At 61.4% G+C, this 40,466-nt stretch carries 27 protein-coding genes; 15 read left to right on the top strand and 12 right to left on the bottom strand.

All coding sequences use genetic code 11. From position 1 onward, the window contains the following. Positions 1-326: 326 nt before the first annotated feature. The 3 genes from JNK74_24160 (at position 327) to JNK74_24150 (ending at position 8,985) form a co-directional block, all read left to right on the top strand. Positions 327-1,856: a Do family serine endopeptidase gene (locus JNK74_24160; protein ID MBL7649284.1), complete on the top strand. Its 1,530-nt coding sequence runs from the start codon at positions 327-329 to the stop codon at positions 1,854-1,856. Between the two features lie 121 nt (positions 1,857-1,977). Further along, positions 1,978-3,192: an ATP-binding protein gene (locus JNK74_24155; protein ID MBL7649283.1), complete on the top strand. Its 1,215-nt coding sequence runs from the start codon at positions 1,978-1,980 to the stop codon at positions 3,190-3,192. Between the two features lie 141 nt (positions 3,193-3,333). Beyond that, a complete protein-coding gene (locus JNK74_24150; protein ID MBL7649282.1) occupies positions 3,334-8,985 on the top strand; it encodes a hypothetical protein in 5,652 nt (1,883 codons plus the stop codon). 374 nt (positions 8,986-9,359) lie between these two features. Here the strand turns inward: JNK74_24150 and JNK74_24145 are convergent, their stop codons facing one another. Next, positions 9,360-11,807, bottom strand: a complete 2,448-nt coding sequence (locus tag JNK74_24145; protein MBL7649281.1) for a hypothetical protein — start codon at positions 11,805-11,807, stop codon at positions 9,360-9,362. Positions 11,808-12,355: 548 nt separating this feature from the next. Between JNK74_24145 and JNK74_24140 the strand changes: the two genes are divergently transcribed. The 3 genes from JNK74_24140 (at position 12,356) to JNK74_24130 (ending at position 15,884) form a co-directional block, all read left to right on the top strand. After that, positions 12,356-13,711: a neutral/alkaline non-lysosomal ceramidase N-terminal domain-containing protein gene (locus JNK74_24140; GenBank protein ID MBL7649280.1), complete on the top strand. Its 1,356-nt coding sequence runs from the start codon at positions 12,356-12,358 to the stop codon at positions 13,709-13,711. Continuing rightward, positions 13,712-15,130, top strand: a complete 1,419-nt coding sequence (locus JNK74_24135; protein ID MBL7649279.1) for a hypothetical protein — start codon at positions 13,712-13,714, stop codon at positions 15,128-15,130. It begins immediately after the preceding gene. A 76-nt stretch (positions 15,131-15,206) separates the two neighbouring features. Further along, entirely contained in the window at positions 15,207-15,884 is a 678-nt protein-coding gene (locus JNK74_24130) for a hypothetical protein (protein MBL7649278.1), read from the top strand. A 7-nt stretch (positions 15,885-15,891) separates the two neighbouring features. On the opposite strand, the gene JNK74_24125 is transcribed toward JNK74_24130, so the two are convergent. From JNK74_24125 to JNK74_24110, 4 genes are all read right to left on the bottom strand, one after another. Beyond that, positions 15,892-18,639 carry a response regulator gene (locus JNK74_24125; GenBank protein MBL7649277.1) on the bottom strand — a complete coding sequence of 916 codons (2,748 nt, stop codon included), beginning with the start codon at positions 18,637-18,639 and terminating at the stop codon, positions 15,892-15,894. Positions 18,640-18,644: 5 nt separating this feature from the next. Next, positions 18,645-19,790, bottom strand: a complete 1,146-nt coding sequence (locus tag JNK74_24120; GenBank protein ID MBL7649276.1) for an ABC transporter substrate-binding protein — start codon at positions 19,788-19,790, stop codon at positions 18,645-18,647. Between the two features lie 346 nt (positions 19,791-20,136). Then, positions 20,137-20,970 (bottom strand): arsenite methyltransferase, encoded by an 834-nt coding sequence (locus tag JNK74_24115; GenBank protein ID MBL7649275.1) that lies wholly within the window; start codon positions 20,968-20,970, stop codon positions 20,137-20,139. Positions 20,971-20,986: 16 nt separating this feature from the next. Next, positions 20,987-21,205: an AbrB/MazE/SpoVT family DNA-binding domain-containing protein gene (locus JNK74_24110; GenBank protein ID MBL7649274.1), complete on the bottom strand. Its 219-nt coding sequence runs from the start codon at positions 21,203-21,205 to the stop codon at positions 20,987-20,989. Positions 21,206-21,387: 182 nt separating this feature from the next. Between JNK74_24110 and JNK74_24105 the strand changes: the two genes are divergently transcribed. From JNK74_24105 to JNK74_24090, 4 genes are all read left to right on the top strand, one after another. Then, positions 21,388-22,752, top strand: coding sequence for an exodeoxyribonuclease VII large subunit (locus JNK74_24105; protein ID MBL7649273.1), 1,365 nt, complete (start codon positions 21,388-21,390; stop codon positions 22,750-22,752). Next, a complete protein-coding gene (locus tag JNK74_24100) occupies positions 22,733-23,134 on the top strand; it encodes an exodeoxyribonuclease VII small subunit (protein MBL7649272.1) in 402 nt (133 codons plus the stop codon). The genes JNK74_24105 and JNK74_24100 overlap by 20 nt, the downstream gene beginning before the upstream one ends. After that, a complete protein-coding gene (locus tag JNK74_24095; GenBank protein MBL7649271.1) occupies positions 23,134-23,997 on the top strand; it encodes a polyprenyl synthetase family protein in 864 nt (287 codons plus the stop codon). Before JNK74_24100 ends, JNK74_24095 begins: the two co-directional genes overlap by 1 nt. 144 nt (positions 23,998-24,141) lie before the next feature. Further along, entirely contained in the window at positions 24,142-27,030 is a 2,889-nt protein-coding gene (locus JNK74_24090; GenBank protein ID MBL7649270.1) for a hypothetical protein, read from the top strand. 328 nt (positions 27,031-27,358) lie between these two features. Here the strand turns inward: JNK74_24090 and JNK74_24085 are convergent, their stop codons facing one another. The 5 genes from JNK74_24085 to JNK74_24065 form a co-directional block, all read right to left on the bottom strand. Continuing rightward, positions 27,359-28,687 (bottom strand): efflux RND transporter periplasmic adaptor subunit, encoded by a 1,329-nt coding sequence (locus JNK74_24085; protein MBL7649269.1) that lies wholly within the window; start codon positions 28,685-28,687, stop codon positions 27,359-27,361. A gap of 460 nt (positions 28,688-29,147) precedes the next feature. Continuing rightward, complete coding sequence (locus JNK74_24080) at positions 29,148-31,526, bottom strand: ABC transporter permease (GenBank protein MBL7649268.1); 2,379 nt, start codon at positions 31,524-31,526, stop codon at positions 29,148-29,150. Continuing rightward, entirely contained in the window at positions 31,520-32,257 is a 738-nt protein-coding gene (locus tag JNK74_24075; protein ID MBL7649267.1) for an ABC transporter ATP-binding protein, read from the bottom strand. Before JNK74_24075 ends, JNK74_24080 begins: the two co-directional genes overlap by 7 nt. A 176-nt stretch (positions 32,258-32,433) precedes the next feature. Next, entirely contained in the window at positions 32,434-33,897 is a 1,464-nt protein-coding gene (locus JNK74_24070; protein ID MBL7649266.1) for a hypothetical protein, read from the bottom strand. Between the two features lie 537 nt (positions 33,898-34,434). Then, positions 34,435-34,806, bottom strand: coding sequence for a response regulator (locus tag JNK74_24065; GenBank protein ID MBL7649265.1), 372 nt, complete (start codon positions 34,804-34,806; stop codon positions 34,435-34,437). Positions 34,807-35,227: 421 nt separating this feature from the next. Here JNK74_24065 and surE point away from each other — a divergent pair, with 421 nt between their 5' ends. The 5 genes from surE (at position 35,228) to JNK74_24040 (ending at position 38,843) form a co-directional block, all read left to right on the top strand. After that, the gene (gene surE, locus JNK74_24060; GenBank protein ID MBL7649264.1) at positions 35,228-35,983 is read left to right on the top strand and encodes a 5'/3'-nucleotidase SurE; all 756 of its coding nucleotides are present in this window, start codon (positions 35,228-35,230) and stop codon (positions 35,981-35,983) included. 42 nt (positions 35,984-36,025) lie between these two features. Next, positions 36,026-36,619 (top strand): DedA family protein, encoded by a 594-nt coding sequence (locus tag JNK74_24055; protein ID MBL7649263.1) that lies wholly within the window; start codon positions 36,026-36,028, stop codon positions 36,617-36,619. Between the two features lie 105 nt (positions 36,620-36,724). Then, positions 36,725-36,907, top strand: a complete 183-nt coding sequence (locus JNK74_24050; GenBank protein MBL7649262.1) for a type II toxin-antitoxin system HicB family antitoxin — start codon at positions 36,725-36,727, stop codon at positions 36,905-36,907. 5 nt (positions 36,908-36,912) lie between these two features. Next, a complete protein-coding gene (locus JNK74_24045) occupies positions 36,913-37,716 on the top strand; it encodes a phytanoyl-CoA dioxygenase family protein (GenBank protein ID MBL7649261.1) in 804 nt (267 codons plus the stop codon). Between the two features lie 44 nt (positions 37,717-37,760). Beyond that, on the top strand, positions 37,761-38,843 hold the full coding sequence (locus JNK74_24040; GenBank protein ID MBL7649260.1) for an alkene reductase: 1,083 nt from the start codon (positions 37,761-37,763) through the stop codon (positions 38,841-38,843). A 22-nt stretch (positions 38,844-38,865) separates the two neighbouring features. Here JNK74_24040 and JNK74_24035 read toward each other — a convergent pair whose 3' ends face one another. Together JNK74_24035 and JNK74_24030 are read right to left on the bottom strand one after the other, a co-directional pair. Beyond that, positions 38,866-39,966, bottom strand: a complete 1,101-nt coding sequence (locus JNK74_24035; protein MBL7649259.1) for a hypothetical protein — start codon at positions 39,964-39,966, stop codon at positions 38,866-38,868. 54 nt (positions 39,967-40,020) lie between these two features. Beyond that, the gene (locus tag JNK74_24030) at positions 40,021-40,374 is read right to left on the bottom strand and encodes a hypothetical protein (protein MBL7649258.1); all 354 of its coding nucleotides are present in this window, start codon (positions 40,372-40,374) and stop codon (positions 40,021-40,023) included. Positions 40,375-40,466: the final 92 nt, after the last annotated feature.

The raw sequence follows: 40,466 nt of genomic DNA, 5'->3' as shown, positions 1-40,466 counted from the left end.
TTGACAGTTGACAGTTGACAGTTGACAGTTGACAGTTGACAGTTGACAGTTGACAGTTGACAGTTGACAGTTGACAGCGACCCCATAAGACCCATAAGACCCATAAGACCCATAAGACCCATAAGACCCATCCCCTCCTCGCTGTCAACTGTCAACTGCGCTGGTATGAAAGACGTTCTCCTGAGAATCTATACGGACTACGCTGGAGCGGCACGAGGCGGACCCGCCGCGCTCAAGGCGTATCAAAAACGCCGCCCGGTGTGATATAACGAAGCAGGTGGTCGGCCCGGCCGCCGAAGGCATGCGTGACTTCAAAGGAGACTTACATGTTGATTGCCCCATTCTGGACCAGAACGCCCGCCCTTGCGCGTCGCGCCGCGCTGGCGCTTGCCGCCGCTGTACTGCTGGCCCAGCCCCACTTGGCCTTCGCCCAGGACGCGCCAGCACCTGCCCAGGACCCCATCGCCGCGCTGAAAAACCTCGGTAATGCCTTCGCCGATATCACCGACAAGACCTCGCCCGCCGTGGTTTTTATCCGCTATGAAAAGCGGCTCAGCAATCAGGCCCTGGGCTTTGGACAGAATGGTCAGATTCCGGACGATTTCTTTGAGCGCTTCTTCGGAATTCCGGGGCAACCCGCGCCCGAACTGCGCCAGGCGCCGCCGCAAGAGGACCCGGAGAATACGCCCCCCGTTCCCGTGGGCCAGGGCAGTGGCTTCATTATCAGTTCGGATGGCCATATCATCACGAACCACCACGTGGTGGATGGCGCCGATAACATTGCCGTCCAGTTGGACGATGGGCGTGAATTCGACGCCACCATCGTCGGCACGGACGCGGAAACCGAGATTGCGGTGATCAAGATCGATGCCACCGACCTTCCCACCATCAGCTTGGGCGACTCCGACGCCCTGCGGGTGGGCGAATGGGTACTGGCCATTGGCAACCCCTTCGGCCTGAGCCACAGCGTCACCGCCGGTATCGTCAGCGCCCGGGGCCGCAGTGATGTAGGCCTGCGCGAAGGCGGGCTCATCGCAGACTTCATTCAGACCGACGCCGCCATTAACCCCGGAAACTCGGGCGGCCCGCTGCTCAACCTGGACGGCCAGGTGGTCGGTCTGAACACCGCCATCCTCAGCCGGAGCGGCGGCTACATGGGTATCGGCTTCGCCATTCCCATCAACATGGTCAAATATGTATCCGAACAGTTAATCGCCAACGGCAAAGTGACCCGTGGGTTCCTGGGCGTCCAGATTCAGGATTTCGACGCTGAAATGTCCAACTTCTTTGAAGGCGTGGATCAGGGCGTTCTCGTGGGCGATGTCATTGAAGGCACACCCGCCGCCGAAGCGGACATCCACCGCGAGGACGTCATCATCGCCCTGAATGGCCAGCCCGTAAAGACGGCGGACTCTTTCAAGAGCCGGGTGTCGATTATCCCCCCCGGACAGGCCGCCGAATTGACCATCATGCGAAACGGCGAAAAAATCGTCAAGAGCGTGACCGTCGCGGCGCGCCCCGACAATCTCGAAGCCGGCGCCGCCGCCGTGGAGAAAGGCGTCAGCAAGAGCGACTCTCTGGGCATTTCCGTGCAGGATCTTACGCCTGAACTGCTGGAGCGCTTCGGCTTCGAGGGCATGGAAGGCGTCCTGATTACGGAAGTGACGCCCAACTCTCCCGCGTCCCTGACCGGCCTCATCGAAGGCATGCTGGTCCAGGAAGTGAACCGCAAGCCCGTGAAGAACGTGGAAGAGTTCAATGCCGCGCTGGAAGAAAACACCAGCGAGCGCGCCGTCCTCCTTCGCGTCCGTGAGAAGGACGTATCCCGCTACGTGACGATAAAAATCAACCGTTAGACTTCGCGGAACAAGCCCCCATCGAGCGCCCCCGGAAATTCCGGGGGCGTTTTTTTTGTACATTGACGCCACAACAATTTCCGTCTATAATGCAATCAGATTGCATATTGGACGAAATTCTATGTACACCCCAAGATCCCTTGATGCATTCCTGAACAAGGCCAGCGGGCTCTTTCCGGTAGTGCTCGTCACCGGCGCCCGGCAGGTTGGCAAAACCACGCTGCTGCGACACGCCGCCGGACAGATCCGGCGCTACGTCACGCTGGACGACCCTTTGCTGCTGCGGCTGGCACAGGAAGAACCCGCCCTGTTCGTCCAGCGTTTTCCGCCACCGGTGCTCATCGACGAAATCCAGTACGCTCCCGGGCTCCTGCCCCACATCAAGATGGCGGCAGACGAACTGGGAAAGCCCGGCCTGTTCTGGCTCACGGGCTCGCAACAGTTTCACCTGATGAAAGGCGTGTCGGAGTCCCTGGCGGGGCGGGTAGGTACGATGCAACTGCTGGGCCTGTCACGGCGGGAGCTTACCGGAAAGGATGTGGACGCTGCGCCCTTCCTTCCGGGCGCGATGGAATCGAAAGATCCCGGTGCCGCGCTAACGCTCTCCGCGCTCTATCAACTCATCTGGCGTGGCTCCTATCCCGCCGTAGCATTGAATCCCGCCATGGAAAAGGAACTGTTCTATCGATCCTATCTGCAATCCTACCTTCAGCGAGACGTGCGCGACCTCGCGCAGGTTGGAGACGAAATGGCCTTTCTCCGTTTCCTTCGCGCCGCGGCGGCCCGTTCCGCCCAGTTGCTGAATATGGCGGACCTTGCGCGGGATGCCGACGTCGCGCCAAATACGGCGAAGCGTTGGCTTTCCATCTTGCAGACTTCGGGGATCGTCTATCTGTTGCCGCCCTGGCACAGCAACCGCACGTCGCGCCTCGTCAAGACGCCAAAACTCTACTTCCTCGATACCGGACTGTGTACCTATCTGACCGAGTGGTCCAGCCCGGAAACACTGGAGGCCGGGGCCCTCTCCGGCGCGATTCTGGAAACCTGGGTCGTAACGGAATTGCTCAAGAGTTATTGGCACAACGGTCGACATGCGCCCTTCTCGTTCTATCGGGACAAAGAACAAAAGGAAATCGACCTGCTGATAGAGCAGGATGGCGTCCTTTATCCGATCGAAATCAAGAAGTCAGCCAACCCATCGCCGAAGGCGGTCGGCAGCTTCAAGACGCTAGGGAAGTGCGGCGTGTCCGTCGGGCGTGGCGCGCTCCTGTGTCTCGCGGACCAGTTACTGCCGCTGACCGACAGCGTGGATATCGTTCCCGTGAGCGCGCTGTAGGGCATTTGCGAGGCCCTCCGAAAGCGCGTCGCGTCCATGCGGAATGTCGTCCAAAAAAATTCCACGTAACGTTGCGTCATTTGTGGTTTAATTGTAGCGCGGTTATTTTCGGTCCCCCTACAAATGGAGCACCCTGTTGCCATGAACACCCATCCGGTATTGCGCCCCCTTTTCTATTCCCTATACCTGCTGGTGCTGGGCGCGCTCGCCCAGGCCCAGGAGGCCCCGCCGGAGCCAGCGCCCGCCGCCACCCAACCCGGCGCGCCGACGCTGGTCGGCACTTATCCCCTTCCGGGTGAGGCTTTCGACCGCAAGATTGTGTTTTATTTCGACCAGCCCCTGGCCGAAGTCGCCGACCCCGCTACGCTGATCCAGTTGCAGCCCGCACTACCGGGGACCTGGAAGCAGCAGGGCAATGTTGTCGCGCTGGAAATAGCGCCCGGGACGATTGCCGTTCCGGGCATCTACCGCGCGACCTTTCTGCCGACCCTGACCAACGCCTCGGGACAAATGCCCTCACCCCCAGCCCAGCCTCTCCTCTTTGCAAGCGCGGTGCTTTCCGTACCGCGCTTCAGCTATGGCGTCGTCGGCCCCATCACCACGAGCGTCTTACTGGACTTCACGATGCCCGTCCGCTGGGAACAAGTGCAGCAGCATTTGAGCATCACGGACAAGGGTGGCAACCCGGTAGAATTCAACCTGCCCCTTCGCGATCAGGCGACCCAGTTTATCGCCGTCGTCCCGAGCACATCCTTGCCCCCCTTCACGGCGGTAGTTTCTCAGGGTCTGACCGACGCCACGGGACAGTTTCAGACGTCCTCTCCCACTACGCTGAAGCTTGACGCCCCCGATGCCTTCAAACTGGGCAAGTTTGAATGGACCCGCCTCGACGACACGACCGACCGCCTTCTGGTTTCGGTGTCTCACGATGTCCCGGCCGGCAGTCTTCTCTCTCATTTTCAGCTCTTTGCGGGCAACAGCACGGAACCGATGGCACTGGAACCGGGTGAATCCGGCGAATCCCGGATCATTGCTTTCGATTTCGAACGCGCCTCTCAGCAAGGCAAGATTCTGCGCTACGAATTCAAGCCCCCGCTTGAATCCCTCTCGCCGCTGATTCCTCAGGAGGCCCAGAACGGCACGGTCACCTGGCAGTCGGAAAACCTGCGTATTGAAAGCCACTACTGGCGCTCCCGGGGCATCAATCCCCTGCGCCTTCAACTCTACTTCAGCAATCCCGTGTCCGCTTCGGCCTTGGAGAAATACCTCTCGGTGACCCCCGCCGTGAAGGACCTTAAAGTCGAGGCCGGGGAATATGGCAGCGTCGATCTCCTCGGAGAGTGGGTCCCGGAACAGGCCTACACCCTCCATATCGCGGAAGGCCTGACCGACCAGCAGGAGCTTCAGTCGGTCGATTCACCCCTATCCTGGAATGTCGATTCAGCACCCCGCCAGACCGGCACCGGCTTCGCCTTCGAAGAGCCCTATTACTTCCCCCGTCGGCTCGCGGGCCCGTTAAAGGTCTACTCCCGCAATGTGGAGAAGGCGGAGGTCACGCTGTACCAGTTGTTCCCGTCCAATCTCGTAAAAGCCCTGGATTACATGGAAGCGGGCAAGACCTCGGGCTCATTCGGGTTCGAACTCAGCCGCAAGATCGCGTCCCGCTCTATCGATTTTGAGAGAAAGCCCGATGCCCGCGTCGAAGCGGCCCTGCCGATGGATGGCTTCATGCCGGAAGGCAAGAAGGGCATTTTCGGCCTCACGCTCACGCCGGGTGACGACTACTACGACACGAAAATCGTTGTCTGGACGGATATCGGCGTGCTGGCCCACTGGCAGGACGACCAGTTGCTGATCTACACCCACAACCTCTGGAACCTCGCGCCCCTGGCCGATGCCAAGGTCACCGTCTACTCCGCCAAGCACCAGCCCATGGGCGAAGTAACCACGGGCGCCGACGGCGTCGCACGACTCCAGGGCTGGGACCCGGAACTGGGTCGGCCCCGCGTGGTTATTGTGGAATCGGCGGACGATTTCACCTTTTTGCCACTGAACGAGCGTACCGATGACCCGGTGGCCTTCAGCGACACCATGCCCGCCTTCACCGCGACCGGCTACGACGCCTTCCTCTACCTTGACCGCAATCTCTATCGTCCCGGCGAGATGATGCACCTCCGCTGGCTCGTGCGTCAGGCCGATGGCACGCCCCTCAAAGACGCGCCGCTGAAACTGCGCCTGGTCGACTCCACGGAGAATGCCAAAGAGTTCACCAGCACCCTTTCCACCTGGGGCAGCGGCTCCCTTGACCTGGAAACGGCGCGCGACTGGCTCACGGGCGCCTATACCGTCGAGCTCTGGGTGCCCGGCGCCGATATGCCCCTGACCACGCAGAAAGTCAATATTGAAGACTTCGTGCCCAGCCGCATCGAGGTCAAAGTCACTGCGGCGGCCCCCTTCTGGCTCCCGGAGGAGGAGCACGCGATCACGGTGACCGGCGAACAGCTTTCCGGGGGCCCGGCGCGGGAGCGACGCACCTCCGCCGCCGTCATCATCGACAAAGCCCCCTGGAAGCCGGAGCAGTGGCCCGACTACACCTTCACCAATGAAGCGCCCTACAACGGGGACGTGCGCACCCTTGGCGAGGCCACCTCGGACGGACTCGGCAACGCTGGCTTCTCGTTCAAGTGGCAGCCCGGCAAGGAGATCTCGTTCCCGGTGGAAGGTACGTTGCGCGGCGAAGTCTTCGAACCGGGCGGACGCAACGTAGCAGGCCGCACCAAGGCCTTCCTTTTTCCCGCCCCGGACATGCTCGGCATGGCGGTGGCCAGCGGCACGAAATCGAACACCATCGATGTCTCCGTCGCGGCGGTTCGGCCCGACGGATCCGCGTCCGCCCTCGATTCCGCCCTCGTCACGCTGGAAAGGAAGCAGTGGAGCTACTACGTCCGGCGCTATTCCAGTCACAACGAGGCGAACTGGAACGAAGGCTTCGTCACGGTTAAAACTGAAACCGTGCCACTGAAAGAGGGCAAGGGTTCGGTTACCCTGGCCTATACCTCGGACTACGGCAACTACCGGGTTCGGGTCCACCGCGCGGATTCGCCCCAGTTCGCTTCTCAGAGTTTCTGGTCCTACGGCGGCCAGGCCCGGGTGGTGGATGGAAGCCGCCCGTCCCTCATCAAGCTCGTTCCTGACAAAACGACATACACCCTTGGCGAAACGGCCAGCGTCCGTATCGAGTCCCCCTTCGACGGCAACGCCGTTGTTGTGATCCAGGGCGGCGGGATCGACCAGGCCGTCACCGTCCCCATTGCGAACGGCTCCGGCGTGCTCACGCTGCCCCTGGAACTGAAGCACGTGCCCAATGTGTGGCTCGAGGCCACCGTCATCCATCCCGTGGAGCCGGGCGCGCCGCTGACCTATCCCTACGCCAGCTTCGCCATGCTCAACGTGCCCGTGGCCGATCCCTCCAAGGCGCTGAGCATAAACTTCAACAGCCTCCCCGAGGAAATTCGCCCGGCCTCCAAGCTGGATGTCTCCCTCACGGTGGCCGGTCCGGACGGCCTGCCCGTGGCCTCGGAAGTGACGCTCGCTCTGGTGGACGAAGGTATTCACCAGATCCTTCAATACCAGAATCCTGATCCGGTTTCCTGGTTCCAGCGCAGTCGGAAACCCACCTATCGCAGGGCGCACTACTATGATCAGGTCGCCTACGATTTCGAAGCCGCAAAGATCGGCGGCGACGAACTCCTGCGCAAGCGCATCGATTCCACCGTGGGCGAAAACTGGATCAAGCCCCTTGCCCTCTGGTCCGGCGCAATAACCACCGATGCCACCGGCACCGCGACCGTATCCATGGACATACCCGAATTCTCGGGCAAGGTGCGGCTGGTCGCCGTGGCCACCACGGGCGATCGGGCGGGCAGCCAGGCGGCGAATGTGACGATCCGGCGTCAGGTCATCCTGCGCACGTCGCTTCCTCGCTTCGTGGCGCCGGGCGACACTTTCGCAGTCACGGTGTCACTCCAGAACATGCTTCAGACCCGCGCGTCGGTCACCCTGACTGCCGATGCCTCTCCCCCGCTGGTTATGGCGCCGCTCAAGCAGGTTGCCGAACTGGAAGGTGGCGAGGAACGAGTCTTCACGGTGCCCGTTGCCGCAGGGGAAGCCACGGGGTCCGGCAAGATCGGCTGGAGCATGGATGTGCTCAATACGGAAGGGGCGGTGGTCGAGCAGTACGCCACGGAGACGGCCCTTAAAGTACAGTCTCCCTCGGTGTACCAAGTCCGCAGCGAGATGGCGGTGATCCCCGCCGGAGAAAGCCGCGAATTTGAGAATAGCGTCTTCAGAGACAATGGCCAACTGGAGGCCACGTTAACCGCAACCCCCAATCCACTGGCGCGGCTGCGGAAGGCCCTCGACTATGTAGTAGGCTATCCCTATGGTTGCGTGGAGCAGACGACCTCGCGCTGTCTGCCCCTCTTCCTTCTGGGCCAGGCCGCGGCGAGCACGGGCAACGAGATGGACGCTACCCAGTTCCAGCAGTTCATCCAGGCGGGCATTGACCGGCTCCTTTCCATGCAGACCCGGAGCGGTGGCCTCGGCTACTGGCCCGGAGCGACCGAAGCGTCGACCTATGGCAGCATTTACGGCGGTCATTTCCTGGCGCTTGCGAAACAGGACGCGGCCTTCCAGGTACCCGATGAAAAATTCGACGCCCTGATGCGGTACCTCAGAGAGCGCATCCCCCTTGCGCCCAATGAGGGTCCCATGTCCCTCTACAACTACGCCTACGCCTGCTATGTGCGCGCGCTGGCGAAGGATGAAACGGTCATGGCGGCCATCAACAGCCTCGATGCGCTGCCTGTGCCCACGGCCGCCCGGCAATGGCTCGCCCTCGGGGCCATTACCTTCACGGGCGCGGCCGATCAGGCCCAGGCCTATCTGCTGAAGAACCCGAGCGCACCTTATATGGACCGGGAGCAGGGCAATTCCCTGAACTCGGGAATCCGGAACGACGCGATCACGCTGATGACTCAGATGGCGGTAAAGTTGGACCCGAAATACGTCCAACCCCAGGCCGAGAAGCTTCTTCGCTTTCTGGAGGATACCCCCTATTCAACCCAGGAAGCCGCCTTCGTGGTCACCGCCCTCTCCGCCTATATGAAGTCCAACGCAGGTGACTTGAGCAAAGCCCACGCCAGCTTCCTCACGCCCGATGGAACCAGCGAGGAGAAGGGCGACTTCAGCTACAAGCACAAGCACGAGGGTCCTGGCGCGAAATTTGCCGTAACCAACAGCGGGAGCACGCCGCTCTATGTTCACTTCGATACCGCCGGTATTCTGGTCAATCCCGATGTGGAGGCGGCGGCCAACGGTATCGCACTGAAACGCACCATGGAGGGTAAAGGTGGCCCCGTCGAACCCGGCGCGCTCAAACAGGGCGAGAACTATCTGCTGACGGTAGAGATCACGTGTGATCAGGCCTATGAAAACGTTATCCTGGCCGATCTGCTTCCGGGCGGCCTCGAAATCGAGAACCCCCGACTCGACGGTGGCGCATTGGCGGTATGGAAGAAATCCGACGGGGTGATACCGTCCTTCCTCGAAATGCGCGACGATCGACTGGTGGCCGCCTTCGACCGCCTCGAACGAGGAACGCACAGATTCTACTACGCCGTGCGCGCCGTGACCTCGGGCACCTTCCAGCACCCGGGCGGCAATGCCGAGTGCATGTATGAAGTGAAGTACAACGGCCGAACCGCGGCGGGTTCGGTGACGATTAGCAATTGACGATTTGGAATTCACAGTTGACAATGGACAATTGACAACGAATGAATGCGCCCCGCCTGAACATTCAGGCGGGGCGCCGCTTTTTCCGCGACGGGACCGTCCTGCACGTCAGGGCCCGTCGATTTACACTCGATACCAGGAACATAATCACCGCCCGAACCAGAGTCGCCCGCCAGGCGTGCGGGACCGTCCCGCGTATTCAAAGCGTGGGACAGTCCCAGCGCCACCTGCCTCACATAAGCGTGCGCCGCCCCCCCTGTAAACCGCCCCGAACCAGGTGAGCTCTATGGATTGGACAGTCCCAATGCGATGCGCCCCGCCTGAATTGTCAAGCGGGGCGCTGCTTTTCATTCGTAATTCGTAATTCTCAATTCTTAATTCTTGATCAGCCAGACCTCGGCGACCACACAGCCCCGGCCTTCGACCAGGTTCCACTCCACGTCGAGCGTGCCCCCCTTGGTGGCTTCCCGCGGCAGGTAGTAGGACACCGGCCAGATGGGATCCGGCTGGGGCACGGGCCCATGGATACTGAACTCGTCGTTCAGCGTCAGCGTCATGGACGGTTTGAATCGACCCGCATAGGTCACTTTCAGCGTGTACTGCGCCTTGGGATCAAGTCCTTCATAGCGCATCTTCAGCGGCGTGCCATACAGCGTGGCCACCTGCGACTGCCAGGACATGCGCATTTCCTGACGTTCTTTCGTCGCCGCAGCGCTATTCTTGGCGCGCTCTTCTTTAAAGACCATGTTCTCCGCCTGGGCCTGGCTTGCGGCATTCTTGATGGTTTTCTGGTCGGCCTTGTAATACGGAAACTCTACACGGGCGGTGTGGCACGCGGAGGGATCTTCATCCCAGCTCTGCTGGTAGACGACGTGTTCGGACTTGCCGATATTGCCCAGATCATCATAGAAACCACCAGGGCCCGGATTCTCCCAGTAGCGGATTTCGTCGATGGCGGCAAGCTGGTCGTCAAGCTTCTCCATGGCAAGAATCTTGACGAAGCGCTGCTCGAGCCAGGGACGATTGTTCACCGGCTGATCGAGCCAGTCCAGGAGTGCGCCGCGCTCCGAATTCCGCGCAAGGTAGGGGGCTTCCGCGCTCAACTGATAGCCGATGCTCTTCAACAGCACAGGGCCGAGCGCCTCAATACCGGCCCTTAGTTCGGGTGCGGCGGGCGTATCCGCCTTGGCCAGGGCCGACCGGGCCTTGTCAATGACTGTCGCGACGCCCTCGTTCTTGGCCTTCGCAAGAATCGCGTTTGCCTCTTTTTCGTAACCGCGCTGAGCCCGGGTCTCCGCCTGAACGTTCGCGTCAAAACGAGCGCGGAAGAGGTACATCTGAGCGCGCCAGTTGGTGTCCCAGTCCGGAACTTTCTTCGCAATCCCTTCCCAAAGCGCGAGGCTCTTGGGAATAGCCTTATTCTGAAGAATCGGGCCTTGCCAGCATTCTTCGAAGAGGCGCATCCCCTTCGCGACGTCGTCCGCCAGGGCTTCGCCAAACCACACCTTGCCGTATTCCCGAAGGGCGGCATCCAGATCCGCCGCGGGGTCCCATCCCAGGGTGTTCCAGACAAATTTGTTCAGGTCGTCGTGGATCCCGTCGGAATAGGTGCCGAATCCGTCGCTCAGGTTCATGTAGCGCTGAAAGATATGCTGCTGCATCGCCGGCATGGGCATCATGGGTTCGCGGCCCACGGTGTTCGCGAAGACCGGATCCCAATCCGGGATCCCGTACTGGCAACGAATCGTGTGGTTGATATCCGGGTAGCGGCGCAGGGGGAAACGCTCCGGCGTGCGCTCCCGCATCTCTTCCCATCCCATTTTGGTCCACGGGCCATAGACAAGCCCCTCAAGCCACTGGGGGTCTTTTTCCGCCAGGTAGTTGAAGAAATAGTCGTTCTCTTCCAGCGTAAAGGTCTGGTTCGAGACCCAGAGTTTCGCGGTGGGATGAAGTTCTTTCAGGATGGGCGACAGGGCCTCCATGAAGGTGAGAAGGTGCTCGGCAGGCGCGTCGCCATCGTCACCGCCCGGCACGAAGATGTGATCCACCGCGGGGAAGTCCTTCAGGAAGGCCCGGCGCTTCTCCAGCGCCACGGCGAGCCCCTCGGGCGTGGTCACGTCTTCGCCCTCGTCCGCCATGACGGGCGACCAGACCCAGACGTCGATGCCGTAGGAATCGATCAGGCCGGAAAGCTTGATGTTCATCCCGTGCATCGTCTCCACCATGACTTTACCGTCCTTCGCGGTGGGGTCCAGGTTATTGATCAGTTCGACGCCGTTGCAGCCGAACATAACCAGGTCGCGAATGTACTGTTCATAGGTTTCCAGCGACCAGGCGTCGTAGGTGTTCGCCGTGTCGCGATAGGCCAACTGGTGCGCCCGGATCGGCACTTCGGGCGAGGTGCTGATGGGAGCGGCAAGTTCCAGCGCGAGCGTGCCCGGACCATAAGTCGCCAGACGGATCAGCCGGCCCGCGGCGAACATGGCGCCCCGCTCATCGAAACCGGCGAGCTTCACCGTATTGCCGTTCACTGTGACGCCGTAGCCCTCGGCTTTCCTGGGCACATTGACGCCCTTCACCGCCGGTGCGACACCCAGTTCGATGATGACCCCGTCCGCCGGAGCCTCAGCGGCAATCGCCAGCGTCACCCCGCTGCGCTCCGCCAGTTCCTCCTGCAACATCTCCGCCGCCTTCGCCACGACTGCCGAATCCGATTTCGTGACAATCGTCGCGCCATTCAGATCCAGGCCCAGCACCGGCAGGGCCGCCAGGGTCACCATGGCCGGTACCGAGGCACGTCGCAACAGATTACGCCAATACATACTGCTCTCCTTGTTATGATTTCGAGATGAACCGGGTTGGAATCACAAACCGAATACACGCGGCGCGCCAACACGGAATGATAGACCGAGATTTCATTGATTTAAGCAGAATTCCGGAGGGGGATCAAGGAAAACTGCCCGAACCGCGAATGGACGCGAATATACGCGAATGAAGCGGTGGCCACTTCTGGAACGAGCGAGGGCGCTGACTGGGCACCAGTGCCTCCACAACTATTCGTCTCCCCATGTCTGAGTTCAGCGTTTCCGGCTGTTGGCAACCGTCGAACTAAGTCCTCATTGGCCAGTCTCTATCTTCCGATTTTTCTGATTTCGACGACCCGCTCCGATACTCACACCTCTATTCGCGTTCATACGCGTTCATTCGCGGTTCCTTAGGCTTCAATCTTATTCCAGTAGCGGTCTGCAACCGGGTATGGACAACCGCGAAATGTGAAATCCCCCCCGCCGTGGTGTACCATCGCTCCCTTGGTAGTCCGGCGCGGATTTGGGCCGCTCCGGCAAGCTGTTTCCTTCTGGAGGATGACTTCGTGTATGTACAACTTAAGCGGGGTGGGCTTGCGCTGCTCCTGGGGCTCCTGTTCGCGCCCCTGGCCATGGCGGATGGTATGAAGATCGGACTGGGCCGAGTGGCCATTACACCCAGCAAGCCCGTGTGGATGGCGGGCTATGCCTCGCGCACGGAACCGGGTTCGGGCAAGCTTCACGATCTGTGGACCAAGGCCATGGCCATCGAGGACGGGTCTGGTAACAAGGTGGTGATCGTAACAGCGGACATCATCGGCTTTTCTCTGGACATGACCGATGCCGTCTCCAAGCGCATCGAAGACGCCTATGGGATTCCCCGGAGCAACCTGCTCTTCAATTCGTCCCACACCCATTGCGGCCCGGTGGTAAAGAACGACGGTCTCCATATCACCTATGGTCTTGAGGGCGCGAACGAAGAGCGCGCGGTGGAGTACACCCGTGAACTCGCGGAAATGGTCTACCAGGCCATTGACGCTTCCATAAAGGATCTCGCGCCGGGAACGCTGTCCTGGGGCATTGGCGAGGCCATGTTCGCGAAGAACCGGCGCGCCTATGGCGCCGGCGGCGTGTCGAATGATTTCAACCCCATCGGTCCGGTGGACCATGATGTTCCCGTACTGCTGGCGAAGGGCGCCGACGGCGTGGTGCGGGGCGTGCTCTTCGGCTATGCCTGCCACAATACGACCTTGAGCATTCAGGAGTTCAACGGCGACTATGCGGGCTTCGCCCAGCTCACCGTGGAAAAGGCCTTTCCCGGCGCCACGGCGCTCTTCGCCCAGGGCTGCGGCGGCGATCAGAACCCGCTGCCCCGGCGCGAAGTTGTGCTGGCCGAAAAGTACGGCACAGAGCTCGGCGGCGCGGTTTCGGCGGTAAGCAACGGCCAGATGACGCCGGTGGACGGCGCCATCTCGGCGCGCTACAAGGTCATCCCCCTGGCGCTCAGCGCACCGCCCACCGAAGCGGAAGTGGATGCGCAACTTACCAGTCAGGATGTGTACCTCCAGCGCCGCGCAAAGAAGCTGAAAGCGATCTATGCGGAAAAGGGCGCCCTCCCCACCAGCCTGCCCTATGTGGTCCAGGTCATCAAGCTCGGCAACGACGTTCAGATCACGGCGCTGAGCGGCGAAGTGACCGTCGACTACAGCCTGCTGATCAAATACCACTATCCCCGGCACAAGCAATTTGTCATGGGCTATTCCAACGATTGCCCGGCCTACATCCCCTCCCTTCGCGTATTGAAAGAGGGCGGCTACGAAGGGGGCGATTCCATGGTCTACTATGGCGTGCACGGCCCCTGGGCGCCCTCCATCGAAGAAGACATCATGAAAACGATCCACGAACTGGCAAAGGCGGAATAGATGATCCACTCCCTCACTCGAACCCTGATTGCTGCGACGCTCCTTTTCACGCCGGCTGCGATTCACGCCCAGGAGGCCGCCAAGGTCTTCAAGGCGGGCGCGGCCACGGCCAACATCACGCCCTGGCTCGGCTATTCCCTGGCCGGCGGCATGGAGGATCGTCAGGCTACGCGTGTCGATGACGAGCTTCATGTGCGCGCCATCGTGATGGATGACGGCACGAACCAACTCGCCATCGCGCTGGTGGACTGCTGCATGGTGGAGCGGCCCATTGTGGATGGGGGCAAGGACCGCGCCAATGCCGCAACGGGCATCCCCCAGTCTCACATGCTGGTGGCCGCAACCCACTCGCACAGCGCCGGCACCTGCGCCCACATCTTTCAGTCGGACCCCGACCCCGCCTATACCACGCTGGTAACGCGGAAGATCGGAGATGCGATCACCCAGGCCTGGCTTGACCGCGTACCCGCGAAGATCGCCTGGGGCGCGGGCGCCGTGCCCGATGAAGTGCACAACCGTCGGTGGTACATGAAGGACGGCACCATCGGCGAGGACCCCTTCGGCAAGACGAACGATAAGGTAAAGATGAATCCGCCCCGTGCCAGCGCGGATCTGATCAAGCCCGCGGGCCCGACGGACCCGGAAGTTTCCGTACTCGCGCTGGAAACGGTCGAAGGTAAACCGCTGGCCCTTCTCGCCAACTACTCGCTCCACTATGTGGGCGGCATGCCCGGGATCTCGGCGGACTATTTCGGCGTGTTCAACCAGGCCATTGCCGACCTGCTGGATGCGGACGACGACTTCGTCGCCATCATGTCCAACGGCACGAGTGGCGATATCAACAACATCGACTTCACGAAGCCCGCACCCGAGCAGAAGCCGGGCGAGCAAATGTTTCTGGTAGGCAACAAAGTGGCGGCGGAAGTGCACCGCGCCTACGGCGAGCTCCAGTTTCAGGACTGGGTGCCGCTGAATGCCGTGCAAAAGGAGATCACTCTGGGCATCCGCAAGCCCACGGCGGTTGAACTGGACGAGGCGAAGACCATCCTGAAGGCTGCCGAGGGCCGTCCGCTTCAGGGGCTCCGTGAGATCTACGCGAACTGCACCGTGGACCTGGCCGCCTACCCCGACACGGACGATCTGATCCTCCAGGCCCTCCAGATTGGCGACCTCGGAATCGCGGCCATCCCCTGCGAAGTGTTTGTGGAGATTGGCCTCGCCATCAAGGGTGAATCCCCCTTTGCCGATAATTTCACCATCGAGCTGGCAAACGGGTACAATGGTTACCTGCCTACGGAAGCACAGCACCCCCTCGGCGGTTATGAAACCTGGCGCGCAAAGTCGAGCCGCCTGGAAGTAAAGGCCGCCACGGTCATCCAGAAAACGATTCTGGAGCTGCTGGGAGAACTCAAGAAATAACACCGTCCGCTCCCGGCGGGCGGGATCACACCGGTCCCGCCCGCCGTCAGGGCGCGGATCGAAGGGGAACCTCAAGATGCGCGCGCTCGTTACCACCCTCCTCGCCCTGACCCTGCTGTCCGGGTTTGTCGCCGCCGAAGAGGTGGAGAATTCTCCGGCCCGATGGGAAAAGACCATTGCGGGCTTCGAGGCCAAAGATCGGGAAGAACCCGTCGCGCCCGGGGGCGTTCTTTTTCTCGGCAGTTCCAGTATCCGCATGTGGGAACTGGGAAAGTGGTTCCCCGGTTTACCCGTGCTCAATCGGGGCTTCGGCGGCTCGGAAATTTCCGATTCTCTTTACTATGTTGATCGCATTGTCCTCCCTTACAAACCGTCCGCGATCGTCTTCTATGCGGGGGACAACGACATCGCCCGCGACAAATCTCCGGAAACGGTCACCGAGGACTTCAAGAAGCTGGCGACCAAAGTCTGGGAGCACCTCCCCGAGACCCGAATTCTGTTTATCGGTATCAAGCCCAGCACCGCCCGATGGAATCTTTATCCCGAGATGAAGAAAGTCAACGAGGCGATTCGTGCGATGGCCCAGTCCGAGCCCCGGCTGGTACTGGTGGACGTGGAAAGCGTTATGCTCGGCGAGGACGGCCTCCCCCGACAGGAGTTTCTCCAGAAGGATGGACTCCATATGACCGATGCGGGGTACGCCGCGTGGACCAAGCTGGTCAGTCCTCTGCTCCCGGCACCCGCGGCGGGCTGAAGCCGGGTCAGTTCAGGAATTTCTCCAGGACCACGCGAAGCTCGTTGGGCTTTACCGGTTTGGAGATGTAGTCGTCCATCCCGGCGTCCATACACATTTCTCGATCGCCCTGCATGGCGTTGGCCGTCATGGCCACGATGGGAATGTCGTGACGGGGCACGCGGCTATCGGCGTCGCGAATAATCCGGCTTGCCTCCAGCCCCCCCATGCCCGGCATCTGAAGGTCCATGAGCACCAGGTCGTATTCGCTTTCGGCCAGTGCCTCGATGGCCTCCTCGCCGTTCGCGGCGATCTCCACGCGATAGCCGAGGCGCTCCAGTATTTTTACGGCGACCATCTGGTTGGTTGGATTGTCCTCCGCCAGGAGTATCCGGGCTCCCCGACGCTCGCCGGCAACTCGTTCCGCGGCCGGGTGCTGAGGTTCGGATTCGGCGCGCCGTTCCAGACCCGTACCCGGTATCGCCGCCATGGTCTGTCTGAGCTGGCTCTGCTTTACCGGCTTGGTGACGTAGGCGGTACTCAAGTCGGCCAGCCGTGTCATGCCGCGCTGACCCGCGATCGTGCTCATGAAAATAATCGGAATGGCACCCAGGGTGGCGTCGGCACGTATCCGGCGGGCGAGGCCCTCTCCGTCCATACCCGGCATCTGGAGATCGAGGAGGACCAGACTGAAAGCGTTTCCGGGATGCCGCAGGCACTCCCATCCTTCGTCTCCAGACGGGGTAGCCACGCAACGGCAGCCCCACGCGCTCAGGAGGTCGTGGACATGACGGCGATTGGTTCCATTGTCGTCCACGATGAGTACCTGAAGGGCCGGAAAGGGCTGGCGCTCGATCGGGGCATTATTCCCCGCCTGTTTCTGGAATCGGGCCGAAACGCGAAAGGTCGATCCCGCGCCGACGGTACTCTCCAGTGCGATGGTTCCACCCATGCCCTCCACGAGCCGTTTCGAAATGGCCAGCCCCAGGCCCGTTCCCCCGTACTTGCGGGTGGTGGACGCATCCACCTGGGTAAACGCGGAGAACAGCAAGGGGAAGTGTGCGGTCGGTATGCCGATGCCCGTGTCGCTGACGGCAAACTCGACGAGAACTTCTTCTTCACCATTTTCCAGGCAGGACACCCGCACCGCGATTTCGCCGTGCTCTGTGAACTTGATGGAATTGCTCACGAGATTCGTAATCACCTGGCGCAGGCGTCCCGGATCACCGCGGAGTGCGGTGGGCAATTCGGGCGCGATGGATATGACCATTTCCAGGCCTTTTTCCTGGGCCTTGAAGCCCAGGGTGTCGCCGACGCTCTCGAGCGTTGCGCGGAGGTCGAAGTCCAGCACTTCAAAATCGAGCTTGCCCGCTTCGACCTTGGAGAAATCCAGAATATCATTGATGAGCGTGAGCAGCGAGTCGCCGGAGGCGCGGACGATCTCAAGGTAGGTCTGTTGCTCCCGACTCAATTCGGTGTCCAGGAGCAGGCCGGTCATGCCGATGACTCCGTTCATGGGCGTGCGAATTTCGTGACTCATGTTGGCCAGAAACTGGGCCTTCGCTTCCGTTGCGGCTTCCGCTTTGTTCTTGGCGGCTTCCAGGGCCTCCGCTGTCTCCGCCAGGGAACGATAGGCCGTGCGGATGGTTTCCACCTGCAATTTCACCGTGCGGGCAATTCGGCTTGCGAATAGTAGAAAGACGCCGGCGGTCAGCACGGCGACACCGACCATGGAGTACAGGGCCTGGTTGAACCGGGTTTCGGTGTCCGCCGAAAGCTGAAGCACGGAGAGTTCGGCCGCCTTGCGAATGTCGTCCACCACCCCATGGGCGCTTTCCAGGGCGTGCCGGGTCATCTGGAGGATCTGTTCGCGGTCTTCCTCGATCCGGTGTCCCTGCTCCACCATTTCGTAGAACCCGTTGCCGCCGACAACGATGGTCTGGTGGTCGAAGTCAATGGTGTAGCCCTCCCCGAGCAGCAAGGTCTCAAATTTCCGCATCGGTTCCGCAAGCTCGCTTTCCACCCCGCCCCCGGATGTCGCGCGCGCCACCGCATCGCGCAGCCTGGTCAGGATCGGCTTCAGGCGATTGTCTTTGTAGTCGACCAGTCGATCCACGTTCGGTTCGGCCGTCATGCGCTCCAGAAGCAGGGCAAGATCGGCAAGTTCGCTCCGGGCGGCCGTGAGCACGGGATTCATTTTCGGCCGCGGCGCGTCGCCATCAACGGGGGCGGGCGGTACCGCCCCATCCCGCCCGAGAAGCCGGTTCAATTCTATTGCGAGCTGGAGGCGCTCCCGTCCTTCGGCTTTCTCCACGGCCTCGCGCAGGGCCAGGAGCGCGGACTCCACGGCGCGTCGGCGCTCTCGAAACTGGTTATGGCCGCGCAGGTAGGTCGCCCGCCAATCAACCGCCCGGCGGTGCAATCCGGCCAGTTCGTCGATCGCCAACGTCGCGGCTTCCTGTCTGGAGGGGTTCACCCGGGCGACGGTGGGGAGTTCCGCTCGGAAGTGGGCGATCCACTCCCCCGCGCCCTCCGCCCCGGCTTGTTCGTCCAGGAGGCGCGTCAATTCGGCCTCCGCCTCGCCCAGACTCCGATGCATGACTTCGGCGGTTCGCACCGTTTCCTGCTGGAGAGCGTCCCGGGAACGCCGTTCCGCGCGCATGTCTTGAATACTGAGGGCGAAGATCAGCAGCATGATTCCCCCGGCCGACATGCCGACGAGGGTAAGCAGCCACACGAGACGCGAAGTGCTGGTTCGTTGCTGTGTGGGGGACATGACGCTTATTCCCCGCTTCGCGACGCGAGATCGGACCATTCCATGGGAACGACCCGACCGCCCCGGATCACCGTGGGCCATACCTGGTGGCAGGCCTGATGCTTGTCCGGTCCGAGTTCCAGGGGCGTGCCGAGCCCGATATCAAATGTACCCAGGGATTCGAGGGACTCGATGATGGCATCCCGCCCGATCGGGCCGGAGACCGATTCGAGGGCGCGGCAAAGGATACGGGCGGCGATATAACCCTCCAGGGAACCGAAGGAGGGTGCGGCTTCGGGGTCGAGGCTACTGAGGGCCTTTCGATAGGCCTCGACGGCCGGAAGGGCGGATTCGAAGTGGGGCACAACCTGCGTGATGATCACGCCTTCTCCCGCTTCACCCAGGGCAAGCCGGAGGGGCTCCGCGCCGGTGAAGGACACATTCAGGAAGAACCCGTTGAGTCCCGAAGTCCGGGCGAGCTTGATGAACTCGGCGCAGGGCGCATAGGCACCCACCATGATCACCGCCTTTGGGAGCGTATCGTGCAAGAGGAGATCGGCGAGTCCGTTCTCAACGGCCAGCGTATTGCGCTCGTAACGGCCATGGGCCACGTTGAGGGGATCCTCCAGCCCATGCCGTTTCAACGCGCGCGCGCCGCCCGCGAAACCGGCGTCCCCGTAGGCGTCGCGCTGGGTAAAGAAGGCGATCTCGGCCGGGCGCACGCCGACGACCTCTACGAGCGCGTCCACCATGGCCTCGGTTTCTTCCGCGTAGCTCGCCCGGTAGTTCACGACCACGCGATCCGGGGGCGTCGGGGGCGCGTCGCGCGCCGGGTAGTCCACGCCCCCGCGCGCCGGGGGCGCCCCGCCCCCCCCCCCCGCCCCGGTGAAAGCTCCGAAGAAGGGGACCCCCGCCCGATTTGCGATGGGCACCGCGGCCACGGCCGTGGGCGTGCCGACGTTCCCCACCAGGGCGAGCACGTTGTCCTGCTCAATGAGACGATGCATGTTGGGCACCGCCCGCTCCGGCTCATAGCCGTCGTCGAGGGCGATCAACTGGAGCGGGCGCCCCTGTACTCCACCCGCCCGGTTCAGTTCGTCGAAGGCGGTGCGAACGCCGAGGGACATCTCGATACCCAGGTCCGCCGCGGGCCCGCTGAGGGCGGCGGACATGCCGAAAACAAGGGGCGACGGGGATTCGACGGATTCCGCGGCAACACCTCGAAGCGCGCCCAGAACGAAGAGCGGCAGCATAAGCTTCCACACTCCCGGCCCGAATCCCGGGGAGCGGGCACCGACCTTGCCCCATATTCCTGTCCATCCATCCATCAACCGAGCTTCCTGGCGTCATGCCACCCTCGCTGCACGTGACAAACGCCGGGCCGCCTTGCGCCTCTCCAGGTTCTGCATTCAGCCAGGCAGGTTTGCCAACTCAACAATAACCCGAAATTGAAAAATGCGCAATCGATTTGTGCGGGCAGGCGTTGGCAGCGCGGTGGCGTGCCGCCGGGACTACCGGTCAGGAACGGGGCTTCGTGGCGGATACGCCCAGACTGACCACACCGGAGGCCATGGCGCGGAAGTAGGGTATGGTCAGCAGGAAACGGGTAATCCTGCCCACGCCGGGATCCGCCACCAGGTTGTCCACGCTGTAGATCGCCCGCTTGCCGATGGTGATATCCTCAAAGCCCGCGGCTTTGATTGCGCCGAGATACTCGGGCTCCAGCAGGGCGCCCGCGATACACGCGGAATACATGGCGCCCGAACGGCGAACGAACCACGGCAGGTGGCGCTCCAGCACGATGTCGGACACAAAAATCCGACCGCCGGGCTTCAACACGCGCAGCGCCTCGCGAAATACTTGAAGCTTGTCGGGCGAGAGATTGATCACGCAATTGGAGATGATGACGTCCACTTCGCCGTCGGCCGCCGGTATCGATTCGATCTGACCCTCACGGAATTCTACGTTTTTGAAGCCCCCCTTCTCCGCATTGGCCCGGGCGCGCTCCAGCATGTCCGGCGTCATGTCCACGCCGATCACCCGGCCCGTTTCCCCCACCTTGCGCGCGGCCAGAAAGCAATCAAAGCCCGCGCCGGACCCGAGGTCCATCACCGTGTCACCTTCATTCAGCGCACCGAGGGCCGTCGGATTGCCGCAACCCAGCCCGAGATTTGAGCCGTCGGGCACGGCGTCCATCTCGGCATCGCTGTAGCCGATGTTTCCGCTTACGGAGCGAAAGAACGAAGGATCCGGCGCCCCGCAACAGGTGCTCGGGCCGCAACAGCTCCCGCCACTGCGCGCGATCTTGCCGTAGGTCTTCTGCACGTCTTTATGTATCTTCGTGATGGCCATGTTGGCATCCTCCTGTTCAGGACTTGGGGTTAATCTGGTTCAGCATGGGGCCAAGGTGATTGCGGATCATCCCGCCCAGCGCCTCGGTACGGATCAGACACATGCAGCACAGCGCGCCTTCATTCTCAAAGCTGACCAGCGCCAGCTTCTCACCCGGTTCGATACCATGCCGGGCACGAAAATCCTTGGGCAGGAGCATCTGGCCCCGCTCATCCACGCTGATGATGGACTCCACTTTGAATCCAGCCGTGGCACAGGCTTCATTGGACTCGCAGCAGCTTTGAGCCTTGCTTTCGTTCATGCCAATCTCCTCTGCAAACGTAACAATATAAGTATATTCTGAATTTACTGAAAATGCAACAGAAGTTTTGCGTGTTGGCTCGCACTATCCTTCGATGATCTATTACAATCCAACCCATGAACACCAGCAGCGACTCCATACTCACCATTACCCAGCTCACGCGCCGCATTAAATCCCTGCTTGAAAACGACTTAGGGACCGTCTGGCTGTCGGGTGAAATCTCGAACTGGAAATTGGCCTCGTCGGGCCACGTCTATTTCACGCTGAAGGACGAAAACAGCCAAATCGACGCCGTGATGTTCAAAGGCAAGCTCTCGCGGCTTAAGTTTTCGCCGGAAGCGGGCCTGGAGGTGTTGGCCCACGGCGAAATCACGGTGTACGAACGCCGGGGTGCGTACCAGATCATCATCAGCGACATGCAACCCAAGGGGCTGGGGGCGCTGCAACTCGCCTTCGAGAAATTGAAAAAAAAGCTCTCGGCGGAAGGGCTCTTCGACGACATCCATAAGCAGCCCCTGCCCCTGCTGCCGCGAAAGGTCGGCGTGGTGACTTCACCCACCGGCGCGGCGATTCGCGACATTCTGAATGTACTTACGCGGCGCTTTGGCGGGATTCATGTCATCATCTACCCCGCGCGGGTGCAGGGCGACGGTGCGGCGGCGGAAATTGCGGCGGGTATCCGCGCACTGGACGCCTGGGGTGTGGATGTCATGATCGTGGGGCGCGGCGGCGGCTCGCTGGAGGACTTGTGGTCCTTCAACGAAGAAGTGGTCGTGCGCGCGATCTATGAAGCGAAGACGCCCATCATTTCCGCCGTGGGCCATGAAGTGGACTACTCTCTGTCCGATTTTGCGGCGGACTTGCGCGCGCCCACGCCTTCGGCGGCGGCGGAGCTGGTGGTGAAGGAACAGGCGGCCCTCGGCGAACAAGTCGCGCGCCTGCGGAAACGTCTGGGCCAGGCCCTGGATCGCAGCCTGACCGACGCGCGGCACCGGGTGAAAATGGCAAAGAACAGCTACACGCTTCAGCGTCCCCAGGAACTGGTGCGCCAGCGTCGTCAGACGAGCGATGAGTATCGCATGCGCCTCGAAGACGCCATGGCGGATCGCGTGGCCGAGGCCCGGAAGCGCGTGGATCGGGCCGCCCGATCACTGGCCCTGTTGTCGCCAAAGATACAATTGGAACGTGCGGGCGAACGGCTGAAACGACTGGAACAACGCCTGAATAATGCGGGACGCGACATTCCGGCAGCCGGCCGACACAAACTCAGGCCCCTGGTGGCGCAATTGGACGCGCTAAGCCCGCTGGCGATTTTGTCGCGCGGCTATGCGGTGGGTTGGAAGCTGCCGGAGAAGACCTTGGTACGCGAGGCCGTGGCGTTGAAGCAAGACGATGAAATTTATGTACGATTTGGACGCGGCGCGGTCACGGCGACGGTGCGACGCATAGAGGAAGAGGCACATGGCCAAGAGCAAGAGTGACGCAACCTTTGAGCAGGATCTGGAAGCCCTGGAAGCGATTGTGGGCGCGCTGGAAGAGGGTGGACTTTCCCTCGACGACGCGCTGAAGCAATTCGAATCGGGCATCACCCTGGCCCGGCGCTGCGAGAAGGCCCTGAGCGAGGCGGAGAAGAAAATCGAAATCCTGGTGAAGAACGCCGACGGCGATCAGGAGCCCCAGCCCTTCGACGAAGAGGCGCCGCCCGCTCCCGTGTCGGCGCCCGCGCCAGCGAAGGTCCCCGCCGCCGCCGCCCCCGCGGCGACGCGCGCGCCCGCAACGCCCGCGAAGCCCGTGGCCCCGCCGCAGGAGAGCTACGAGCCGGAACCGACCCCCGAGCCCGACGAAGAGGATCTGCTTTTCTGATGACCGCGGTGGAATTTCTTCAGGCCAAGGCCCAGCGCACCGAGGCGGCTCTTGCAGCCCGCGTGGACGCGTGGGAGGGCGTTCCAGCCTCGCTTCTCGAAGCGGTGCGTTACAGCCTCTTCGCGGGCGGCAAACGCCTGCGGCCCGCCCTGGCCCTGGCGGCGGCGGAGGTGGTTTCGGGCGATGATTCGATCGCCCTGCCGGTGGCCTGCGCGCTGGAAATGATTCATACCTATTCTCTGATTCACGATGATCTGCCCGCGATGGACGACGATGACCTGCGCCGGGGCAAGCCGACCTGTCACAAGGTCTATGGCGAGGCCACGGCGATTCTCGCGGGTGATGCGCTGCTGACCATGGCCTTTGATGCGGCCGCCGACACGGGCTCCACGGAAATTGTCCGCCAACTCGCCCGTGCGGCGGGCGCGGGCGGCATGGTGGGCGGTCAGCAATTGGACCTGGATGGCGAGGGCAAGCAACTGGACTTGGAAGCCCTGCGTCGAATCCACCGCGCAAAGACCGGCGCGCTGATTCAGGTGTCGTTGCGCTGCGGCGCCATGGCGGCGGGCGCGACCGCAGCACAAGTAGACGCCCTGGCGGACTACGGCAGACACCTCGGCCTGGCCTTTCAGATTACGGATGATATTCTCGATGTCGTTGGTGCGGAAGCCGTAATCGGCAAACCCGTGGGCAGCGATGAATCCCGCGACAAATCGACCTACCCGGCGCTGCTGGGCCTGGACGAATCCCGGCGCCTGGCTGGGGAGGCCGTGGCGTCGGCTCTGGCCGCGTTGGCGGTCTTCGGCGAGGAAGCCGAAAATCTACGGAACCTTGCGCGCTTTGTGGCGGATAGAGAGTCTTAGGCGGATAGCAGCAGGGACGACAGGGACAGCAGCGACCAATGCTAAAATACGGTTTCTGTTGTCGCTGTCGTCTCTGATGTCTCTGCAACCAGATTTAAATTGCCCGAGCACGCCGAGAAATCACTTTCAAGGGAGGAAGAACGCATGTGGGCATGGGCATCTGCGGCACTGATCGCGGCAACGTGTATTTCAGCGGCGCCGCGTGAGCTGACCGTCGAGGACAAGCGGCACTTCTATCTAAAGGCCGAGACGCCAGTTATCCTCGCCGATGAGTTGATGGACGAAGCGGCATTCGCGAAACCCCTTCGCGAGGCCCTCGACGCCCCGCCGCTCATGTCCCCCGCGTCCCTCTCCGACCGCCTTCCGGAGGGGATTTTCGTGGGCACGGCGGCCCATCCCGGTGCGCTGGCGAAGCGGAAATTCAAGCGCTACCTCGAAGGGTCGAGCGCCCTCGGTGAGGAAGGCTACCGCATCGTAGTGGAGAAAGAGGGCATCGTCGTGCTCGGCGGCGGCCTGCGCGGCGCGTGGTACGGCCTCCATGCGCTGGCGGGGCTTGCCGACCAGTACGACGCAAACCTTCCCCACCTGGATCTGCGGGACTGGCCCGAATTGTCTGTGCGGGGGGCCTGGCTGACATCCATGCCCACCGAGGAAGATGTGGTGGCCCTCGCCGCGCTGAAATGCACCCACGTGTACCTGGAGTCCGACGACTTTCACGACCTGTCGGGCGTAAAGGCCGACTCGTGGCGCCGAGTTTTTGAAATGGCGCGGGAGAATTACCTCGAACCGGTGCCCGTCTTCTCCACCCTGCGCGGCATGGAATCGGTATTGCGCGAACACCCCCTCATGATCGAAGGCCGGGCCGTCACCGAGCGACTCACCCTGCGCGGTTCGGAGTGGATGGACCTCCGCTATCCCAACATCATCGCGGAACATCCAGAGACCGTCCAGGTTTCCATCAGCGGCGTGCCGTGTATCTATGAGCGGGACTACACCCTGGAGGCCCAGCCCCTTGTGGCGCCCTTTGTGGCCGAGCGACCCCACTGGCGGATTCAACGCCAGCCGGGCGGCGCCATCCCCGACGGCGCGGAGGTAGAACTGCGCTACAACGTGGCCACCGAAGATTCTTCCTCCCTGTGCTTCGCGGCCCCGGAGAGCCGCGCCTGGCTTCGCACGGCGTTGGAGCGGCTCATCACGGAACTGAAGCCGCGCTATATCCACCTCGACCACGGGGCCATCGGGCGGATGAACCAGGACACGCGATCCGAGGCCCGCAACCTCAGCCACGCCGATGCCTTCGCCCAGTCACTCGGGCTTATGGCGGGGATGATTAAGGAGATCGACGGTGACGTGAAGATCTTGATGTGGTCAAATCTCCTGACGCCCGGCCAGGGTGCGGGAGTCTACGGCCTCGAAGCGGCGCCGGTCCCGGACCAGATTACGCGGATCGCGCGAGTCCACGCCGACACGCCCGGCGAGGCGACTGATCGCTTCGAGCAGATTCTGGCCTCCGCCTCCGCCCCGCTGATCGTTGCACTGGACGGAAGTGCGGCCGCCGCGCAGACGATGGAACAGTGGCTGGTGGCGAAGGGGCTCCAGCGCGGTGGGATGATCGCCCTTTCGGGCGTGCCCGAAGAAGCCGGTGCGGTGCTGGATGCCGCCTGGTCAGGTCCGGACCGAAGCTCGATCTGGGCGCGGCTGCTCAATCGGCATTTTGACGCCACCCTGGACAGGCCCGACCACGGCGCGGTCCGCGCCGCTCTGGTGGAATACCTGAACGATCAGACTTTGCGTGGCGGTAGCCCAATCGATGCCCGCCAGCGATTCGACGCCCTCTGTTCGAGCAATCCCGATGTTGTCGCCGCCGACCAGGCGGGCTACGAGTTGGCCCGCGGTCTGGTGGCCCTGCTGACGGACTATCTGCTCCTGGAAGAGCGCTTCGCACAAACAGGAAGCGAGACATCCCTCCAATCCCTGGCTACATTGGTGGCGCAGGTCCGCGCGAGCGATCCACTACCCGATGCTGCGCGCTATGATCAACTCTTGGAACGTATCACATCACACCAGGAATTTGTGTCGCCGACCGAACTCTTCCTGGAGGATCTCCGCTACTATCGCGCCGATCGCCCCGAACACCCGCAATTTGAGATTCCGGTGCGACCCGTCCTCACCGAAAGCCCGACCGAGACCACGGCCACTCTTCCCCTCTTGTCCGGGCAGGCCCACGCGCGGCGTCTGGATATCGACGGCGTAAACCTGGCTTCCGCCCGCCTCTCGGGTAGCCACGACGGCGCGAACTTCGAAGAACTTCAAACGCTGGCCGGTTCCGGGCTCGCCGGGGCCAAGGGCGCCTGGCTACTCTCACCCCCCCCTGTCCACCCCACCCTGAAGCTGACCCTCAGCGCGGCACAGGACATACCAATGCTGAAAGAAGTGCGCCTCTTTGGGGATAAGCCCGCGGCGGAGATGGAGTGCGGCTATGCCACCATCACGCCAGCCATGGCTGCCTCCTTCGAGGGACGTCCCTGGGCGCTGAAGGCACAGGCGGGCGCCTTTCTCAATACGGACAGGCCCCGCTTTGCTTCGTCACCCACGGCGGTCCGGGTAACGCGCACGCGAAGCGATCTGTACATCGCGATTCAGGCGAACGACCATGATCCTGCGGCCATGATCGCGGACCTCGCGCAACGGGATGCCCCCTTGTGGCAACAGGAAAGCGTGGAGATCTGGCTTCAGCCCGAGGGCGAGCTGCCTCTTCGGCTTGTCGCCAGTCCGCTGGGCACCCAGTACGACAGCGAGGCGAATGATGTCGGCTGGGACGGCGACTGGGAAGTGGTGGCGGCGAAAACCGGGACCGGATGGAATGCCCTCTTCCGAATTCCGATTGGATTGGTCGGCAATCCGAAGCGTGGAACCAGCCTGCCCATCAATATCGTGCGCAACCGCCACGGTGCCGGTGAAGAGCGGAGCGCCTGGGCCCACGGCTATGGCGCGCAACCCGATCTGCAATGGGGTGTGCTGCGCTTTCCGTAAGGAGGGGAGGGACACGCGCACACTCCAACCGATAATTCGAGCCACTCCGGGTGCCACCTCAATCGAGCAACGCTCGTTTGGGTGCCCTGGGACGCGATAGTCCAGCATAATGAAGGCGACCGGGATTAGCCTTTTGAAGAATCGACACAAAGATGCCGGGTGCACAAGCCGGATTGGATGCTTCGCGGTATGCCTATAGGAAACTGCTCTCAGCGTACCCCAAACGGGCTGAGGCCGAATTGAGGCGGCACCCGCAATAGGCCTTTGTCACTCCGGATCTCCCATGGTCACGCCAGTTCCCGCCGGGTGCCCGTGCGGCGGTACGTCCCTACCGCGCTGCGACGCGGCTGCCGGGCTCGAGGTCGTTCTTGGGATCGAGAATGATAGCTTCCTCCAATTCCAATCCGCTGGTGATGGCCGCCCAGGTGTCGTTCTTCAGGCCGACCGTTACCTTGCGCAATTCCGCGCTGCCACCGTCCACGACAAAGACGTACCACTCCCCCTCGCGGCGAAATACCGAACGTTCCGGCACGGCAATGGCATCGGTCGTTTCGTCGGTGATAATGCGGACATCCAAGCGAGTGCCCGCGCGGAGTTGGAGTGCGGAATTGTCGAAGGCGATGATGGTCTTGACCCGCTGCTGCTCGATGCCCAGCGATGATATCTTTTGAAAGGCGGAGGGGTAGATTCGGTCCACCTTGCCCAGGACGGGCGCCTCGCCCAGGGCCTTTCCGATGAGTTCCACCGCATCGCCCGGCGTCACTGCGACAACCTCCTCAGAAAGGACATCGCTTTCGATCTCCATGGTGCCGAGGTCGCCAAGCTTCATGATCGGTGTGCCCGCCGCCAGCACCCGCGTATTCTCAATGTATTTTTCCAGCACTGGACCGGACACGGGCGCGCAGATCATGGCTTTCTTGAAGTCGCTCTGTAAAATCGCCAGCTCCGCTTCCAGACGCTGAATTTCCGCACCATAGACCTGACGCATGTACTCGTTGTCGTCCATGGACGACGCCACGCGGCTCGCCGCCAACTGGGCGATCTCGACATTCTTTCGGGCGGCGGCCACGGCGAGCTGGGCCCGATCCACCTGCTCCAGCAGTCCCTCGTGGGTGCGCTGGGCATCGTCAAGCAGGCTCTGGGCGGCGACGCCCTCTTCAACGAGCTTCTTGACGCGCTCGTACTCCCGTCGAGCCTGCTCGGATTCAATGCCCGCGACGCGGTGCTGCGTTTCGGCTATTTGAAGTTGATCCGACATTTCCTTGATACGTACCGAGGCCGTATCCGTATCTTCCTTTTTCGGCTTGCCGCTGGCCAATCCGTCAATCTGAAACTGCGATTGCTGAATCAGGAACTCCGCGGCTCGGATCTTGTGCTCCAGATCGAAGGTGTCTATCTCCGCAAGGATGGCGCCCACCTCCACCACATCTCCCACCTCAAGGCCCATGCGCTTCAAGGTGCCCGAGAGCGGCATATCCACCGTGTACTCATCGCGAAGGCGAGTCTTGGCCTCTTCCGTGATGTACTCGCGCACCGCCCGCTTTTCCGGCTTGCCGATTTCGACCAATGCCGGCTGGGGCCGCATGGAAAGCACGGCGAATCCAAGAAGAACGGCGACGATGGCCGTGCCGATGATTTTCTTTCTGCTGATAGTCATAGGTTTATGCGGTATCCATGGGAATCAAGAATGCGGATTTCAATTCAGTCTCTGCAAATTCGTGAACAGACTCAACCACGGTCGTTGGCCGCAATCAAGAGGAAGTGAACCGCAAATTTACGCAAATTCACGCAAATACTTTGATGGGAAAGAAGGAAGAGCGCTGAACCGCGAATGAACGCAAATGGACGCGAATATCCAGTTGTCCTTCATACATATGAATGGTCCTTTCCGCAGTTCACTAAACATGTTCGTTCAATTCATTCTGGTTGCTGACTTGCACGTCCTACACACAGTTGAAAAATTCGCGTCTATTCGCGTTCATTCGCGGTTAAAGGCCGTTTCCTTCCGTTTGAAGAAACAATTTGCGCTAATTTGCGTAAATTTGCGGTTTAGCTCTTTGGTGTTGCGGTCGGAGGCCGCTCCAGGTCTATTCGTGGTTCAACTTTTCCTTCCGTCCTTACTCCCGCTCCTTTAACACCTCCACCAGATCCAGTTGCTCGATCTTTCTGCGCACCGCCAAATTCGCCAGCAGCACGAAGGACATGGTCAGCAGGATCGCCGTGGCGTAGGTGCTCCGGTCGATGTGAAAGGGCAGCCGAAACATGTCGTTGCTGTAGGCCTTCACGAGGAGCGCGCAGATGCCTATCCCCATGGGAATCCCGGCGAAAATGCCGAGCACGCCCATCAAGATGTTCTCATGGTACATGATTCGACCCGCCTCGCTGGAGGAAAAACCCAGCACCCGAAGCGAGGCAAGCTCCCGCTGCCGCTCAGACAGCGACACGGCAGTGATATTGTAAATGATGGAAAAGGCGATCACGGCGGCGAAGGAAAGGAGAATGGTGTTGGTAATCGCCATGCTCTGGCCGATCGTCTTCTTGATGGAATCGTAGGCGTCCTGGTTGAAGCTGACCGCCGCGATCCCGCCAATTTCTTTGAGGCGCTTGTTCAGCGCGGGGCGTCCCCCGTCCTCGATCCGCAAGAGGGCACTGTTGAGGGCAAAGGGCTCGTCGAGCATGCGGCTGAGGTCGTGCAGATCCATATAAGCGCCCGTCCCCACAAACTGCTGGGCCACGGCGCGCACGTTAATCGTGAAGGTGCGATCGATGCGCCCCAGCAGGGGTTCCAGCTCGATGGTGTCACCGGGCTCCACGGCCAGTTCCTTCGCAAGACCGTCCGCCAGCACGACGGTGTTCCCACCCAGGGCAAAGGCCTCGCGTTTGAAATTCATCACCTTGAACATTTCCGAGTCGGCCGCCACGCCGGTTACGATGATGTCTTTCTTCCTCCATTCGGTTCGGATCTCGAAAGGATACTCCAGGAAAGCCTCCGCCCGTCGGACGTGGGGAAAGCGGCTGGCCTCAAGCAGGGCGTCCTTCCCCTGTTCCTTCTGGAAACTAACCTTTACGTCGTCCCGCTGCACATCCCTGAACTGAAAGTTCATCCCGAACTCGGTGGAGTCGGTCATGAAAAAGCCCATGAGGAGGAGGCTGAGCGAAATGGCGACGCCAAAAAGATTGACGCCCGCGCGGAATCGATTGCGGGAGATGTTGCGGAAGATCATTTTCCAGGTGAAGCTCACCCGGCGCCAGAGGGGAGGAAACAGCTCGATCCAGACCTTATTCACGGTGCGCGGGGCCTCGGCGCGCATGGACTCCGCAGGCCGGATGCGGGCCGCCTGAATGGCCGCGGTAAGCGCGCCGAGCGTGGCGAAGACGAGCGTGATACCCATGGACCGGGCGAGCACATCCCAGTACACGCGGGATTCGAGAATGGGGAACTGGTAGAACTGGACGTAGATCCGGATCATCCCCCCCGCCATCCACTGGCCGAGGAGGAAGCCACCGACACATCCGACGAGCGCGAGGACGATACCGTATTCAATGTAATGAACACCTACGGCCCAGTTGGAATAGCCGAAGGCCTTCATCAGTCCGATCTGGGTGCGCTCGGTGCGCACCATACGGTTAAGCAGAATCAGAATGATGAGGGCGGCTATCCCCAGAAACAAGGTCGGAATAATCTTTGCCGAGACCCCGAGTCCCTTGATCTCGTCGGAGATGAATCGATTCGAAATCTGGTTTTCCCGCTTCGTTTTGGCAAATACGCCGTAGGGGTCGAGGATCTTGTCCGCCTCGTCGAGGATCACGTCGAGGTCATGAGGATCGTCCACGAGCCCTACGATGTTGTTGCAGGCGGATTTCAAATCAAGGGCCGTCTCCGCAAAGTCTTCCGGTACCCACAGGATCCCGAAGCCCTCCGGGCTGGGCACCAGCGACTGCACGTTTCGAATCATGTAGACGTACTCCGGCGATGCACCAATGCCCACGATGCGCAGGGAATACTTCTTGTTGTCCACGGAGATGTGAACGCGGTCCCCGATCTCCAATCCATTCGCACGGGCGAAATGCTGGCTCAGGACGGTCTCGCTCTGGGCGCCGGGTTCGAAGTAGCGCCCGGCGAGCAACACCATGTCGTTGATGACCGGCACCCGGGGCAGGGGCATGGAGATGAGCCGCCCGATGCGCGGCTCGTCCACACCGGGAATATCGACATTGACCTCTTCCACAATGCGCTTGCGCACCTGGCGCACGCCGGGAATGGCCTCAATCTTGTACACGGCGGTTTCAGGCGCGCGATCCACGAGAATCTCGAAATCGGCGAAGCGATTCTGGGCATAGTAGGTGTCGCGGGTCAGGCTCAGATTGAGGTACGCGGAGTAGACACAGATATAGGCCGCGATACCGCACATGACCACCGCCACTACGCCCAGCGATTGGGGCCACGCCAGCAGCATGCTCCGGATTAGCTTCTTATGGAAGGCCCTGATTACCACACGAGGTCATCCACCGTTTTCCGGACCGCGTTGCGCTCAATGGACTGCACATGGCCGTCCCGCATCTGGATAACGCGATCCGCCAGTTCGGCGATGGCCGCGTTGTGGGTGATGATGATGAGGGTCGTCTGGATACGCTGATTAATCTCGCTCAGGGCCTCCAGCACGACTTTGCCGGTGGCAATGTCCAGGGCGCCCGTGGGCTCGTCGCACAGCAGAATCTCGGGGCGCTTCGCCACGGCACGGGCAATGGCGACCCGTTGCTGTTCGCCGCCGGAGAGCTGCGAGGGAAAGTGGTTGCGCCGCGGGCCGAGCTGCACCAGATCGAGGGCCTCCCGCGCGGGCATGGGGTCGAGGGAGATCTCGGTGGCCAGTTCCACGTTTTCCTCCGCCGTCAGGTTGGGCATGAGGTTGTAGAACTGGAAGACGAATCCGATGTAACGACGGCGATACTGGGTACGCTGGCTTTCGTCGAACTGGGCGAGATCTTCCCCGCCGAAGCGTATGGAGCCCCGCGTGGGACCGTCCAGGCCGCCGATAATATTGAGCAGTGTGCTCTTGCCCGAACCGCTCGGCCCGAGGATCACCAGAAACTCGCCCCGGTCTATGGTGAGGGTGGCCCCGCGAAGGGCGGGCACCACCACCTCCCCCATATGATATTCCTTGCACACATCGTCCAGCGTGAAGAGGACCGTGCCCGGTGCTTCTGTAATGGATCCTGCCGACTGCATGAACGAAAGTCTCGCTGGCAAGGTGCGCGGCCCTTGCACACTGGACATTTACTACTTTTCCCGCCGCCGCTCGAAGCCATTCGCTCCGGGAAAAACGACACGCCACCGTCGTCGACGCTTCGTCGGATCTCTGATCGCGACAAATCCGAAACCGAACTCAGGCGCGAACGCCGACTTCAGCCCTTGGCGCGGTGCATGGCCGCAACATACTGCTTGATGCGCGTGTCGAAGATGCTGAGCAATTTCTCGTGCAAGGCCGCATTGGACGCCGCGATAATGGACTGGTGGTTGTGCTCGGAGCTGTCCAGCAGCAACACGTCGTCGAAATGTTCGCCGAAGGCGTCGGTAACGATGCAACCGGCCTCCTGGGCAATCAACAGGGACGCCGCCATGTCGTAGGGTGCGATACCGAGTACCGTGCCGCGGCCCGCATTGATGAATTGATCCTGGACCAGATCCGGAATCTCTTTCATGTAGCGGCTGGCAAAATCCACACACGCGTCCAATTGATTGGTCAGAAGGCGCGTCAGGCTGTATGAGGTGCTGTTACAGGCGAAAAAACCGCCCTTGAGGCTTGTAAGATCGATCAACGGCGCGGCTGTGGGGAAAATCAGGGCCGCCGGACGGGCCGGCACGGTCATGGACCAGGCGATCGTTTCCAGATTCACATTTTCAGACAGTTTCGGCTTCCTGGTCTTGCCATCGGGCGTATAAATTCGGGCCCCTTTGCCGCGCTCGGCGTAAAAGGTCCGCTCGCCCATGATTTCCATCACACAAGCGCTTTCCACGTCGGCCATGGTGGGTCGTTCGATAACGCTGGTGGCGGCAATGGCAACCACACAGGCCTCGAAGCCGTTCTTGGCCGCACGGGTGCCGTCGATAGGATCGACGATCAGCAGATGCTGGGGCGGATCGTTGGAGAAGGTTGAATAGCCGGAATCTTCCGAATAGTACGCTACGGGCGCGCGCTCGGCCTTGAGATAGGCCAGCAGCGCCTTCTCGGCCACTTTATCTATTTCGAAGGTCGCGTCGCCGCTCACGGCGGAGTCCACCACGTCGCGGCCCTTGACCTGCTGCACCATCGGCGCAACGACGGCCTTGATGGCTTCGGACAGTCCAAACAGGAAGGTCCGGGGAAGCAGTTTCCCACTTCCGCGAGAGACTTTGGCTTCACGCGACGAGGCTGCGGGCGTGGTGGGGGCCTTGGCGACGGCGGGCTTTGGTGCTTCGGGAGCCGAGGGAACCGCCTTTGACGGGGCCGCCTTCGCCACGGCCGGTTTTTCCGGAGCCGCCTTGGGGGCCGCCGGGGCAGATTTCACGGTGGAGGTCTTGGAGCCCGACTTAGGCGGAACCACCTTCGATGGCGAGGCTTTCGGGGCTGCCGCTTTCACCGGCGCGGATTTCGCGGCCACACGGGCAGGGGGCGTCTTCGCCTTGGGGGCGGGCGATTTGGAGGCTGCCTTGCCCGACGGGGCCGATTTCGATGGCGCCTTGGATGCCTGGGTGGGCTTCACCGCTTTGGCGGGGGCGGCTTTGGGTTTGGCCGTGGCCTTGGCCACGCTTTTTCCGGCGGGTCTGGGCGCGCTCTTCTTGCTCGCCACCGCTTTGGACGCCTTCGCTTTGCTCTTACCTGTTGCCATCGCCGCCCCTAGCGTTCCTGTTTCGAGTCATGTGCATGCGGTTTCCCAAGGCGCAATGAAACCAACGCCTGTTTCGATTTGCAGCGCCGGGCTCCGAACATCTCACTGGGCGATACACGCTGCCCGTGAATATGGCGCTTCGGTCCCGTTCTCGGTACAAATCTCGAATTTCACCCTGGCCGCCACCATCGTGGCAAAAACCTATCGAATAACCAGTTGGACTACGGGTTTCCGGCTGGGGATTCGCCCCAACAATCCAGCCCGCAATCACTTAAGTGTTTGTCACACGCTACAGGAGCACCGCCATTCCGGCGTGACTTTTTCGGAACCTGCCGCACGATATGGCTGTTCCCTGGCGAGCGGAAAAGGGTCGCCAATAGTGTTAAAAGCCTGCACTACTCCGGTAGTATAACCGATTTTAGCAGTTGCTCCAGTATTTGTCCAGAGCTTTCTGGCGGGTGCCGGTTTTCAGAATGCCCCGGCCACGGCGCGCCCCGCGATCCACTCTGGACCGGCCCCGCGCGCGTTGCCCCAGCTTCAGTTCTCTCGGACGACGTCCAGAACGCTCCGCACTTCTTCTTCCAAGTCTCGGAGTCGCAGGGGTTTAGTCAACACCTTCGACGCGCCCGCCTGGAGGGCCTGCTGGGTATCCCGGGCGAATCCCGTTACAATCAGCACCGGCACGTCGGGATGCTTCTTGCGGATTTCTGTCAACGCCTGGATGCCACCCATCCGGGGCATCTCGAGGTCCATGGTTATGACATCGAATCGATTGGACTCACACAGCGCCACGGCCTCGGCCCCATCGGACGCCAAAAATACGTCAAAACCGCAGATCTGAAACCAGCGCTGAAGCGCGCTGCGAATGTTTGCCTCATCGTCCACGATAAGTATCGAGGGTTTCCCCATCCAACTTGCCTTCCTGTTGCCCGTCTCGCCGATCGATGCCCCGTATTTGCGGACGCTATCCCCGGAATCTACGCAGACCTCAAGCCCGTTTTCGTCACCCGGATGGAGACCGCGCAGGTGTGCGGCCGACGCTCATCCTCGACCGACCGCGGGTAGACTGCGCGGACCTTGGCCCCGGGAAGTGAAACCGGGCTTCACAACGTTCCGTTTAAGTTCACTTTTGATCCATTATACCGGATTTCCCGGAAATGGTGGGAGAATTCATTGGATTCTCCACACCTGATATTTGGTGTAACGCATACGCCGATCAGCGCGGTGCGGGTGAGCCGCCGGGTTGAGCGGCTTTGAATGGACCGCACGGCTGTGGTATAAAAGAGGTGGCTTTTCTGACCCCATCCCCCAAGGCATCCCGCAAGCTCCTATGAACCGACCCCTTATTCTGGTTACCAACGACGATGGTGTCCGTGCACCGGGACTGCGCCTTCTGGCGGAAGCGCTTGAGGCGGTGGGCCGCGTGGAAGTGTATGCCCCGGAGAGCCAGCAGAGTGCGGTGGGCCACAGCGTATCGCTCCATAAACCATTGCGCGTGAACGCTTTGGAGCCCGGATGGCACATGGTGGATGGGACCCCGACGGACTGCGTGATGCTGGCGGTGCGATCCCTGCTGGGCGAGCGCCCCGCGCTGGTCGTATCCGGGGTCAACCCCGGGGCCAACCTGGGGGATGATGTGACCTATTCGGGAACGGTGGCGGGGGCCTTTGAAGGCATGCTTCTGGGGATTCCCTCCATTGCGGTGTCCGACGTGAGCTATCGCCCGGAACACATGGCCACGGCGGCACAGGTGGGCGCTCAGGTGGCCCGCTATGTGCTCCAGCACGGCCTGCCGGAAGATACGACGCTGAACGTCAATGTGCCGGACCGGCCCTTTGAAGAGCTTCAGGGCATTGCGGTGACCCGGATGGGGCGCCGGGACTATCACGACGAGATTGTGCGCCGGGAAGATCCCCGGGGCGGCATCTATTATTGGATAGGCGGCGACGAGCCCTCCCACATTATGGAGTCGGGCACGGACTTCGAGGCCATCGAGCAGGGCAAGGTCAGTGTGACTCCCCTGCATCGCGATATGACCCACCACGCGGTCATGCACCGCTTTTACGAGCCCGCCATTACCCTGTAACGAACGCGGCACATGTCGCGAAAACACCGAGAAGGTTCAACCATGAAGTGGGTACGAAATCTTTATGACTGGGTGCTGAGCTGGGCCGAAACGCCTTATGGCAGTGTGGCCCTGTTTGTCCTGGCCGTTGCCGAGTCGAGCTTTTTCCCCATTCCGCCCGATGTGTTACTGGTCGCCCTGTGCGTCGGCAAGCGAGCTCACGCGCTGAGATTTGCGCTGATCTGCACTGCGGGTTCCGTGGTTGGTGGCGTTATCGGATACGGCATCGGCTGGGGAGCCTGGGCTGCGGTTGACCAACTCTTTTACACCTATGTGCCGGGCTTTACCGAAGCTAAATTTCATTCCGTCGGCGATTTGTACGAGCAGTACAACTTCTGGGTGGTCTTCATCGCCGCCTTTACGCCGATCCCCTACAAGGTCATCACCATCGCTGCGGGCGTCTTCCACGTGTCTTTCCCCATGTTCGTCGTGGCGTCGTTGATCGGTCGTGCCGCGCGCTTTTATCTCGTGGCGGGCCTCCTCTACCACTATGGCGAGCCGATCAAGGGCTTTATCGACAAGTGGTTCAACCTGCTCGTTGTGGCGTTTACCGTTCTACTGGTAGGCGGCTTCGCATTGCTGAAATACGCCCACTGAGCCGTTGCGCCACCTGTCCATTCGTAGGCACGGCCACGGGACATGCCGCCAGTCTCCTGGTTGCGCCGGTTGAAGAGTTCGGCCTGGCGGTATTTCATTTCCAGTATGGAGAGCATGAGATACACCTACTGGGAAGATGCCGGCATGTTTGTCGGTTACTTGGAAGAGTTTCCCGACTACATGACCCAAGGCATTTCGCTGGATGAGCTCAATGAAAACTTGCGGGATATCTACGACGAATTAACCAGCGGGAGCATACCTGCTGTGAGACACGTCGCGGAACTTTGAGTCTCATGAATGCACACGGTCCGAATGATAACCCATCGGCGGAGCCCAGTATGCTGACCTCGGAGCAACAACTACTTTTCAAGACGCAGGGCATCGTGAAACTGCCTTCGGCGGTTCCGAAAAAGCAGACGGAAGCGGCGAAGCGCTTTATCACCTCGGAGTTGGAGCGCCTGAAGTTGAAAACCGGTGGGAAGTTGTCCGCGTCGAAAATTGAGGCCCTTCCCCACTTTCAACAAACCACCCGGCTCGGACAGTTGATCACCACTGGCCCCTGGCTGGAGCGCTTGTTCGCACCGGAACTCCTCGCCAGCATGCGAAACGTCGGCGGACTTTCCTCCACGGCGGAGAAACCGCAGGTCCAGCTATTGCTTTCTCTCCCCCACAAGGCGGCGTGGTCTCTCGGCGGCCTGAACTGGCACCTCGACCTGACCCCGCCCAGGAACGACGTGGTTGCGGGCGTCCAGGCTTTTGTGCTTATGGACGACCTTCGCGCGAGAGGAGGCGGGACCCTCGCCCTCGCGGGCTCCCACAGGCTCCACTATATTCCGGAGGCCCGGGAGGACGGTGCGCAGCGCCTTCTACGACGGGACCCGGTACTGTGTGCGCTGTTCAACCCTGCAGACATCGATGCCGAGGCGTTGTTTCAACAACGGGACTTGTGCGGTGTCCCCATCTCCATCGTTGAAATGTGCGGTGGGGCGGGCGACGTCTTCTTGATGGACATGCGCGTACTCCACTCCCCATCGATTAATGCGTCTAAGAACATTCGCATGATGGCCACCGCGCGCCTGATTGCCCCCACGCCCTAGTCGCGGTGCCCATACGCCGCTCCACTCGAACTGAGGAAGCCAACATGAACCATAAGGACCTGCTCTTCCAGCCGCTTCGCCTCGGCGCGCTCAATCTCCCCCATCGTATTCTGATGGCACCGCTCACACGGGCGCGGGCGACCGGACGCATCCCGAACGATTTAATGGTGGCATACTATGCCCAGCGTGCGTCGGCGGCGCTGATCATCTCCGAAGCCACCGCCATCAGCGAGCAGGGATACGGGTGGCACGGTGCCCCGGCGATCTACACGGACGACCAGGTAGCGGGCTGGCGAAAGGTGACGGACGCGGTCCACACGGCGGGCGGGCGAATGGTGCTGCAACTGTGGCACATGGGCCGCATCTCTCACCCCGACTACCAGGGTGGCGCGGCTCCGGTTGCACCCAGCGCTCTTGCTGCGACGGGCGAGGCCCACACGCCGACGGGGAAAAAGCCCTTCACCGTACCGCGCGCGTTGAGCGTCTCTGAAATCAAGGGAATCGTGGCGGACTACCAGATCGCCACCCGCCGGGCGCGGGAAGCGGGCTTCGACGGTGTAGAGATCCATGGCGCGAACAGCTACCTCATTGACCAGTTTCTTCGGGATGCGTCGAACCGGAGGACGGACGGGTACGGCGGCTCCATAGAGAATCGCGCGCGTTTTCTGCTCGAGGTGGTGGAGGCGGTGGCGGACGCCTGGTCCGCAGATCGCACGGGCCTTCGGCTGAGCCCCACGATGAATGGCAACGGCATGGGCGACAGCGATCCCGTGGCGCTGTATAGCCACGTGGGCAAGGCCCTGAATCCCTTTGGGCTCGCGTATCTTCACGTGGCGGAAGCGATTCGACCGGGGCGTCTGTACAATCCCGACGCGCCCCGCGTGACGCCTTACCTCCGCGAAGCGTTTGAAGGCCCCCTGCTGGCCAATGGCGGCTATGACAAGGCCACGGCGGCAGACGCGATTCGCGAGGGCCGCGCGGACGCGATCGTATTCGGGCAGAAATTCATCGCCAACCCCGATCTGCCCCTGCGTTTCAAGACGGATGCGCCTTTGAACGAGCCCGATCCTGCGACCTATTACTCGGAGGGCGTCGAAGGCTATCTGGACTATCCGGCGCTGGGTTGATACTTGAGATCGCGAACCGGCGCTATTTCTTATCCTTCAAATGCTTCCCCAGCCGGACAAGCTGACTGTGGGTGTCTTCCGGGATGTGACCGTTCTCGTTCTCGATGGGTACGTTGATCGTGAGCGCACCGCCGACCGCCTTCACATTGTCGACAAACTGGAAGAGTTCTTTGTCGGTGTAGTGGCAATACTGATTGGGGACGGCCGGGTTAAAGGTCAGGTCGATCGGCAGCAGACCGTGCCACTGGACGTTGTCGATAAATTGTCCCTCGGGCATGTAGAACTTTGCCTCCTGGCCGCGCTTGCGCAGCTTGCGGTTCTCGTCTACGAGAATGTTTCCTTCTCCGGGCGGGTACACGAAGTCGGTGCGGATCTTCCCGTCTTCCAACAGGTGAATTTCGCCCGCGTGGTAATCCTCAATCGGGCACAGCGGCTTGATCGTGCCCGCCGCGCAGAATTCGGCCCCGCTGAAGGCGATGACCGCATCCGGATTGCCGGCGCGGCATGCGTCCATCTCCCGCTGCCAGGCGGCATCATCCTGGGGACCGCAACTGTCAAACCACCACCCGTCAATGTCCTTTCCGCCCTTGAGCGACAACTCCCGGACCAGTTCGTTGTGCCGCTCCACATAGCCCTCGGTGCCCAGGCCGATCAGGCTCTTCACCACGGGATCCGCACCGGTGTGAGGGCTCGGCATGTAAACGATCAACCGCTTTCCCCGCGCGTGGAGAAGGCGGCCCAGCTCGGGGATCAGTTCGCGACGCGGCGAGATGCCCGGCTGGAGTTTGTCCACATATTCGCTCCGGCTTGAAAGAAAACCCGTACCCTGCATGAGCGTGAAGATGACCCAGTCCGCCCCGGTCTCCTCGATCTGGGCGACGTAGGCCTCCAGATCGAAATTGTCCACCATACGATTCAAGTTCGCTGTTTTTTCCTCCGGCGTGGCCCCTTCGGGCGAAAGCAGGTAATGGGTCATGACGCCGAAAGAGCCCTGGGCCATCCACGCCGCCTTGTTGGGCGCGCCATCGGGCCTCAGGGCTTCTACCGTCACGCTGGCCAGTGCGGTGCAGGACAGGCCGATAGACAACATCGCAGTAGCGAAGGTTCGCACGAAGTACTTCAAAATAATCTCCTTTAAGATGACACTCCGCAGTCGGCAGTTCGGCTGCACCTGTGCTCAAACTTGTTTCGGCACAACCCACGGCTCGCGATAGGTGCGTCGCACGTAGCTGTTGGCCTCGTCGTCATCGATAAATCCTTCGGTCGCGGCGTCAATATGCAATCGGCGCCCGGTCCGGTAGGCAATGTTCCCATAGAGGCCGAGCAGCGTGGAGCGATGGCCCTCCTCAATGTCCGCGTTTGGCTGCGCGCGCGACCGAATGCTGTCCAGGAAGTTCGCCATATGCTTGACGTTGGACGGCGTATATTGCCCCGGCTGGATTTGAATACTTTGCCCGTCTGCGTTGAAGACCTGGAAGCCACCGCCCATGCGACCGAGGTACATGAACTGGCGCGTGCCGTAGATTTCCACCCGCGTCCCCGCGAAGCTGAGCTATCCCCAGTTTGGTGCAGCCTGTGCGGTGGCCAGTATTTTGAGTGCATCCACGGCGTCCGATATTTTCT

The organism is Candidatus Hydrogenedentota bacterium, assembly GCA_016791475.1.
Classification (GTDB): Bacteria; Hydrogenedentota; Hydrogenedentia; order Hydrogenedentales; family JAEUWI01; genus JAEUWI01.
Note: the sequence above shows the minus strand (reverse complement) of the source record. Positions and strands in the feature narration are given on the sequence as shown.

Bases quoted from the DNA above. Each gene is read 5' to 3' on its own strand.
- JNK74_24160 (MBL7649284.1), top strand. From the start codon at position 327: ATGTTGATTGCCCCATTCTGGACCAGAACGCCCGCCCTTGCGCGTCGC.
- JNK74_24155 (MBL7649283.1), top strand. From the start codon at position 1,978: ATGTACACCCCAAGATCCCTTGATGCATTCCTGAACAAGGCCAGCGGG.
- JNK74_24150 (MBL7649282.1), top strand. From the start codon at position 3,334: ATGAACACCCATCCGGTATTGCGCCCCCTTTTCTATTCCCTATACCTG.
- JNK74_24145 (MBL7649281.1), bottom strand. From the start codon at position 11,807: ATGTATTGGCGTAATCTGTTGCGACGTGCCTCGGTACCGGCCATGGTG.
- JNK74_24135 (MBL7649279.1), top strand. From the start codon at position 13,712: ATGATCCACTCCCTCACTCGAACCCTGATTGCTGCGACGCTCCTTTTC.
- JNK74_24130 (MBL7649278.1), top strand. From the start codon at position 15,207: ATGCGCGCGCTCGTTACCACCCTCCTCGCCCTGACCCTGCTGTCCGGG.
- JNK74_24125 (MBL7649277.1), bottom strand. From the start codon at position 18,639: ATGTCCCCCACACAGCAACGAACCAGCACTTCGCGTCTCGTGTGGCTG.
- JNK74_24120 (MBL7649276.1), bottom strand. From the start codon at position 19,790: ATGTCCGCCGCCCTCAGCGGGCCCGCGGCGGACCTGGGTATCGAGATG.
- JNK74_24115 (MBL7649275.1), bottom strand. From the start codon at position 20,970: ATGGCCATCACGAAGATACATAAAGACGTGCAGAAGACCTACGGCAAG.
- JNK74_24105 (MBL7649273.1), top strand. From the start codon at position 21,388: ATGAACACCAGCAGCGACTCCATACTCACCATTACCCAGCTCACGCGC.
- JNK74_24100 (MBL7649272.1), top strand. From the start codon at position 22,733: ATGGCCAAGAGCAAGAGTGACGCAACCTTTGAGCAGGATCTGGAAGCC.
- JNK74_24095 (MBL7649271.1), top strand. From the start codon at position 23,134: ATGACCGCGGTGGAATTTCTTCAGGCCAAGGCCCAGCGCACCGAGGCG.
- JNK74_24090 (MBL7649270.1), top strand. From the start codon at position 24,142: ATGTGGGCATGGGCATCTGCGGCACTGATCGCGGCAACGTGTATTTCA.
- JNK74_24085 (MBL7649269.1), bottom strand. From the start codon at position 28,687: ATGACTATCAGCAGAAAGAAAATCATCGGCACGGCCATCGTCGCCGTT.
- JNK74_24075 (MBL7649267.1), bottom strand. From the start codon at position 32,257: ATGCAGTCGGCAGGATCCATTACAGAAGCACCGGGCACGGTCCTCTTC.
- JNK74_24070 (MBL7649266.1), bottom strand. From the start codon at position 33,897: ATGGCAACAGGTAAGAGCAAAGCGAAGGCGTCCAAAGCGGTGGCGAGC.
- JNK74_24065 (MBL7649265.1), bottom strand. From the start codon at position 34,806: ATGGGGAAACCCTCGATACTTATCGTGGACGATGAGGCAAACATTCGC.
- surE (MBL7649264.1), top strand. From the start codon at position 35,228: ATGAACCGACCCCTTATTCTGGTTACCAACGACGATGGTGTCCGTGCA.
- JNK74_24055 (MBL7649263.1), top strand. From the start codon at position 36,026: ATGAAGTGGGTACGAAATCTTTATGACTGGGTGCTGAGCTGGGCCGAA.
- JNK74_24050 (MBL7649262.1), top strand. From the start codon at position 36,725: ATGGAGAGCATGAGATACACCTACTGGGAAGATGCCGGCATGTTTGTC.
- JNK74_24045 (MBL7649261.1), top strand. From the start codon at position 36,913: ATGAATGCACACGGTCCGAATGATAACCCATCGGCGGAGCCCAGTATG.
- JNK74_24040 (MBL7649260.1), top strand. From the start codon at position 37,761: ATGAACCATAAGGACCTGCTCTTCCAGCCGCTTCGCCTCGGCGCGCTC.